Raw genomic sequence first — 57,671 nt, forward strand, 5'->3', positions numbered from 1 at the left:
AGTATATTTTGAGAACGTCTTTCGTTTCTCAGCCTTCTGAATTTTTGCTGGAAGCCTACATTGAGCAGCATTATGGGAAAGAACGGCAAACGCTAAAGAAAATTTTTCCTGAAATTGAGCGACGTTTAGATATTCAGTTCGATTCATTAGACATTAATCTTTTCTCATTATTCTTTTCGACACTACGTTATACAAGAAAGAGCAAAGACATTGATGGATTGATCATTGCTCATGGTTTCGCAACCGCTAGCAGTATCGCCAATGTGTGTAATCGCATGCTAGGAGAGTCAATATTTACCAGCTTTGATATGCCAATCGAGGCCTCCATTCATGACATCTCTACAAAGGTAGAAGAGTATGTACGAGAAAACGGAACAGTCAAAGGACTGGTAATCATAATCGATATGGGGTCGTTGAATATGATCTATGATTTATTGAAAAAGACCGTAGCAGTTCCAATTTTGTGTATGGATCAGCTAGGGACTTTGATGGCACTAGAGATTGGCAATATGATGCTTCAAGGCACTCCTTTAACCGAGATTGCGGAACGGATGAAGGAATCGATCACACCGAACATTCAACTGTTCGAACCGGAAAAGGCTCAAAAAAAAGCGATAATCACCACTTGCTTTACTGGGATAGGTACAGCGATTCAGATCCAAAAAATGTTGTCGGAATGTTTGGAAGGATTGCTTGAGGTAGCGTTTTTCCCTATGGAATATAGTGAATTAGTTACCAACGGGATACCCGCTAGTATTTCTCAACACTATAATTTATTAGGCATTATTGGAACCGACGATCCTCTGATTCCAGAGGCCGAGTTTGTTTATTTAGAAACCATTATCTCTGGTGGAAACGCGCAAAAAATGTCAGAGATCTTTGGAGTTGACTTGGATGAAAATGGCATGAAGATTGTGAATGATCGGATGGTAAAAAATTTTTCCCTCATTCGAGTCCTCGATTCGTTAACTATTTTAGATACTCAAAAAATCATGTCGATCATTGAAGAATTGATTGTCACACTGGAAGAACGATTAGCACTGAAATTGACGAATCCACGAAAAATCGGTCTTTATGTTCATATCTCCTGCATGGTAGAGCGTTTGATACGGCAAGTAGAAATTACCGAATTTGCAGATCTTGAACAATTTGTATTTACTCATCAACGTGAAATCAGAGTGATCAAAGATGCAGTCAGTGTGCTGGAAACAATCTATAGTGTGCAGATTCCATTGCCAGAAATTTGCTATATCCATAATATCCTTTTTCTTGACTGATAGATGAGGACTTTTCGAAGCGTGTCACTAGTTGGCACGCTTTTTGCATTATAAAAAAGTGTAGTGAGGAGGAAAAGAGATGAAATATTTAGTAGCAACCCACGGCACATTTTCTAAAGGGATTATTGATAGTTTGAAATTGATTGCTGGTGAAGATATCGAGATCGATTGTTTTTCAATGACCAAAGAAAAATCGAGTGATGATGCGGAAGCAGAGATGACTGCTTACTTAGAGCAGAATCAAGATCAGACGTTGATCGTCCTAACAGATGTCTTTGGGGGAAGTGTGGCAAATCTATTTACCAATCATTTATTAAACGGATATGAATTCCAGTTAATCACCGGTGTCAATTTACCTATGTTACTTTCTCTCATACTCTCAGAGGAAACAGCTGAGCTATCTGTTGAGGATTGGGTACTTAGGGGAATAGAAGAAGGGAAGAAAGGAATTTTACACATTAATCAACTAATCAAACAGCAAGGAGGACAAAACAATGACGATATCTTTAGTGAGGATTGATGATCGGTTGATCCACGGCCAAGTAGCTTTTGGCTGGACGACGGCCTTAGGGATCAATACGATTTTAGTGGTAAATGACGATGCCAAAAATGATCAAATGAAATCTATGGCTTTAAATTTGGCGAAACCTTCCAATGTTGTTCTATACATTCGAGGAGTAGCGGAATCCGGAGAAATCGTTCAAAAATTTGCATCATCAAAAAAGAGTAATGTCTTAGTTTTAGTTAAGACGACCGAGGACGCTCGCCGATTGGTCGAAGCTTCAGGTGGGGTAATTACCACATTAAATGTTGGGGGCTTGCGTTATGGCGAGGGGAAAAAGAAATTAACGGATCTAGTGGCAGTGGACGAAAAGGATATCGCTAACTTAAAAACGATTAAGGATGCCGGTGTCCAAGTAGAATTTCGGATGCTGCCTAGAGATAAAAAGAAATTGTTGACGGACTTTGACATTTAGAAGAAGGAGGGTTACACGATGGTTGCTCAAGCAATAATGTTAGGGTTAATTGCTGGAATCGGTATCTTGGATGGCAGAATATTTGGTCAGATGATGTTTGATCGTCCGCTTGTTACCGGTTTATTGGTGGGATTGGTTTTAGGCGATGTAAAGAATGGAATTATCATTGGGGCGCAACTTGAATTGATCTGGATGGGGATCGCCGGTATTGGGGCTTCTACACCGCCAGATGTGGTGACAGGAGGGATTTTAGGAACAGCATTTGCGATTTTGTCTAATAGCGGTGTTGAAGTAGCTTTAGCATTAGCTGTGCCGATCGCAGTTTTAGCGCAATCTTTAGGCGTATTGGTTCGGATCATCAATGCTTATTTTACCCACAAAGCAGATAGCTATGCGAAAGAAGCAAATTACAAAGGATTAGCCTTTTGTATGTGGATTCCAGTTGGTTTGTTCTTTTTAAGTACATTTCTACCAACCTTCTTAGCTATTTTATTAGGTGCGGATAAGGTAACGGGAATGATCGAAGCTGTTCCAAATGTCATATTAGACGGGTTATCTGTAGCTGGAAATCTGCTTCCTGCCATCGGATTTGCTTTGTTGCTGGACATGCTTTTTTCAAAGAAAATGGCGCCCTTCTTTTTCTTGGGCTTTTTAGCAGCTGCCTACGGAGGACTAAATATTACTGCGATTGCTTTAATCGGTGCTTGTATCGCAGTGATCTTGCACTTCTATATTGAACAGAAGAAAGAGTCTATCCCCAGTGTCCCAGATAACTTGACGGAAGGAGAGATCGATTTTGAATAAGATTGAGAAGAAGCAGCTAAAAAGTGTATTCTGGCGGTCCTTTGCTCTTCAAGGTGCGTTTAACTACGAACGGATGCAAAATGTCGGTTACATGTATGCCATGCTGCCAGTCATCAAAAAGCTCTATAGGAATAAAGAAGATCAAGCAGCAGCAATCACACGCCACTTGGAAATTTTCAACACGACACCAGCGGTAGTACCAACGATTATGGGGATCAGTGCAGCGATGGAAGAAGAAAATGCGAACAATCCGGCTTTTGATGTCCAATCAATCAACGCTGTCAAAGCATCACTGATGGGGCCTTTAGCTGGGATCGGTGATTCGATCTTCTGGGGAACTGTTCGGATCATTGCTGCCGGTATTGGTGTATCGATCGCAAAAGATGGCAATCTTTTTGGTCCATTGCTGTTTTTAGTTTTGTATAATTTGCCAAATCTATTGGTTCGGATCTTTGGATTGAAACTGGGGTATCAAGTAGGAGTCAATTCGTTGGACCGTATCCAAAAAGAGGGCTTGATGGATAAAATTATGGCAGTAGCAACGATCGTTGGATTATGTGTTGTTGGAGGTATGGTGGCGACGATGCTGAATATCACGACTCCATTAAAGTGGAATATCAGCGGAGCAGAAATCGTGGTTCAAGATATACTGGATCAGATATTACCAAAGATGCTGCCGCTAGCCTTCACCTTTGGCATTTATAAGCTGCTAAAAAAAGCGAGCATTACTAAGATTACGATCGGCATTATTATTTTTGGGATCGCTGTTCATTTGATTGGCATTCTATAATATTGGAGGAGAAAAAATGGCATCAATTCAAGAGTATTTACAAGAGACACCAAGTAAATTGTTAGAAATTATCGAAAAAGGAGACCGTCTTTTTTCAAGTATCAAAAAAGAAAAAATCACTCGGATTTTTTTGACAGGGTCTGGAACGAGCTATCATTCCGCGTTGCAAATGGCTCCGCAAATGCAAAAACTATTACAACTTGAAGTAAGAGCGGTCTATCCTTTCACGATCACTGAAGAGACTTTTCTGAGTGATAATGAACAGACATTAGTTGTCGGAATCTCTCAAGGAGGTAGCTCTTTTTCCACCTACAACGCTATGAAACTAGCGAAAAGCAAAGGTTGTATCACTGCTTCCATGGCAGGAGAAGAACAAGCATTTATTGATGAAATGGCTGATTTTATTCTGACTGTCCATTGTGGACCTGAGAAAGCAGGGGCAAAAACAAAGGGCTTTTATTGTACAAAGCTGAATCTATTATTACTTGCTCTCTATCTGGGACTTGAGCAAGGAACGATTTCTGAAGAGACATTTGAACAACAGATCCAAGGGGTGAAAACTGCTGCTGGACAGTTCCAAGCTGTTTATGAGACTTCATTAAAATGGATTTCTGCAAATCAGGAACGATTAGTCACTGCAAAAGAAATCCGTGTGACTGGTCCGGCAGCTATTTATGGAGATGTTTTAGAAAGTGCCCTGAAGTTGTTAGAGACGATGCGTTGTCCGGTGAGTGGATATGAATTTGAAGAGTTTATTCATGGCATCTATAATGCGATCAATGAAGATTCGATGGTCTTTATTTTAGACAACGGCGATGAGCCAAGGTCTGAGAAAATGAAAGAAGTTTTGTCCGAATGGTCGGATACTATTTTTCTGATTACGACTTATGAGTCAGACGCAGCAGATCTGGTCTTACCTGTAACCACCGATCCAGAGTTTATGACGTTCAATTTCATTGTCTTATTGCAATTGATCTGTGGAGAAATTCCTCATTTGCGAGGTGTCGATCCTTCCACACCAAAAGATCCGCAATTTCATATGAAATTAGGCAGCAAAAAATTCAATCGTTGATCTGTAATAATGATTTATAATACGGGACTGTGACATAAGTCATCATCCAACAAGTTAAACCGAATAATAGTCTGTTGCTAGGATAGATTCCTCTGACTTTTGCGACGAGGAGTCCCTGCACCGCAGGAGCAATAATCATTAATGTTCGGCTAGTGTTACTTGTAGGAGACTTATGGCACAGTCCCTTTTTTTTGCTTCAAGTAGACTAGGAAATCTGACAATATTTTTCCCCTAGCTAACTCGTTGACAATGACAGGTGATCAACTGGGCGCACAACTTAGGATAACGCAAGATAACGCGTAGGAAAAGAAATATAAGTGATAGTTAGCAGCTAGGCTATCCTTCCTCTTTAAATCGCTCTTCCAGTTTTGCTTTATGATGACTCATAATGTCTTCGAGAGCAATATCGTATTTATCTGCGAGAATCAATACGTTGTCAAAGACATCGCCAAGTTCTTCCATCAAATTCTCTCGATAGTAGGCTTGATCTTTTGCAGACTCATCAGGTCGATCTCGCCCAATTTCGACGCCGCGAATGGCCCGGGATAGTTCTCCTACTTCTTCCGTAAGAAATCCAACACGAATAAAAGGATCATATTGATACCAGTTCCGTTTTTTATAAAAGTCGATCACCCATGAGTTGTATTCATTGATTTTCATATTGAGCCCTCCTTATTTCTCGACTATAATAACATGAAGTGCAATCAGATCGAAAGGGGATCATTTGAGAATGAATGTCGCAGTCTATTGTGGAGCAAGTATCGGAAGTTCAGAAGAATACAAGCAAATCACCAAAGAATTAGGTAGATGGCTAGGTGAAAATCAGTATAACCTTGTCTATGGAGGCGGTAATGCGGGATTGATGGGGATAATTGCCGAAACCGCTATTGAAGAAAATTGTGAAGTAACAGGCATCATACCAGAATTCTTGGTGGCACGAGAATTAGCAAAAGAGAATCTTACGTCACTGATCGTTGTCTCGAATATGCATGAAAGAAAACAAAAAATGATCGAGCTGGCTGACTTATATGTGGCATTGCCAGGAGGACCGGGAACCATTGAGGAAATTACAGAAGTCATCTCTTGGGGCAGGATCGGGCAACATGCCAACCCATGTGTGCTGATCAATTTCAACGGCTTTTTTGATCCATTGAAACAACAATACCAGGCAATGGTAACAGAAGGGTTCTTGACCCAAGAAGACTTCGACAAAATTCTTTTCGCCGAATCACTTGCCGAAATCAACGCATTTGTCACTGATTTTGTGCCTCCTGCGATTAGGGTGTATAAATAGAAGTATACTTGATCAAAAATAGAAGAATCGATTCGATCAATAATGGTTCTGTATTGAACAAGCCAACAGCTTTGTAACGAGGCTTTTGGCTTGTTTTTGTATATTAGTTATCTTTTTTAGAATGCGAATGGAGTAGTTGAATGAGGCTAACAGCTTAAATGATGCAGGATCAGCAGTGTTCAGAAAAATATCGATCGATCCCGGTTATGTAAACCGAATCGTTTGCTCGTAGAAGGAAGTGGTTATTCTTTTGAATCAGATTATTCTTGCATCATTTATCGGAAAAAGTTGCCATTTTAAGTAAAGGGCTTACATTGTATAGTTTATGTGAAGGCGGGAGGAAATTATGCGACAAGAAAAAATTGTTGAATACTTATATGCAAAGAAGCAAGCAATTGCTCCCAAGGCATTGGCCGCTGAATTTCAGATTTCTGAGCGGACCTTGGCTAATGATATCAAGTGGTTAAGAGATATCGGACGAACAGAAGGATTTTCAATAGAGCGGATTCGTTCGGCAGGCTATCAACTGGAAATTTCTGATAAAAAAAAGTTTCTAAGATTTTTATCTCATGCAAAACGTCAAGAAAAGATCGATAACGGGAACCCGAAAGAACGAATTAAGAATATCGAACTTCTCCTGCTGTTTCATGAAGAATACATTACGATGCAGCAGATTTCAGAATGGTTAGAGGTAAGTCTTTCAACAGTTAAAGCAGATATCAAACAAGTCGAATTGTTTTGCAAGGACTACGGATTAACTTTATTCAGCAAAGCACATTATGGTTTGAAGATTGTCGGGACTGAAGAGAAGAAAAGACAAGCAATTCTTTATTTGATTCGCAACATTATCCATACACCCGTCCTGACGGAACGATATAAAGCTTTTCACTTCGTCTTTGATGAAGAGGCGCTACGTTCCTGTTTATCAGAAAAGTTGCAACAGCATCAACTTAAAGCGAGCGATATTGTTTTTGAGAATATCATACAGCATATTCGATTGCTTGTTTTTCGAATCACACAAAATAATACTTTAACGAATGACGAACGAACCGTAAGGACAGCAACCGATAAGTATGACCTTTTAACAGAAGATTTGGTCTCCTATTTGGAAACGGCTTATCCCATTACTTTTTCTACTATGGAAAAAAATTATTTGCATGAGCAACTGAGAGGAAAATTTTCGGTCCTTGATGATCGAACCAGTAATCAGCAATTGAAACAAGCAATTGAAAAAACACTAGAGCTTGTCGATTTACGTTACCATACACAGTTTAGAACAGATCAAGAATTAGGTAATGCCCTGTTGATGCATGTCGCTCCATTACTTCAAAGACTGTATACCGGACATCAACTAGATAATCCGATCATTGATGACATTTATACGCAATATGCCAATGTATTCAACGTTGCGATGGTGTTCATCAGTGAATTAAACAAGGACTTGGACGCAGATATCAGCAAAGATGAGATAGGCTACGTTGCTATCTATTTCGCAGCTAGTCTTGAGAAGCAGGCGAATCAGTTAATCGATGATTATAAAAAAATAGCTGTCATTTGTTCTACGGGTGGCGGTGCTTCTTATTTATTGAAAGTTAATTTAGAGCGGCTTTTCAGCAATGCTGAAGTCACCACATTTGCTTTGAACGAAGTTGATCAGATTGATAAAAGTTTTGACTTACTGATTTCCACTGTTCCTCTGGATCAGGAACAGTTTGCTATCCCTATCATCTACACAAAAACGATTTTAAATCGGGCAGAAATCAATAAAATCGAAAAAGATTTAAGCCTATTGCGGGAATCGGAAAATAAAGTATTTGATGTACACCAGTTTATTCTCAGTTTATTTGATCCTCAGTGGTTTCAAATTGATACGGAATCAGAAGATTATTTGCAACTACTAGAAAGCGAAGCGGCTCGTTTAGAAGATGGGTGGGCCGAGCAGGGATTTAAGCACAGTGTTCTTGAGAGAGAAAAAATGATCGATACCATCTATCAAAATGGTATCGCAGGACCCCATCCTATGGAGCAGGCAGCGATCAGGGAAGTCATCGATGTCATTTTGTTAAGAAAATCAATTTGGTACAGTAAAAAAGAAATCAAGGTTATTTTCTTGATCAATATCAAGAAAGATCATTTAAATCTGCATAAAGAAATCAGTCGATTGATGATCAAAATGATGGAAGACCAAGCGTTAGACAATCAACTAGCCAAAATCACGAATTTTCAAGACTTTAAGTCTTATATACAAAGTTTAATGAAAGAAGGATGAAACAATGAACGAAAAAGAAGTTGATATTTTTAAAATCATCTCTGCAGCAGGAGATTCGCGAGGAGCAGCTTTTGAAGCGCTAAGATTCGCCCGTAAAGGGGATTTTGAACAGGCAGAAGCAAAAATGAAAGAAGCCAAAGAAAGGAGTATTGATGCCCATGATGTCCAGACAAAGTTGATTACCGGTGAACTGAATGGCGAGAAAACAGAAACTAGTCTATTAATGGTTCATGCGCAGGATCATTTAATGACAAGCTTATTGGCACGCGATTTGATTGAAGAAATGATTGGTATGTTAAAGGAAAAAAGCGAAGAAAATAAGTAATCAAAAAAAGTAGGAGGAAAGAAACATGAAAATATTGCTTGTTTGTGCAGGAGGCTTCTCAACGACAATGATGATGGAGTCAATGAAAAAAGTTGTCAAAGAATCAAAAAGCTTAGATGAAAAAGACTATCCAATGGAGGCAATCGGTGTCGACAAATTGGAACGCTATATCAATGACTATGATGTCATCTTAGTTGGGCCACAATTGAGTCACAAATATGATTTCATTAAAGGGGAAGCAGATAAAGTGAACAAACCAACTGTTTTATTAACGTCGGATATCTATGGGTCCATGGATGGGGCTACGGTAATGAAACAAGCGTTGGTTGCATATCGTAAGAATGAAGCATTGAAAACTCAATAATTAGGAGTGAAAAAAATGGAAAGTCCAAAAAAACAGGGTGCTTTTGAAAAAGTAGAAGCATTTATTCGTAAAACATTGGTGCCGGTTGCTAATAAAGTTGATAGTAATGCTTACTTGACTGCGATCAAAAAAGGAATGGTCGTAATGACACCAGTGCTATTATTAGGGTCTGTTGCAGCAATTTTTCCGTCTATTCCTGAGTTCATTACTACACAGGGAGTTGCAAATTGGTTTGAAAGCTACGGTTATATTTTTGGGATTATTTCAAAAGTTTCATTAGGGTTAGTTGGTTTGTATGCAGTTCTAGCAATTTCGTATTTCTTAAGTGAACACTATAAACTTTATACAGTGGGATCAATGATGTTGTCAGCAATTGCCTTTTTGATTGTAGCAATGGATGTGGATGACAACGGCAATATCGTCGCCAGCTATCTTGATTCTAAGGGCTTATTTACTGCAATTTTCATAGCGATTATTTCGGTCAAACTCTACCAATTCTTCACGAAGCACAAGTTGGTGATCAAAATGCCAGAGGGGGTTCCGGATTTTGTTTCCAGTTCTTTCGAATTGATCACGCCCACTGCGGCTATCGGGGTTCTGTTTATTGTGATCCGTGCGGTTACCGATAGTTTATCTGGGGGTGTTCTTTTACCGCAAGTCATCATGGATATTTTAGCACCGGCTATTGGCAGTCTAGATTCGCTATGGGTGATTTATCTAGTATTAGTTTTACGGTTGGTTTTCTGGTTTTTTGGTATCCATTCAGCGGTTCTTTCCCCGATTCTTTCACCAATCGCAGTGCAATATTTGTCCGAGAACATTGCAGCGCACGAAGCGGGAGAACCATTACGCCATGTCATTACGAATGGTACCTTATCGGCCTTTGCCAACTTTACCGGTTCTGGTGTGACGATTGGCTTAGTTTTAGCAATGATCATCAGTAAGTCACAACGATACAAAAAAGTAGGGGCAGTTGCTTTACTCCCTTCCATGTTTGGTATCAATGAACCTGTGTTGTTCGGTGTGCCGATCATCTTGAATCCAGTTTTGATGATTCCATTTATCTTTGGTGGGGCATTAGTAGGAATGTTCCCAATGATTTGTATGAAACTAGGTTTACTGAACTACCCGATTTTTGATCCGCCTTATGTGCCAATATTTATGGAAGGGTTTCTCACAGGATTCGATTGGCGAGCAGTCATCATTCAAGTGATTCAAGTCGCTTTATCTTTTGGCTTATATTTGCCATTCTTCAAAGTATTGGAGAAACAAGAATTCGAGCGGGAAGCATTATTAGAAGCAGAAAAAGGCAACTCAGTCATCTCAGATGAAGATGAACAATACTTAACAGATATTGATTTCTAGCCAAAGGGGCTGGGGCATAAGTTAGAACAAGTAGCGGATAAACAATAGTGTGGGGAATCTTGTCTGGTAAATTGGGGTACTAGTCCTCTTGCAAAAGAAACCATTCTATCGGTCATCACTTATCTTGTGAACTTGTGCCCCGTTTTTACTATTCTGAGTATATTGTTTACCCTTGAGACGAGAATCAACTATTAAAGATGATTCAGGTTAGAAAAGGAATGAGGGGAAAATAGATGAGGATCGATGCATTAAGAGCAAAACTAGCGGAAAAAAAATTATCCGGACTTGTAGTCACAGATAAAACGAATCGTCGCTATCTTTGCGGATTTACGGGGTCAAACGGCTTACTACTAGTTACTGAAAATAAATTAATTTTGTTTGTGGACGGTCGTTATACAGAACAAGCGTCTCAACAAACAACTGGTGTGGAAATTTGTGAGATCCCGATTGGAAGTCATTTGATCGAAGTAATGCGACCATTTATTGCAGGACTGAAGGTAGGTTTTGAGGCGGAAACCATTTCCTATCAGACTTTTACTGAACTTCACTTTTTAATGAAGGAGGCCAATGGTCAGCTAATCGCCACCAAAAACATGGTGGAAAGTTTAAGAATGATCAAATCATCTAAAGAAATTTGTGCCCTCAGACAGGCGGCGCAGATTGCCGATCAAACATTAGAACGGATCATGCCAATGATTCGAGTAGGGATGACAGAACTAGACTTAGCGAATGAACTCGATTATCGTAGCAAGAAATTAGGTAGCGAAGGCCCGGCTTTTGAAACAATCGTCGCTTCTGGAGAGCGTACCGCGTTGCCTCATGCCCATGCTAGTCAGAAAAAACTTGAAGCGAATGAGCTGATCATGATTGACTTTGGAACGATCTACGACGGGTATTATTCGGATATCACACGGACGATAGGCTTTGGCGAAGTAAAACCCGAGATTCGAGAAACTTATGAGATCCTATTGGCAGCTCAAAAATCAGCTGTTCAAAAGGTTTCTTTCAATAAAACGTTAGGAGAGATTGATCAAGTTGCAAGACAAGCACTGAGGAAAGAGGGCCTTGAGGATCATTTTAGTCATAATTTGGGACATGGCATTGGTCTTTCTTGTCATGAATATCCGGCCCTAGCACCCCAAAATGAGTTGCCAATTCAAGCCAATATGACGTTCACAATTGAGCCAGGAGTCTATTTCCCGAAAGAAAAATTCGGTATTCGCATCGAGGACGATGTATTAGTAAATGATCTGGGGAATGCTGAACTTTTGACGAAATTCAGTAAGGAGTGGATAACCATTGATTGCAACCGATAAATTATTAATGCGTCTTTCTAATTTAGATGCACTGCCTGGTCAAGAGTCTCAAGTGCAAGAGGTGCTGATGACGATCATTGATTCGAATGGTATCAAAGATTCATTTGGAAACCTCTATTTTGGAGATTTGACAACAAAAAAGAAAAAAATCGCACTCTATGCCCATATGGATGAAGTCGGTTTTTTTGTCCACCGTATCACAGAGGAAGGCTTTGTCTACTTCTATCCGATTGGTGGATGGTGGGGGCATGTCATTTTGGGGCAGCAAGTGCGAGCAACTTGTCGTAAAAACGGCTCTATCATAGAAGGTGTGGTGGGAACACTACCAAAATCAACGCATGCAATGTCGGAAGTAGTACCAATCAGTGAGATGTATATAGATTTTGGGGCCAAATCAAAACTTGAATTGGAAGCTGCTGGTTTGCAGATTGGTGATATGATTTTGCCAAATACTCAAGCCAAGAAAAGTTTTAATCAGCAGAAGATTATTGGTAAAGCATTGGACAATCGTGTTGCCTGTACGATCATGGCTCAGATCAAAAATCAGATTAAAACGCAACATGTCGAAATCATTGGTGTGGGGACTGTTCAAGAAGAGGCTGGGACACGAGGATCGAAAGTTGCCGCGCAGCAAGTAGATGCCGATATCAATATCGTTATTGATGTAGCCAATGGGAAAGATACGCCAAAAGCTGCGGACTATCCTAATCGTATTCAAGGCAAAGGTCCAGGTCTTGTTCTGGCCGATAAAACCGCATTAGGAAATATAAAGCTGTTGGATTACTGCAAGGAAGTTGCTGAAAGCAATCAAATTCCTTGGCAATATGATTTGTTAGCCGGAGGTGGAACGGATGCTGGTTCGGTTCAGTTAGAGGCCGGTAAACCAACCCTAGTCTTTTGCGTGCCGGTTCGCTATTGCCATTCGTGGCATTCCATCGTGGACATCAATGACGTTGAAGCGACGATCGAGTTGATTTCTGCGGTTATTCGTTCCTTGGATGAAGGAGGGATCGATCTTGAGTAACTTTAAAGAACAGCGCTCTCGCTACGGCACGTATTCGACCCAGTGGGATTATGTCCAAGATCGTTTCGGAGAAAAAGGGCTATTGCCCTTCTCAATCTCAGATATGGATTTTATGATCCCTGATGGAACCAAAGAAGTATTGGCTAAAGCTGTGACTAGAGGTTTTTTCGGTTATACACGCTGGAACCATCTTGATTATAAGCAGAGCATCAGCCATTGGTTTTTGCAGGAATTTGATTGTACGATTGATCCAAACTGGTGTGTCTACTCGCCAAGTGTCATTTATAGCTTATCTCTTTGCATCCAACTATTAAGTCGAAAAGGAGACAAAGTAGTAACATTTACCCCGTGTTATGATGCCTTTTATCATTGTATCGCCGGTAACGAACGGAAGTTGATCCCATTTTCCTTAACCAATGATGGGGAACGGTTTACGGTTGATTTTGATGCTTTAGCCAACGTATTTGCCATCGAAAAACCAGCAATTTTTCTGTTATGCAATCCGCACAATCCAACTGGCCGAGTGTTCACTGATCAAGAACTATCCAACTTGGTTTCGCTATGCCAAATGCATAACGTCGCTATCTTGAGTGATGAGATCCATATGGATGTCCGGCGCCCAGGAGAAAAACATCGACCTATCTTAGAATTTATTGATTCAATAGAGGTGCCTGCAGTTTTGCTATCCTCCGCATCAAAGACGTTCAACACGCCAGGACTGGGTGGCTCTTATGCTATCTTTTTGGATGAAAAATTACGAGAAAGATTTTTGACGATATTGAAAGCAAGAGATGGTCTATCGTCGATTCCATATCCTGCACTACTAGCGACAATGGACTGTTATCGGAATCAAAAGAAATGGGCCGTTGAACTCAATCAAACAATCGACGAGAACTTTTTCGAAGCAAAGAAGATACTGTCTGCTGATCCGCGAATTCATTTCACTATTCCAGAAGCAACCTACTTAGGCTGGATCAACATAAAAGATTTACCTTATAGTATGGATGAATTGCAAAGTGTTCTGGTAAAACAAGAAAGAATCGCGATCATGAATGGTGAGGTTTATGGACCAGAAGGTAAGACTTACCTGCGGTTTAATCTAGGTGCACCAAAAGAGAAAATCATTGCTGGGTTGGAAGGTCTCATGCATGCCATTGACTCTTTGGATCAGAAACATTTGAATTAGTCAGAGCGTCATAGGATACTTGTGAATGAAAATTTACTGATCAAAAAAACGGAAATCATTAAAGGCTCAAAAACTTTTTATCAAAGTTTTTGAGCCTTTTTTGTCGAAGCGTGCTCTTTTAACTTTCATTCCAACCCTTTAGAATTTCTAAAGATAAAAAACAACCCGCAAAAAAGATGATACCTCTCTAGTTATTTATTTTAGCAGAAAGGGATTACGAGTATCGTTGATAGAACAAGGTTGCTGAATGTTCAAGTACTAAACAAACGAGGTCAGAAAGGAACATTATGCCAAAGCGTGACAGTGAAGTGACAAAAATGAAACGCCAAGCAGCAGCATATTATGCTATATTTTACACAATTAGGTCATCTTTTATGAGAGGATAAATTATTCTTTAGACTATAAAAAATAAAAGTTCCGCAAAAACCAACCGGAAGTCCTATAGATTAACCAGCCATTCTTACGTAAGATGGAATGAGAGTATGACAAATGATAAGAAGAAAGGGTGAGACATCATCGAAAACAAACATGGATTAACCTCAGCAGAGGTAAAAGCACGGATTCAACGGGGAGAAGTCAACAAATCAAAGAAAGATAAGACGAATTCGTATCCGAAAATCATTTTTACAAATGTTTTTACTTTTTTTAATCTGATCAACAGCCTCCTCTTTTTCTTAGTGGCATTAACTGGTTCTTATCAGAATGGCTTATTCGTTTTTGTCGTTTTTAGTAATGTGATCATTAACATGTTTCAAGAAATCCGTTCGAAGCGAACCCTTGATAAACTGGCGCTGTTAAAAGTTGCCAAAGTCAATGTGTATCGTGATGGCAATTTAGAAACATTGCCGATCCATAAATTAGTCCTAGATGACATTCTGTTATTGAAGAATGGTGACCAAGTTCCGGCAGATGCCAAAGTCATCGAAGGTTCATTGGAAGTGAATGAATCGCTATTGACAGGAGAAATGGATAGCATCAGTAAGGAACCTGATGCTGAACTGTTTTCAGGCAGCTTTGTCACAGCCGGTGAGGCACTTTGCCAAGTCATCCACGTCGGCGAAGAAAATTATATTGAAAAAATCAATAAGGAAGCGAAAACGATCAAGCGACAAAAATACTTGATTCAAGGAAGTCTGAACAAAGTCATTCGCTGGATCAGTATGATTCTGATTCCATTGTGTACGTTGTTATTCCTTAAACAATATTTTATTACACATGCCTCTTTCAACAAAGCCATTTTGCGAACTGTCGCCGCAGCTGTAGGAATGTTTCCAGAAGGATTATTTTTACTGACGAGTGTGACCTTAACCATCAGTGCCGTCTATCTGGCACGAAAAAAAGTCTTGGTGCAAGAGCTTAACTGTATCGATGCGTTAGCACGAGTGGATGTTCTTTGCTTAGATAAAACGGGAACGATCACAGAAGGACAAATGACAGTAGAGAAAGTGATCCCTTTTACCTCAGAAGAAGAAATGACAGAGATCACGCAAAATCTACTGGCACATTTACCGGACAAGAACCCAACGGCCATGGCATTAAGAGACTTCTTTCCAGAGAAGGAAACGTATGCGATGCAGCATGTCGTGCCTTTTTCTTCGGAACGAAAATTCAGTTGTGTTTCTTTTGAAGGAAAAGGGACCTACTTTATTGGTGCGGCCTCTATTCTTTTATCCAACGAGCATGCCCCTGTTTTAAAACAAGAACGAGCGCTGGCTGAACAAGGGTATCGGGTCATTGTATTGGCACATAGCCCCCAGACTTGCGAAAATCATGAGTTGCCTGCAACGATTGAACCTTTAGGATTTTTCTTATTATCGGATACGGTCCGATCAGATGCCAAAGCTACTCTAGAGTATTTCAGATCCCAAGCTATTCAGTGCAAGATCATCTCTGGCGATGATCCGGTCACGGTTAGTCAAATCGCCAAAAAAGTCAATCTTCCCGGAGCGTCTGATTATATCGATGTTTCGACGCTTACCTCCGAAGAACTGAAAGAGGCAGTCGGCAACTATCAGATTTTTGGTAGAGTGACTCCACAGCAAAAAAAAGAAATGGTGATTTATTTAAAAGAAATGAATCATACGGTTGCTATGACAGGAGATGGGGTCAACGATGTCCTAGCTCTTAAAGAAGCCGATTGCTCGATCGCAATGGCATCAGGAGTCGATGCAGCAAGACAAGTGGCAAATTTAGTTCTGCTGGAAAACCAGTTTTCGGCGCTGCCTTCGGTACTGGATGAAGGGAGAAGAGTCATCAATAATATTACCCGCTCAGGGTCGCTCGTTTTGGTTCAAGTGCTTTTCTCCATCTTGATCACTATGGGAACACTGTTATCGGGGACCGCTTATCCTTTTGAACCGATCCAACTTACGATCATCAATGCTTGTTTTGTAGGCATTCCTACCTTTTTGTTGAATTTCGAACCGGATTTCAATCGGATCAAAGGCGCCTTTTTGTCTACTATTTTCAAAAATGCCTTCCCGGCTTCGCTGTCAATCGCAATTGGAACATTACTTATTATTAATATCGGGCACTTGTTCGGCAGCAGTGGTCAAGCTTTATCGATCATGTGTGTGATTTTTACTGCATGGAATTACATCTTGATCCAGCGGAAAATTTATCCGCCAAACAGCAAGTACCGAACATTTGTCTTCTTCGGCACACAGCTTCTCTACTTTATCGCATTGATTGTCGGAAGAGATCTATTTAATCTCGGCAATACGACCTATATCAATTTGATTTTGTTGGTCGCATTACTCAACTATTCCGTCTTTATCCAACGATTAGCGAGCAAACTGGTCCATCGTGTTTTTCGGCGCTATGCTAAAAAAGGTGTCCTTCAAAAATCCTAACTTGAAAACAGCGCTAGTGAAGGCGCTGAGATAGAGTAGATCAGAATCTAAGGATTTAGTAAGGCTTTTCTCAAATTGCTGGTTAATGAATGGATTTAAGCCATTTTAGTGCAGCATCTTCCGGGTGGTCAGTTATGACATCAGGAAGAATTGGCTTTTCTTCATACAGTATCCCATTGGAACCTTTGATTTTTGTACCTGCTAAGGACAAAGCGTATTTTCCATAAAGAGGAATCATTGAAACCCCTGTGGCATAACCAGCTGTTTCTTCTCCAAAAGAGGAAACATGGTCTTGTCCTAAAAGAGCAACCAGTAGAACTTCAGCTGAACTAGCAGTCTGATGATCTGTTAAGACAGCAATAGGCAAGTGATGAAAGTTTAAGTTAGTTGGTAGACTTAAATTATCTTCTTCAAAACATATTTTCCCGTCTTTCTTGAAGACGGGGATTTTTTTGTTAGGAGAAGTAAATTCGAATAGTTTACCTTCTTTAAAGAAAGGAGCGCATGCCCCTAACATAGGCATCATATTGCCACCGGTATTCCCTCGTAGATCAATAATGACACCTTTGGGATCAGAAATCTTGGAAAGTTGTTCGAGTGCTGTAGTAACGTAAGTGTGCACATTTTCTTCATCACTAGCAGGAAATGAAGGCAAAAGGAGGGTCACAATGTTGTCTTCTGCCAAGATTCTAGGGAAAGTAAGCAGAGCTGGATTGAAAAGTGGCGCTTTATCCTCTTGGACTTCAATAATAGCTGAATGATCACCACCAGCTTCCTTTATGGCTTCATTGAGCATGGGCACAACATCATCAAACGTATCGTCTTTTTTGACTTGAGCTAGATAGTTTGGTATTTCTTTCTCAAATCCGGTCTCTTTTGCATATACTCCATAATTCTCCATAATTGTTAATGCATCTTTTGTTAATCGATAGACGGAAGGTGGAATCATATAGATCGGTTTATTAAAAAGTGCGAGTCCGATCTGTAGTCCAAAGAAATGGATCGACAGTCCTAAAATTGCACCGACGGAAAAAAGAGCGATTAATACTTTCTTCATCTCATACACTCCAATCAATTTTTTATAGGTGGGATTCATTCATTTTAACAGATTATATTGTCAAAATAGAATGATAAGTTATTTTGTTACTAATGAGGGGCTATATCTAACATTTGAAGGAATAAGTTTGTATTTGGAGGATAGATTGGATTTTATCGAAAATCGGAAATGTAAAGGAACCTTTACACAAGCTGTGAAATATGGTAACTTCTATGTAAAGGAAACTTGACAGGAGTGAGAAGATGCCAGTCATCAATCGTTTAAGAAGCATACGTGAGGAACAAGGATTATCACAAGGCGAATTAGCAGCGATTATGGGCGTTTCTCGTCAAACGATCAACGCCATCGAAACCCACAAATACAATCCTTCATTAGAGTTGGCATTACGGATTGCTCATTATTTTAAATTATCAGTGGAGGAGCTGTTTAAATTGACTGGAGGCACAAACGAATGAAAAACAAGTGGGCAAGTATTTTTGAGAAAGTATTACACGTGCTGTGGGTAGCAGCAAATTTGATTTTCTTTACCTGGGTAGGCTATTGGTTTATTGGAGTCTTATTTATTCTTGGCTTTTATCTCTTGTATGGATTACTTCTTCGATCAGTGAGTAGAATGGAAAAAGAGTCTTATGATGAACGGCAGAATCAGTTGAAAAGCAATAGCTATAAGTGGGGATTGAAAGTTGGATTTATATTATTATTTACTATGCCTGGTTTTTTCAGTAATCCTAGTGATTTTGCGTTTTTCCTCATGGGGATCGTAGGTAGTGTGATAGTAGGCTATCAAATGTTGAGTGGCAGTTTTTTTGGACACAATGCAAGGAAGGGAGAAGTCTATACTATCTTGAGCGTCTTTCTTTTTATCGGTGCAGGAGGTACGTTTCTTTACTGCCGCGACATGGTCATTGGTTCACAGAAGCTAGTTGCAGAGGGGAGAATCACCATTGATTCCGGGTTTTGGCTTGTTTTAGCCAGTTTAGTGATTAGCCTAACGGGCTGGATGTATGTGTTTAAGGAAAGAGCAAATAAGGCTTAGAATTATACTATTATACTTAGGGTACCTATTTCCTTGGCTTATGTTCTTCTCCATCAATAATTAATTTTATAATATTAGAAATCTACTAACCCGAAAAGCCCAAAAAATTTTGGGCTTTTATTTTTATCTATAAATTTTTTTACTTATAAATGCCCAGGTCTAATTATCTGAAAGTCATGATTGAACAGCAAAGAAAAAAATTCCACAATGCTCTTTCCAATTTCTTTAAAAGCGCTTTCTTTTTTTCTGTTATTCTTAGTGTAATAAGAGATGGAAGGAGCGAAAGAATGGAAACAGTCAATGAAAATCAAACAATATTTGATCGGAATGTTATTGATCTAAATATGAAAGCCAGCACAAAAGACGAAGTGATTCGTGAATTAGCTACTCTATTGTACAAAGAAAATTATCTCAGCAAACTTGACGATTTTATTGCCTCTGTATACGAGCGTGAGGCAGAAGGGATCACAGGAATGGGGAATAACGTGGCAATTCCCCATGGAAAATCAGATTCGGTCATGCGAGCTGGAATCGCAATCGGTAAAACAAACAAAATGATCCACTGGGAATCTTACGATAATCAACCAGTTAATTTTTTCTTTTTGTTTGCGGTTCCGGACGATGTATCTGGTGCAAAATTACACCTGCAATTGTTGAGTAAGGTTGCAGCAAAATTAAGTGATGATGAACTATTAAACCGATTAAAAATAACCCACTCAGTTGATGAGGTTATCGATCGATTAAAGATTTAAGGAGGAAGAAAATGAAAATAGTTGGAATCACTGCTTGTACAGCAGGAATCGCGCATACGTATATTGCAAAGGAAAAAATTGAGAAAGCTGCCATAAAAGCTGGGGATGATGTGAAAATTGAGACGCAAGGTTCGATTGGGGTAGAAAATGAATTAACTGAAAAAGATATTCGTGAAGCAGATATCGTGTTGCTAGCTACGGATATTGGCGTATCTCGGGAACGATTCAAAGGGAAAAAAGTCATTGACATTCCCATAGCAATGATCATGAAATCACCAGAAGGTGTAATCAAGAAAATTCATGAAAAATTAGGCTTATGATCAAGGAAAGGAGTAGCATACATGAAGGGGAAATTTGAGGTAAAGAAACACGTAATGACAGGAATTTCGTATATGATTCCGATCATTGTAGCCGGTGGTATTTTGGGGGCACTAGCAAAAGGGTTTGGCGGATACAATATTGGAGATTTAGTTCAACCGGGAGTCACGCCGTTTTCTGAGATGGATCCTTATACGTGGACAGGTTTTTGGTGGGGAGTCAACAAGCTGAGTTCCTATGCCATGGCCTTTGCGGTTGCGGTTATGGCTGCTGGCACCGCCTATTCCATTGCTGGACGGCCAGCTATTGTACCAGCACTTATTTTAGGATATACCGCTAATGAAACAAAAGCCGGATTTTTAGGGGGCTTGCTGGTCGCTTTTGTGATTGGTTATGGTGTGAATTGGGTGAAAAAATGGAAAGTCCCAAGTTGGATGCAAGGCTTGATGCCGGTCTTGGTTATCCCAGTAATAGTTACTTTAGTTAGTGGGATGTTGTTTCTAATGATTTTCTCGCCACCGTTAGCTTTCATTATGGATAGATTCCAACAATGGATCATTGCGCTGAATGGCGGAGCAAAGTCTGTGATCGGTGGGGTAATCGGTGCCTGCATGGGATTTGATTTAGGCGGGCCTATCAATAAAACTGCTTCACTGGCAGCCAATGCATTAGGAGCAGATGGAATCAACGGTCCAATGGCGGCTAAACTAGTTGGAGGGATGACACCGCCAATCGGGGCATTCATTGCCACTTTGTTAGCCAAAAAAAAATTTGCACAAGCACAAATCGATACCGCTAAAGCTGCTTTTCCAATGGGATTATGTTTTATAACCGAAGGTGTACTGCCATTTGCGGCAGCAGATCCAGTTCGTTTCATCATCAGCTCCGTATTAGGATCTGCAACTGCTGGAGCAATAGCGGTAGGATCTGGCGTGGAATCAGTTGCGGCTCATGGCGGTATTTTTGTGATACCAATGATGACGAATCCATTAATGTTCGTTGTAGCTCTGGTGATCGGTTCAGTTGTTACCGGCGTTGTCTATGCGGTCATCAAACGTGAAACGGTAGCAGAAACTGAAACAGTAGAAAACAGTGAAACAGACGATTTCGATTTTGACATTACTTTAGAAGAATAAGAAACGCGATCATATGAAGAAGAGGGGGACAACAATGTTAGTAAGTATGAAATCAATTTTAGAAGATGCCAATAAAAATTATTATGGTGTGATGGCGATGAATAGTATCAATATTGAAATGGCGCGTGCAGGAATCGAAGCAGCCGCAGAACAGCGTTCACCGATCATCATTCAATTCGGTCCTGGTCAAATGAAAAATCATGCACATAAAGAAGAAATGATTCCATTGATCAAGGAACTGGCAGCCAGAGTTACTATTCCTGTTGCGTTGAATCTAGATCATGGCATGGACTTCCAAGTCATTGCTGAATGTATCAATCAAGGCTTTACAAATGTCATGTTTGACGGTTCAAGCCTGTCTTATGAAGAAAACTTGCAAAAGACGGCAATGGTCTGCAGTCTTGCACATAGTGTTGGCTGTTCTGTTGAAGCAGAATTAGGACATGTAGGACAAGCGTTGAACGAAGATGATGCAAATATGGATCTTTACACAAATCCTGAACAAGCATTACACTTTGTTCAAAAAACAGATGTTGATGCTCTAGCTGTTGCGATTGGTACCGCACATGGCAACTACCCCAAAGGGAAAATACCACAACTAGACTTTGAGCGTTTAGCAGAGTTAAAAGAAACGTTGCAGATGCCATTAGTGCTTCATGGAGGAAGTGGTTGCGGGAAAGCCAATTTAAGAAAAGCAGTTTCTTTAGGAATCAATAAAATCAATGTGGCTACAGATGCGTTCACTGTTGCAAAAGAAGCCATGATGAGAGAACTAAAAAAAGACGAGCAAACGGATTATATGCATTTATGTATGGCTGATGAAGCAGGAGTCAAGCAATTTGTGAAAGATTACATTGAGGTAATCGGCTCAAAGGATCGTTATATTTTCGGCGAGGTTACTTACACGGGTCATGAATAGTTGATGAAAGGCAGAATCTGATAGGAGGGCTTTGGATTTGATAAAAGACAAATTAGTAAAGAGAGAGATCTTACGTTTTCTTCAGAAAAATCCGGAGACCTCTATCAAAAAAATAGCTGAATATGTTGGCAAATCTGAAAAATCGATTCGGAGGAAAATCGCCCAAATCGATGATTTGTTGGTAGAAAATAAACTTGGACGAATTGATACGAAGCCTGGTAGAGGGATCTTATTTGTTCTCTATCCAAATAAACAAAACCAGTTATTAAAACATTTTAGTGATTTTTCTATACCTGAAGGAATTTCCCAAAATGATGAATGGACATTAATTTGTTTGCTGTTGGAAAGGGCGAGTAATCACTTTATCACTCAAGTAGAATTAGCTGAAAAATTATATGTCAGTATACCTACTTTCAGAAAACTAATGAGTCATGTGAAAGAATGGTTTGCTGATCATCATATTATGATTCAAACGATTCCCGGAAAAGGACTTACTTTGGTAGGTGATGAATATTCAAAACGGGTAGCGATTCGAGATGCGATCCTTCTGCAAGAAGATGAAAAACAAACTGTTGTTTTGCAACGATTTGCCAGAGGAATATCTGTTGAAGAAATCTCTGAGATTATTCGAAAAGCAGAAAGTGATTGGAAAATCAAATTTTCTAATACCTCATTTATCAAAATACGAATCATGCTGATTTTGAGCGTTGGAAGATTTTCTTATGCCTCTGATATGCCAACGATTGATGATTTTGAAAGAGAATACACCAATGAATATAGTTTTGTTGAAACCCTTTATCGTGGATTAGAAAAAAGAGGATTCGGAACATTCAATGAGGTAGATAAAAGAATACTTACTGCGGAAATTCTTGTATCAAATAAATTGCGCTGGAAGGATTCGGCAGCACTCACTAATTTAAAAAATCAGTATGATAACGATTTGCTTGAATTTGTTCATACAATCATTTCATCTATTTCAGAAATTTTGCAACAGCCATTGACGGAAGACAAAATTTTGGAAGAAGAACTGACAAACCATCTTCGTTCTGCTATTTTTCGAATGAAATACGGGCACAAAAATTCATCTGAATTGACCCGAGACTTGAAAAAACTCTATGGTCGCGTCTTTTTGAGTGTTTGGTCAACAAGTCAATTATTTGAGGACTACTATAATGTACAGTTAACCGAAGATGAGATTGCTTACATCGTTTTGTATATCGAAGCCGCTATATTGAGAAATCAAAGTCAAGTTGATGCTTATTTAGTAACGGATCGAGGCCGTTCCCAAAGTTTGTTTGCCACTGAATATATTAAAAAAAATATTCCAGAAATCAAAGAGATTTATATTATACGAGAAGAAGAAATTGACTCTACCAGAAAAGATGTCCTTTATTTAACGATGGTTCCAGTAGATTCGGTCACTGCAGTTCCGATTTCTTATCTTCCTTCAAACAAAGATCTTGTGAATATTCGAACGGCTCTTTCTCGTTGGGGAATTGTACCTGGATCAATCTCTATTTTTTCCGATGCATCCAAGCCGTTGCTGGATCCAAGATTGATCTTCGTAAATCAAACATATACAAACAAAGAAGAAGTCGTGACATTTTTATCCAATCAACTAGAAAGTTTAGGGTTTGTATCGCCAAATTTCTATCTGACGGTTTGGAAAAGGGAACAAAAGACAACTACCTGTATCGGTCATCATACAGCGATTCCACATGGAAGTATGACAGAAGTATTTGAACCTAAAGTAGCAATAATGGTTTTGAAAGAACCAATTCTTTGGTACGAGGATGAAATGGTGGACACGGTCTTTTTACTGGCCACTAGAATGCAGACCCCGATTGAAATTAGACAGAACAAACATTTTTATCGGGAATTAACCGATTTCACAGAAAACGACTCACTAATGGCCGCTTTTAAAACGAAAAAAAACGCTTTGGCAGCTTTCAATTATCTTTTTTTAAAAATAAATGAGGTGGAAAAGAATGAAAATCGCACTTTTGAACGAATTTAGTCAGGCAGCAAAGAATCCAATTATCCTAAATGAATTGACAACAATCGGCAACAAATATGGTCATGAGGTTTATAATGTTGGCATGAGTGAACCTTTATTATCAGAAGATCTGCCAGAAGCTTACAGCAAAGACAATCCACGTTTGACTTATATTCATTTAGGTATTCAAGCGGCACTGCTGCTTCATTCAGGAGCGATTGATTTTATTGTGACTGGCTGCGGCACTGGACAAGGCGCATTAATGTCTCTAAATGCCTATCCCGGTGTGATATGCGGGTATTGTATCGAACCAACCGACGCATATCTTTTTTTGCAAATCAATAATGGTAATGCCCTGTCTTTGCCTTATGCTAAAGGATTCGGCTGGGGCGCAGAGCTAAACCTGGAAACAATCTTCGACCGTGCTTTTGGTTCTAACAAAGGAAATGGGTATCCTAAAGAACGGAAAGCATCACAAAATCGCAATGCAGAAATATTGAATGAAGTAAAACAGGTGATGGCAAAACCACTACTGTCAGGTTTGAAAGCACTGGATCCAGCTTTGGTTCGCACCGCGTTAACCCCACGTTTTTTGGAATGTTTTGACGCTGGCTGCCAAAATCCTTCAATAAAAGCCTTTATAGAAAAAATGAGATAGGAATGAAGAAGAGTAATCAACAACCCGAAGTAGGGAGAACTACTTCGGGTTGTTTGTCTATCACTTATGGTAGAGAAATCTTCCTTTTCATCCCCACATTCTGTCTTTATATTCCTTTTATGGTAGACTACAACTAGACAGAGGAAGATAAAGCAGCAGTGAAAATACATAGCATAAGGAGCAACTGTTTATGGCAACGATTCGAGATATTGCAAGAATGACTGGTTATTCCATCACTACGGTTTCCCGGGTTATCAACGGCCATCCGTATGTGGAAGAACAAAAGCGTCAAACCATTTTAGCCATGATGAAAGAACTGAACTATAAGCCGAATAAGATCGCTCAGAAACTAAGCTCAGGAAAAACATTCAATGTGGGAGTCATCGTACCATTTGTCAACCATCCCTTCTTCGATAGAATACTAAATGGCATTATGGAAGAAGCATTTGCGCAACAATATAAGGTGACGCTTTTACCAACTAATTTCGATAAAGCCTTGGAGAAGGACTATTTAGAAGAGTTCGCTGCCAAAGGGTTCGATGGATTGATTGTCATCACTCGTGCCAACCATATTGAAACATTTCGCCCCTATCTTGAAAATGGCCCTATCGTTTTTTGCGAAGATGCCAGCGGAACGGATGTCCCATTTGTAACGATCGATCAAGTTGGCTCAGTGACAGCCAGCATCCTTTATCTTAAAGAACAAGGCGTTAAACGGTTAGGCTTGACTCTTGGCCGCAGCAAACGACTCAGCTGTAATTCGATCAATACGATCGCTAAAGCAAAGGAGCTCTTTCCCGGGTTTTCAGAAGAGGACATTTTTTGGGATTGTATCAAAGCAGAAGATGGCGAGGCTGCGGCTGTTTTTTTCAAAGACCGGGGCGTTGACGGGATCATTACCAATGGAGATGAAATCGCAGCGACAATATTGTCTCAATATGGGGAAAGAAAAGCACCTCTGATTATCGGTCAAGAAAACTTACTGATCAGTCGATTACTGAACTTTTCAACCGTTGAATTCCATTTGCACCTCTGTGGACAAGAAGCGTTCCGTCTATTCCAGGAACGGAGTAGGGAACAAATCGTTTTACCGTTTGAATTGCTTGTTCGCAGTTAAGCAATGCTCTAAAAATGTGTTATCAAAATTACCATTCTTTTTTAGGAGACTGCCGTTTTGCAAGAAAAGGATAAGAAAGCCCTCATGAGAATAGAGGGCTTCTTTTGTTGCTATTTTTTAGTGCATTCTTTTTTTACTTTAAAGAAAAATCTTTAATTTGTTATGAAATACCTATAATTTGTTCCTAGATATTTCATTAAGTAAGCGCTAACATAAAGTGTATCAAATTTTATTCTGAAAGGATGGATGTTGATGAAAAAAGTCGTTTTGGGATTGTTTGCCGCTAGTTCGTTGTTGCTTTGTGGGTTTTTGTTTGGGGTTGAGGGATCTGCCACGACTATTGAGAAATCGGAAAAAACATTTATGGTCTATTACCGCACATGGAGAGATCAAAGTATTCCATCTGAACAAAATAATCAGATCCGAATGACAGATATTCCTTATGGTATTGATGTGGTCAATGTGTTCCACGCAAATGTGAGTGATGCAGATAGTAAAGTCTTTTTTGATGAAGTCGCCAATGTTTATGCACCAGAATTACACAAGCGAGGAACAAAGCTTGTACGAGGATTAGATTATCGCGAACTATTGAAAGTTCCTACAACGCAGAGCCAACCAACAGCAAAAGAATTTAACGATTATGCAAAGCAGCTTTTAGATAAATATATGACACCAGGAATTGATGGCCTTGATTTTGATATGGAAAGTACTTATACTACCAGTCAACTGAAAATCGCCCATGGGGTGATCGAGGCCCTCTCACACTATATTGGACCGAAGTCAGACACAGATACACTGCTGATTTATGATACTGTAGATATCTTTTCCCTAGAGCCATTTACTCCTGTTTCATCAGCGTTCAGTTTTTTGGGTGCACAGCAATATGGATCGAATGCCACGCGGGCGGAGTCTTCATGGAACAACACGTTCTCAAAGACAGGTATCGAACGGTCTCAGTATTTAGTCGGTCTCTCGTTTCCTGAAGAACGTACCAATCAAACATGGGGAGATACCCGTGAACCTTATGAGTCCAGCAATCTCTATAGTGTCGCAAATTATGTCCGTACAACTGAAACTGGAGGCATGTTTCTTTATGCGATTGACCGCGATGGTATCCAAGGAAGAAACGATCAGTTGTTGAAGACGGACTTTCTCTGGACAAAAACGGCGATTTTGGAATCAAAAGGCTACTCTTTGGCGGAGTCGCAAGCTTTTGCTAAACATTATCTTGCTAGAAAGAACGACCAGTTTTCCGATCGCCAAGTTCAAGAATTAAGTCAACAAATCGAACGTGCCACTTCTCATTATGAAGTGAATCGAGTGTTTTTGGCTGCTAAGTATGAAGAAGCGGTCAGCCCTGAATATGACCCATTGAAAGAAGCTGCGCTTATGGCAGCAGAACAATAGACTCTATGCAAAAAAACTCTTCGTAAATGATGTGTAAATATCTGATTATTATAGGAGGCGTTGACAGTGAACAATAAGAATCAACTAGCAGTGAAACCATCTCGAAGATTCACAGTTGCTTTTGTGGTGATGGTTCTTTTAAGTCTCTTTTCTTTGGCCGCACCGGTTTTAGAAGCTCAGGCTGCCGATCAAGTCACACCGAAAACAGTGATGTATGTTGAAGTCAATGACAACGAATTTAGAAACATTGGGAAATATACGCTAGCCGGAACGGACAAACCTGCAATCGACATCGGGATCATTTTTGCTGCGAATATCAATTATGATCCAGCGACAAAGCAAGCCTATCTTCATTTAAATGAGCAAGTACAAAAAACACTAGCCGAAAAGGAAACCCAGATTAAACCGTTACAAGCACGAGGCACAAAAGTTCTCTTATCGATATTAGGAAATCACCAAGGAGCTGGTTTTGCAAATTTCACAGATTATGCCAGTGCTGATGCGTTTGCTGCGGAGCTAGAACAAGTGGTGAAAACGTATGGTTTAGACGGAATCGATTTTGATGATGAGTATGCAGAATACGGGAAAAATGGGACACCTCAACCAAATGATCAGTCATTCATTTGGCTTATTCAAGCATTGAGAAATCGTCTTGGGACAGATAAGCTGATCACACTATATAATATTGGTCCCGCTGCCGAGAATTCAATGTATAATGAAAATGTTTCAAAGACGATCGATTATAGCTGGAATCCATATTATGGCTCTTGGCAGGTTCCTTACTTTGTTGGAATGGGGGCCGACCGTTTAGGACCAGCGGCTGTAGAAGTAGGAAGAAACCAAGCGCAAAGCATTCAATATGCTAAACGGACGAAGGCTGAAAATTACGGGATTTTCCTAATGTATAATCTTCGCAGCACCAACTCTGCCGATTATCTTTCAGGAATCACACAGGAATTGTATGGAAAGAAGACTGTATATACAGAGACTATTCCAAACTAGAAGGATTCAAATCAAAATGAGAAATGTGTCATAGATAACGACTGTGGGGGACGCTTCAACAAGAAGTGCCTTCGCAGTTTTTTTATTCGAGGATAGGATTATCAGCAGATCTCCGTAGCTGGAAATTTATCAACAAAAGTAGAAGAAATGTTTTTTTATTGGGAGATTTGAGGGAAATAGAATAGTAAATCTTTGTTTTGCTCAGCAATAAGACCACTTGAAATTCGTAGAAGAATGGCTTACCATTGTTCTGTAGTTCCGAAAAACAAACAAGGAAGAAGTACCAGGCAAGAGCACTTGGGGAAGATTCTCTTGGGGGAAGCCTGATACATCTCCTGTTTTTTTATTTTAACATTATTTGCAAATAATGTAGAGAGATATTGAATAAATAAAATAAAAATACTTTATACATTTTGGTGTTTCAACGAAGCAACACTAATTGGGCTGCCTTTTTTCTGTCTTGGGGATCCTGTACCTAAAATTAGTTTCCTCAGTCTCTGAAAGTTTTATCCCACCAATGATGCAGTTTTGATTGAAAAGTTGCAAAGTTTCGCAACTCCTGTTTCAGAAGTACCTTGAATCAACACTGTAGCTGTATTTTCGTAAACATGAATAACGCTAACATCTTGTAAACCACTAAAGCCAATAACCTTTGCCTGATAGTCTTGACCAGGAAACACTTGATATTTTTCCATGTTTGCTCTCCTTTTTTATTTTAATTTATTCTTATTTCAAAAGAATAATAAGTAAAAAGCATAAAAAAGTAAAGGAAAACGATTTAAAGGAGACAACTAAGATTTTGCTGTTCATTTTGTTCTTTTAAAAATGTATTGAAGGGGATACTCAAAGCCAATGTAGTTTTCTTAGGAGAACTTAAGTTATTTAATTATCAAGTAAATTAAGTAGGCATTTGGCAAGGTTTTCAAGTTATCTGGTGCTAGATTATTTGCCATATCATCATAGATTTTTAATCCATCATTTCCTTCTGCTAAATAAAGCAGTGGGACTTTTTTATTTTTCTCGAGTTTCACTTTGCCATTTTTGATAGTAGTCACAGCACCAAATTGTCTGTCTTCCTGTGTAAGGGGAAAGTCATAGTCGGAAAGATCGGTGACTGTTTGTGACATGGCGCCATTGGAGAATAACTTCACCAATAAATGATTCTGCCCTTCCGCAATACCAAAGTTTAAATAGCCACTGATGGAAACATCTTGTTCATAAGTCAAAGAAGCAACTGATTCATGAGCACTTAATTCACCTTTGCGATAGTGATCAAAATAGACTGTTAATGAGGTTGCCGTGGTGTTGAATTTTAGTTGCGAACCATATGCCAGTAACAAACTCGTCAAATCTGGTTCATTTTCTAGTTGAACAAGCTGACCATCAGGGACACCAGCTATTTTGCTACCCTGAAAAGGCCAGTAATTGAAGTGATTCAAGAACAGACCCAACACTACAACAATAAGGGTAGGGAGGAGGATGAAAACAAGACGTTTTGGCTTGCACGATTTATGGGTTGTTGGCTTTTCAGATAGCTGCATGTTGATTCGCTCCTTTTAAGTTGATCTTTCTTCTTTGATTTTCTCACAGTATAGTGTTTAAAACAATATTCAAAGTGTAAAATTACTATATAATATGACAGTACTTGTAAAAGTTGCACTAAGTGAGTTTGCTGCTGTCTGTTTCTCTCATTCATGACCAGAGTTGTAGCACCTCCGAGGAAAGATAGTTGAAATGACTTTAGCAATAGAAGAATTAAACATAACTTTTTGACTTGGAAATAATTTATGTGTATTGTAGGGGTGGGGGGTACCCCTATACTAAAGGAGGGATCGCTATGTCACATGCCAAAGAACATCAAACAGATGAATTACTTAAACGCCTGAATAAAATCGAAGGGCAAGTCTCTGGGATTAAAAAGATGGTCGTCGCTAATAAAGATTATGGGGATATCATGATCCAGTTGAACTCAGCTCGTTCGGCCATTCAAAAAATCAGCCAAATCCTCTTGGAGGCCCAAGCGGATCATGCGTTAATGCATGTTAGTACAGGGTCAGATTTGGACGAAGAAATGAAGGCCTTGAAACGGGTGATCACCCAATACAACAAGTTGAATTGAGTGACGGGATATGACTAAATTAAATGCTGATTTGCCAAAAGACATGCAAATCCAGAAGCGAATCATTCATTTGGCATTGCCAGCAACTGTGGAGAATGTCTTGGAAACGACAGTTGGCTTTATTGATTCATTGATGGTTTCTAAAATCGGATTATTTGCCGTTGCAGGTGTTGGTTTGGCTAATGCAATATTGAATGTATATATAGCTATTTTCATTGCTTTAGGAATTGGGACATCTTCATTGATTTCACGAAGTATCGGCGCAAATAACCTAGAAAAAGCAAAGCAGATCGCTAAGCAATCGTTGTTGTTGGCAATCATCTCTGGTCTTTTTCTTGGAATTGTAAGTTTAGTAGCTGGACCTCAGCTTTTAACGATCATGGGAGCGACAAAAGAAACCCTTGATTCTTCCCTGCAATTTTTTAGTATTGTAGGGGGCGGAGCTATTGTTATTGCAACGATGTCTACTTTAGGAAGTATGCTACGAGCAATCGGAGATACCAAAACACCAATGAAAATCGGTATTATTACGAACGTATTGAATGTCGTAGTGGATTATGTCTTGATTTTTGGTGTAGGGCCAATTCCAGCTTTAGGTGTGATGGGAACAGCGTTAGGAACATTAATTGCCAGATCGTTAGGTACGATATTACTTTATCGAAAAGTACAGCATTCTGTTATTGCTTTTCCATTGTTTACTCGATTGAATAAAAGTAGTTTCAATGAACTGTTGCGAATTTCTTTTCCAGCAGCGTTGGAGCGGTTAGTGATGCGTTTGGGACAGGTATTGTACTTTGGTCTGATCGTGGCGATTGGTGCCAAAACCTATTCAGCACACACCATTGCTGGCAGTATTGAAAGCTTTGTGTATATGCCTGCCTATGGGTTGGCGACGGCTGCTGCTACACTGACGGGAATGAGTATAGGAAAGAAAGATTATGATGAGACAAAACGAATTGCTTTTTTATCTGTAAAATATGGTGTGATTATTCTTAGTCTCTTAGGGATTGGACTATTTATTGGGTCTCCGATTGTAGCTGCTTTGTTCACGAAAGATCCCGAAGCACTTCGTCAAATCGTGGTGGCTTTGAGGATCGATGCGTTCAATCAACCAGGATTAGCGATCAGTCTCATTCTAGCTGGCGTGCTGCAAGGAATGGGAGACACCAAGACACCGTTGTATAGTACAGCGTTTGGGATGTGGGTAATACGAATAGTAGGTGTGATAGTGTTAGGCAATAGCTTGAATTTAGGGATCGCTGGTGTTTGGCTGGCAATTGGGATCGACTTGTACACTCGCTCGACTTTTTTATCCTATCGTTTTAAAAGAAATATCCGCAGACTTACGAAAAAAGGAAGCCCCGACTGAGGACTTCCTTTTTCATTACGAACCGGTAGAAACATACTTGCTCAGACCAAAGCGCCAAAACAAGAGGGCGGGAATACCAAATGGCAAGCATAGTAATGGAGCGAACGCCCATAGTGGCTGCTCCAGCCGACCAATGATAAATAAAAAGGGATAGTATTGAAACCAAGCCATTGGAATGACATAGGTCAAGATCCGCAAGACTTGTTTGCCGTAGATGCTAAATGGATAACGGCCAAATTCGCGGGCGCCGTCCGTGAAAATGTTCATGAATTCCAATCCCTGAAGGGTGAAAAAAGAAATGGCGGCATAAATCAAAAAGAGAAAAAAGAATAAGACGGCACCACAGAGAATCATCAAAGCCAGAGTCAGCACTTTGATTGGCTGCCAATCAATGCCGCTTGTTGGCAGTACATAGCAAAACAAGAGCAATGCTTGCAGGAGCCGACCAATGCGAGTGAATTCCATTTTAGCAGCCAGTACTTGAAAGACTAGCGGTCGGGGCCGGACCAATGCGCGATCAAATTCACCATTGGCGATCATTTGCGGAAATAGGTCGAACCCGCGAGCAAAACATTCCGCTAATGAAAAAGAAAAAAGGATTGTCGCAAAGCACAGCAGCACTTCCTCAAATGAGAAGCCATCCACTTGATGGAACCGGGAAAACATAAACAAAATTCCTAGAAAAGCGGTAAAGGAACCAAGGAATTGGCCTAATGCCGTCAAGAAGAACGAAACCTTATATTGCATTTGACTTTTCAAATGGATACTAAAATATTTCCAGTAAAGAGACATCTTCAACCCCCCTGTACGATCACTCGTTTTAACGCACGAGCCATCCAAAACTTGCCACCAGCTACCAATACCACCAACCAAAAAAGCTGCATTCCCAGCCTCAGCCATAACGCATTTCCAACCAAATCCCCGCTATAAATCCGCAAAGGCACATTTTGCATCGCGGCAAAAGGCAACAATTCAGCGATTTGTCGAAAAGGCTGTGGGAAAAATGGCAACGGAATAATGGCGCCAGCGAGAAATTCACCGATTGCCCCCATCACAACTCGCACCCCGAGAGAAGAAAGGGTATAGAATGTCGAAATATAAATCAACATGGACACAGCCACTACGACGCCTAGACTTAAAACCAGCGACAGCATAAATAGCAGTATGCTCATCAGATTTTCTGGTAAGACCAAACGATAGGGCACTGGCAACAAAAAGGCGATAGCAAAAATCGGCAGGCTGCGCAGCAACGCTTTTGCACAGCGATTCGCTGCCGATTGGCAAAACCAGCGGTCATAGAGATCCATTGGACGAGCCAACTCGTAAGCGATCGTTCCTGATGTTATGGCATCAAAAATCTCATTTTCAAAAAACCATAACATGAACAATGCTAAGAAAGCTTGCTGCATCCAGACATAAGAGACGGTTTGCTGAAAGGTCATTGGAAAAGCAGCTGGATCGGTCTGATAAAAGGCGCGAAAAGCGAAAATCTCCAACATGCCCCAAACGAATTGTGTCACCATTCCAGCGAATGCTGCCGATCGATATTGCAGACTATTTGTAAAACGAATGCGAAAAAGTGCCTGATACTTGTTCATATATGGTACTCCTTATACAACTTAGCAACCATTTCTTCTGCTGTGATACTGGAAACAGACAGATCAGTGATCTCCACTTGCTGGCTAAGCTGTGTGATAGCTTGCGGCACGGTCAGCTGATTTGGATCAATTGTTAGTTCCAATCGCCCGATTTCTGCTTGGGTCACAGTGGCGCCTGCTGGAAGTGTCGGTGCGATTCCTAGATAATCGATCTGCAATGTTTTGGCGTCAGAGAAGCGTTGCTTCAACTCTGGCAATTGACCATCTAATAAAATTTGCCCTTTACCAATCAGTAAAATGCGTTCTGTCAATGCTTCAATGTCCTGCATGTCATGGGTCGTTAGGATGACAGTCGTTCCCTTTTCCTGATTACGCTTTTTGATGAATTGGCGCACTGCGATCTTAGACACCGCATCAAGGCCAATCGTCGGTTCATCTAGAAACAAAATCTTGGGATCATGGAGCAACGAAGCGGCAATCTCGCAGCGCATACGTTGCCCTAGACTCAAGGAACGGGCGGGTGTTTTCAACGTTTCGCTTAGATCGAGCAAAGCGACTAGCTCTTCCAGGTTTTGCCGATAGACTTGCGGATCGACCCGATAAATATCACGAATCAGCTCGAAACTGTCGATGACTGGGACATCCCACCAGAGCTGGCTGCGTTGACCAAAGACAACGCCAATGTCTTGGACATGATCGATCCGTTCTTTCCATGGAACGCGCCCGTTGATCAAGCATGTTCCGTCATCAGGTGTCAAAACACCGCACATGATTTTGATGGTGGTACTTTTCCCGGCACCATTCGGGCCAATGTATCCGACCATTTCTCCTTCTTGAATCGTAAAGCTGATATCTTGTAAAGCGGGGATCGTTGAAACCTCTCGATGAAAGAGCGCCTTGGTAGCATTACGAAAACCACTTTGGCGTTTCGCGACTTTGAAGCTTTTGTTGAGGTGTTGCACTTGGATCATTTGGATTCACTCACTTTCTTTTTTGGCAAAAAACGCGACAAAAAGAGCATCCGAAAACACGAATACTCGCAACGAGTTGGTCCAAACGAACATGGTTGGGGCAGCGGTTCGTCAGCCAAACAAAAGTAACGCTAGTGTAGCATAGCGAATGACTGAATTCAATGGAAGAAAAGATGTAAGTGATAAAAACGACATTCTAAACGAGCGATAAAGGAATAACGCCTTCGACTCTTAGCTTCTTTTTTTTATGGAAAGCCGTGCGGTCTTTATATAGAAAAGGTATAATAAATGAGAAACGATCACTTGTACATGTCAATAGATCGTACCACAGATGAGTGATTGGTAGAGAGAAATAAGGAGGTTCCTGATGGTTCAACGAATCAAGAAATGGCTCGTGACGTTTGCACAAACGACCCCATTTCTTTTAAGTAATACGGTAATCGTGATTCCGTATTTGTTATTCCTAGGATTGAATGATGGCAAGAGTTGGTTAACGATTCTGCCGTTTACTTTATTTTATACATTACGGATGACAGGAATTTTTCTCATCCGCAGTATACGTTTGGGATTAGACAGTTATACACTGCTGATTGGTGCTTTGCTGATGGGTGGTGTTGGAGCCTTTGCTGGAGTTCTAGGTGTTTATTATTTTCCATTTTTCTATTTATCCGGTAGTCTGCTAGGGCTGAGTGCCTCTTGGCTAGTTCCAACGAATCGCACGGTCAATCTTCATGAAAAGAACTTGGGATTTATCAATATGACTCGTAAAAAAGTGCCTTTTGCATTGTTCTTACTGATTTTGTTGTTAGTGGTGATGGAATGGTCAGGCACAACGAAGCTGATAGCCGCATTTGGCTTGTATACGATGTTTTACGTCATGGCTTACCATACAGTTACCCACTATCCTAGATATAGCATCGACTTTAAGCAAATGAATTCAAAAGTGATCGCCTTTAAAGAATTGCTTCTTTTTCTAATCTTTTTCTTGTTACTCTTTTTGCTGCGGAATGCACGTTTATTGGCAAATATCCAATTGCTTGATTGGGCGATTTATGGTTTCTTTTTCCTCTTCTTAGGTGCCGTATTTTATCTGGGACGAGCGAAGAAGCATTGGAAGCTGCCCTCATGGCTCAACGTGCTAACTTTTTTAAATGGCATGTTAGGGAATTTTGTTTTCTTATTTGGAGCGCTTTATCTAGGAAGTCTACATGGGACAGAGGCGTTGACTCGCTATTTGTATTTGCCTTATCTTGGAGGAATGATTTTGTCCATGATCTTAGGCAAACGTATTCTGCAAGGTATTTCTCCAAATACAGTTCCAGTTCTGCTTGGTGGTTTGGCTCTTTCATTGTTTGTGCTTCTTTTTCCACAAAGTTTTGTTCTTGGTTTGTTTTTATTAAGCTTTTGGCAATCTTTGACCAGCAGCTGGTTGAATCAACGGTATGCGCAGGAACCTTCTTTGCCTGTTGATCAGCGAATGATCGCCAAATTTACCACTCAAAATAAGGGGAGTGTCACGCATCAATTCGTCATGATGGCTTTTCTACTGATTATGACAACTCTCTTTGATCGCCCGCTGAATATCTTGTTACAGCTATCGGGAAACGATCCATTGTCATCTCCAGATTTACACGTATTAAATGATGCCAAATGGTTGAATTGCGGTATCTTAATGGTTGCTGTCATCGTTGTGTACATCTTGTGGAAAAAAAACCACTCAACTGGAGAAAGTGACGAAACAATAAAAACGAACGATGATTTTCCATTGGAGTAAGGAAAGTCCCACTAGACTAGCAACTAGTCCAGTGGGATTTTTACGTTTTGATAACCATTGGATTTTCCCAATCCGCTTAATTGATGATCCAGCTTAAGCAATGTCAGGGTTAGACAGACAAATTTTTTTCCTAATCGAAAGAAAGAGTGGAAATATTTGGATGTTTATTTCGTTAAGAAGGATTCTGCAATTAAGAGGTAGGCTTGTAAGCAACCCCAATTCACTTTATAATGAAAGTGAATACATGCACAAATTCAATCAAAAATAAGTAAAAGAAGCGGGGGTTATGAAGAAATATTGCGATATCAATGTGTTGGCAGCTGCTGAGGAACGTCTGACGTATATATTCAATACCTTTTCTCATGTTTATTTCTCTTTTAGCGGTGGGAAAGACAGCGGAGCAATGGTCCAATTAGCTGACCAAATTGCCCAAAAAAGTGGAAAAAAATTTGACTTGTTGATTTTAGACATCGAAGCCAATTATCGCTCAACTCGGAACTTTATGGAATTGATCAAACAGCTGAAAAGCGTTCAACAGGTCTATCATTTCTGCTTGCCATTTTATGAAGATAACACGACTAGTATTTTTCAACCTCAGTGGAAAATGTGGGATGAAGCCGAACGAGATAAGTGGGTCCAAGAAATGCCCAGGGATGCGATTTCGCTGGCAGATCTCGATGAATCAATGATGGAACTGTACCAAAGTGCAAATTTAAATCCAGATAAATTCCTGAGAAATTTTGCCTTTTGGTATGCGAACTATCACAAAGGGGAGCCGGTTGCTTGTGGCATCGGCATTCGAACACAAGAAAGCTTGCATCGCTACCGGGCCATTTTAAATCGAAACTTCAATTATCAAGGTCATTGCTGGATCAAACATCAAACCAATCAAGGAACGATCGTCAACTTTTATCCATTATATGACTGGAAGACAGAGGATGTCTGGGGAGCGTATGCCCATTTTGATTGGGAGATGAATGCTTTTTATGACAAGCTTTATACGCAGGGGGTCTCTATCACGCAAATGCGGATTTGTCAGCCATATGGCCTGCAACAACGAAAAGGACTTTCTCAATATGCGTTAGTCGAACCGGATACTTGGGAGAAAGTCGTCAACCGCGTCTCGGGCGCAAATTTTGGCCGCTTGTATGCACGGACTTCCTTGTTGGCTCATTACAATACTCAAAAACCTGCCCACATGACTTGGCAGGAGTACGCTGTCTTTTTGCTGGAATCGATTGGGCTATATTCCAAAAATCTGCAAGACCATTACTACCGTAAAATATCGATTCTGATCGCTCACTATCGGGACAAGTACGGTGTTCATGTAGAGGCGATTCCCGATGAAACCAAACGCAAAGAATGGTTGAAGAATGAAGTACTTTGGCATGACTGGAAGGGGATCGCGAAAGCATTGGAAAAAAATGATTTTTCTTTGAGTACCAGACAATACGCATTGACCAAGAAAGACGAGTCTGAACTCTATGCGTTAGCTGTGGAATTTGGTGCGGCATTAGGCATCGAGCACCTGCCAAAATACCAATTGAAGAAGTTAGGAAAGACCTATGAACAATTGACCAAGAATCAGCCGTAATCAGTTATTTGCTGAAAGGATGTGGAGTAGTTGAAAGAACAACTGATCGTCTTTTTTCCACCATATAAGAAAGGACATTTCTATCAATTGATGGGGCTTTTCTTTGCTGAGCGAATCTACCAAAAGCAATTTCCCTATCTCGTTAATTCTGGGGATTGCCATTGGTATGTGATCGTGGATTCGCTGAATCAGGTGATGGGCTTCTCTTACTATGAAAAAAAAACAGCTCGCATCGAGATTGGCGAATTCTATGAAAAAGAGCCTGCTTCAGGCAGAAAAACTCTTTTGTTAAGAAAAATGCTGCATGACATCCGAAAAAAACATCCGGATCAAGAAATCACAGTCACAACGAATCACCCTAACGAAGTGGCGTTGTTCCAGACAAAAGGGTTCACCGTTTTTCGCCAAACGAAGAACTATTATTTTCTCAAAAGGGAGTGTTCTGTTTAATGGAAAAAATTGCTTTTCCTGTGCTAGCTGTAAAAATGGTTCCATTGATTCAAATTCACGCCAATCACTACAATCCCAATAAAGTAGCGGAACCCGAGTTGGAACTTTTGGAGTTGTCGATTCGGGAAGACGGCTTCACACAACCATTAGTCTGTTATTTTGACAACGAAAAAGAAGGGTACTTACTGATTGACGGCTTTCACCGCTATCAAGTGGCCAAAGAACGGTTGAACCTAAAAGAAGTGCCAGTGACTGTTATTGATAAGCCATTGGAACACCGTATGGCTTCCACAGTTAGACATAATCGAGCTCGAGGCACTCATGGTATCGAGAAGATGAGCAAAATCGTTCAACAATTAGTAGCAAGCGGATGGACAGATGATCGGATTGCCAAAGAATTGGGAATGGAGGCAGAAGAAGTCTTTCGTTTCAAACAAAGCTCTGGCTTAAAAAGTGCCTTTTCGAATCATCAATTTAGCCGATCATGGACTGATTTCGAAAAAAAATATTATCAGAAACAAGAAGAACCAGAGAATATTTGATTAAACACTAGAAAATTTGCTGTGTTAAAATTAGAAAAACGACCATTGGATTACTCGTGATGAGCTTGCTTTCATCGTAAAACAATGGTCGTTTTTTGATGTGGTTTGCTGGGTTAGCGAAGGAAAGCCAAGTGATCAGCTTTGCAATGCTGATTGTTTTAAATAACGATAAAACGTTGCTTTCTTGACACCGGTCTTTTGACAAACTTCTGCTACTGAATAGCCCTGCTCTTGATACAAAAGGAGAGCTTTTTGGATTAACTGAGGATCTACCTTGGGTCTACCACCAATGTTTCCTCTTGCCCGTGCAGAAATCAGCCCTTCTTTGGTACGTTCGACAATAATATCACGTTCAAACTGACTAAATGCTTGGAAAACGGTCATCATCAATTTCCCCTGCGGTGTCTGAGTATCAAAATTTTCTTTGATACTGATTACTTTCACACCTTTTTGTTCAAAAAAATATACCAAATCAATTAAGTCTTTGGTACTGCGGCCAAGACGGGAAAAGCTTTCGATGATGATTTGATCCTGTTGCTTCACGCGCTTTTTTAATTTGATCAACTCTGGCCGATTGGCCTGCGTACCACTAATCTTTTCTGTATAAATTTTATGGCAGTTATATTTCTCAAGTAAATCCAATTGACGTGAAAGATCTTGCTGTCTTGTAGAGACTCGCGCATAACCATAAACCATTCCTGACATCTATATTCCTCCAGTTGAAAATTTTTCTTAGTGAAAGAATACCTTTTTTTGTACATGAAGTATATAACGTAAAATAACGAATTATTTTGTCTGACTAAATGAAAATTCGTTTTCAAACATCCTATTTTTCCCCACTCAGTTTTTTTCTTTGAAGATAGCAGATAAACCAAAACAATAATTGCTGAATTTGTTTGTCTAGAAGAGAGCAGGGCGTTGAGTAAGGACAAGAAAAAAATGGCGGTCGTTAAGTTTTTTTGCTATTTACGGAAATAAAACATTCTAAAAAAACAATCCCTGTCACATTGCTGTTTTTAAATATATCGGTTCGTTTGTTATGTAATCCCCTGAGGAAGAAAATGTTTTCTGCTGAAGAAGGGGAACATCACGTCAATTTTTTCACTAGGTAAAGAAAATATTGGTGGGTTTTATTTTTTTTGAGGTGTTATGATTAATCTCGAGAAATTTGAATTTCTCAATCTTTTGTCTCAAAAGCCTTCGTTTTTAATAAGCAAATAAAAAAACGAACAAATGACTTTGTATAAAGACAAAAATCCTTTGTCTCTAGACAGCGCAGATGAAGTGTGTCCCCCATAAGTAAGCGTCTCAAAAACGAAGATTTTTGATTTTAAAAGGTGGAAGGAGGAATGTGTCTAAAAAATAGACAATAACAAACGGTCGAATGTTAAACGAGTTTAAAAACGCAGTTATTGCTTATGTAGAGTAGGAAACGCATGGTTAAATTCGCTAGTTTATACAAAAGGAGGGAATGATGGAAAAAGTAAAAAAAATGGATCAACTGATTAAATTTCTAGTTGTCTTCTCCATTCTTTTATCGCATATTCCCATAGATATGGTTTATGCAGAGGAGATCTCTCAATCCAATAATACCGTCGAATCAAATATGCAAGAATCAGAACAAGTAATGAATCATCCCCTAGAGCGAAATAATCCCTTAGTCCAGTTAATTGCTAATCCGCCAGAAGGAGGAAATCCTCAACAATTTGTGAGTCCAACACCTACGGGATCGATCCCAGGTATAATGGCAAGACCCAATGTTAATTGGCGGTTTGTCAAGTGGGAGATTAGTAGCAGCATTGGGGTTTCTGTCAATGATGTTTATGCAGAATCTTCCTTGATCACGGTACAAGGAGCTGGTGAAGCAGTCATTCAAGCAATATATGAACGGATTCCTGGAGGAATAGTGACAGTTAGGCATGTCGATGAATCTGGAAATGAGATTGCGAATACCGTGCTTCTGAATGGCTATCAAGGAGAATCTTATATCGCAGAAGCCAAGAATATATCGGGCTGGGAACTAATGACAACTCCTCAAAATGCGGCTGGTACGTTTACTGGAGTTGACCAGACCGTCGTTTTTACTTATAAGCGAATTCCAGCCGGAGAAGTTCTTGTGAAATATGTTGATGAATCTGGAAATGACGTTGCGGAGAGTGCGACATTGACTGGTTATTACGGAGACACTTATACCGCAGAAGCTAAAACAATCGAAGGCTGGGAATTAATTACGGTACCCGATAATGTATCAGGAACGTTCTCGGATACGGGACAGACAGTTGTGTTCGTTTATCAGCGTCAGCTTTCTCTCTGGGGAACTGTTCCATGGGACTACGATGAAGTTTCAAAAACAATTACGCTTTATGGAGGGGTTGCTGGGCTTGTGGATGCAGCACCTTGGAAACTTCCATCAATGGCTACTGAATTTATTGTTGTTAAAGAAACGGTTGTCCTACCAGCAAATTCAGGACAATTATTTATGGGGGCATCAAATTTAAGGGCAATCGAAGGTGCGAATAAATTTGATACGTCTTCAGTTACTCATATGAACTGGATGTTTGGGAATGCAAGCTCCTTGGAAAGTCTTGACTTGAATCAATGGGATACATCCTCGGTAATTGAAATGACAGCCATGTTTAATGGCACGAGTTCACTTAAAGAATTGGCCATAGAAAATTTTGATACGTCCAAGGTAACCAATATGTCAAGGATGTTTGCGGGGACAACTTCTTTAGAAGAGCTTTCAATAGGCAATTGGAATACTCAACTGGCTACGACAATGAGTATGATGTTTGCAAGAAGCGAGATCATCCATTTGGATCTGAATAATTGGAATACTAGAAGCTTGGAAGATATAAGTTGGATGTTTCAAAATGCTAGTATAAGGACAGTAAGTGTAAAAGATTGGAATACTACTAAAGTTCAGAATATGACTGGTACTTTTCAAAACGCGGTTGCTATTACTGAATTGGATTTAAGCGATTGGACAACAGATGCGATTCCTGTAACTATGACAAACTTGTTCGGAGGTATGTCAGGATTAAAGTCTCTTACCTTAGGAGAAAGATCCGTCTTTAGTCAATCAACTAGTTTACCAAATATCCCAGTCAATAATGAATATACCGGTCGTTGGATTCTGTATGATTCCATTGATAGTTCTCAGCCCATTGCATTTTCTTCATCTGCTGAATTTATGAACAATTATAATGGCAGCCATCCCGGAACTTACATCTGGGAACCGAATACCCTGAAAGAACTTTCTGCAGGGCTACATCCTGTCAGTGATCAATCTGACTCAATTACCGGCTATATGACCGAATCAGTGGATGTACTTTCGATTACTTATCAGAATACAGATGGAAGCACAGTGGTTATCGAGAAAGACTCGCCTCGAATCGAATGGGGGGACTATCAAGACCCTCAGCAACAGATCCGTTCTTTTAAAATCATTCTAGCTGAAAACGAACGTTTGGAAACAACTACAAAAGTAATACTTTTTCTCTCGAAACCTTCGGTTAACACATTGGAAGATATAACAATTGATCGAGAGGTTATCAAAGGTATCGAGTATCGAGCCAACAATATCACATTGGATCGTTTGGCTATTAATGATTTAGCATCAAATGCTGAATTACATCAGATGATTTTACGAGAAAGCCGGGCGTCAGCTAAGAACCTCTTGACTGAAGCGGATCTCTCTTCGGAAATTCGAGTGATCGATCTCACCCTCGATACCACTATAGATGGGACCTACTATGCACGATTGGAAGTAGGAAACAAGGCGTATCAATTTTGGATTGGCATTGATGTGTCTTCTAAACTGGGACACTTAAAGGTTACGATTCCTACCAAAATGATTTTTGAATCACTCTATGATGATGCCGAAAGTAATCGCAGTTTTGAAAGCGCGGACTATGAGATTCAGAATCAATCAAGGATCCCGGTCGATACGTATGTCACACAACTTGCTATCACTGATGATGCAGGAATTACATTATTGGCTGAGGGCGAGAGTCCACTTGATTATGTAACACCAATACATCAGGATCAAGCCTCAGAATCGGGGATTCCGATTCCGCTCTTACGACTGAGCATCAAGACGGAAGAAGCCGAGGTCCAGCTTTCTGAAAGAATGGCAGAACAACATTTTGTCCGTCTATCTCAAAGAAGCCATGTTCCTGTTAAATTGTCAGGTCATTACTATGGTCCTTACCCGCGTTGGATCACAGATGACCAGATGCAGCAAGGCGGGTATTATGAAGAGTCGCTTGCTCCGAAATATCAGATTATTCTGCGTTTCGTTCCATGAGAATCTTTCGAACATTTAACGACAGCTGCTGAAGACAAGACATAGATAAGGAGGTGGGACCTATGGAGCAAACCCATGAAAGGGCACACAAAAAGCGAGGATTATTGTGGCTATTATTGTTCGCTTTAATCATCTGTGGACTGGGAGCATATTTCTATTTTCAGAAAGATCCAGTACCAATTATCAGTGCCGATCTGCTGCCAGAAGCCGGCGATGCCACGGATCAACGTCTCTCAGAACGTGCGCAGGAAATTGCGGATGCCAATTACTTTACGTTGCAGATCAACCCAGAAGCCGTCTTTGAAGATGGAAACAGTTCTGGCTCAATCGAGATTGTAAATCCTGGGACCAACGTTTATCCAATTGCGGTCGACATAACCTTATCAAATGGAGAACTTGTCTATTCATCAGGAGCAATTTATCCCAATCAGTTTGTGGAAAACGTCAATTTGATCACACCATTAGCTAAGGGAGAATACCAAGCAAAAGCAACAATCAATATCTACGACCCTGAAACGAAAGAAAAACAAGGAGTCACTGAAGCTGAATTAACGATTATCGTTAAGAACTAAAATCAAACAAAAAGTGAGGAATATAAAATGAAAAAAGCAACAGCTTTACTAAGTACAGCAACAATCGTTGGGATTTTAGCAAGTAGTATACCGGCATTTGCGGAGCAAGTAGTCGATGGACGTACAGGAGCCAATTCTGGAGACATCACTGTGAACGGAATCATCGGAGAATTTGACAATACGGTACCCGGTCCGGATCCTCACGATCCCAATCGTTGGATCAATGTTACTATTCCTACAACTGCATTATTTTGGACAACCGAAGATTCAAATCATACGGAAATCATTTCCCCAACTTATACAGTCACCAATAATTCTGCAGTTGGTGTAAAGACGTATGTGTCGACCGTAAATGACGTGTATGATATGGACGTAGTCGATCGATTAGAAATCAATGGGATTGAACTATTTGAAAATGGTGTGTCATCTGTTTCAGAGACAGAGCTATTCACTTTAGACGGGAAAGACGGAGTAGTCACTTTTGATACATTCTCATTTGCTGGTACCGCCAGCCCAACCGATGCTTCATCTGAATTAAATCCAAGCTTTACTTTAGTTTTGCGTTTCGCTGCAGACGTATAATGGCTGTTCGAATCGTTCTCTTGTTACAGAAGGGAGCAATCCAATGAAACGATTATGGAAGAGTTTCTATCTGCTGCCTATGATTATCTTGCTGGGAAGTTTTGTTTCGAAGACGGTTTTAGCGGCGGAAGCACAGAATTCCTGGACCAATGTCCAGAAACAACCCTCTTATCAATTAACTGTTCGTGGACGCATCGGAGAAGAGAACTACCCGATTGATGATCCGGAAGATGAACCCGATCCAGATAATGGGCGGAAAATCATTGTGGGAGATGGTTCGAAACTAGGAAAGCTTCCTAAAACAGGAAGTGTTGGAGAGCCATTCATCTTTCTCGGATTAGCGTTACTCGTGTTGTGGGGAATACTAGTGAGGAAGAATGCACTGGAACAATGATCATTCATTTGTTCGATACGTCTGTCTCATTAATAATACATCTGAAAAACTATCTGAAGACTCAAAAAAGAGCCTTCGGATAGTTTTTTGCTGTTTTAATTTGCTTATATAGTAATTAACTATCATTTTAAAGCGATTTCATTTATACTGTTTTTAATAGATCATTCAGTGATAGGGGGAAGAAAAGATGTCAAAGTTCCTAGTAGGGATACTGTCTTTGTTAAGTGTCACCATCGTTGGGAGTTGTCATACAACTCGCGAAACAAGTTCAAATGCTGAGATTGATGAATCAAGAACACTTGCAGAGTTTGAGGCAGTTCCAGAAGTTGAAAGAAAGACTGTCAACAAGTATACCATTCACCAAAAAGCCGGTGAGCGTGTCTTTGTTTTCTCCACCAATTTAAAGACCAAAGATTCGACTCAATCTTTAAGTACCCCATTTTTTAGTACGAGCGATAGCCAAAAATTAGAGCTATCTTTTGCTGAGAAAGACCGCCAATTTGAAGCCGCTCTATCTGTCACAGGAAGTGAGGACATCCAATCTACCAACTCTTTTTCGATTGAACAAAACTATAGTGAGTTCATTCCTTACGAATCAATTCGCGACGGAAAGCTGGGAGTGATTGTACTTACTGACGACCCTATGATCATTTCAGAGCTCAAAAAAGACCCTGCTGTTGTTGCGAAATTTTTAGCTAGTGAGGCTGAATTTTATGAACAGTCGCTCGTATCTGAATAAGTTCGTTGAGTAGATGATTTTTTAACGACTGAATGATTTTAGGAGGACTGGAACGAAGCTATTTCTTTTGACTTAAGATTATGGGATAATCAGACTGCCCAAAGCTTCTGGGGAAGTTAGGTGTTTGTTTTGAATCCTATCAGATGCATCTTATAAGGGTTTAAAACTTATTCTAAATCGTTTAGGTGGAAGGTACCAAGATGAAAATAAAAGAAATCAGTGAAAATTATGATATCACGCCCCATACACTTAGGTATTATGAAAAAATCGGCTTACTGTCACCAAAGTATTCTGAGAATGGCTATCGTGATTATTCCTATGAAGAAATTCAACGGTTGAACACGATAAGAGATTTGCGTTTTTTTGATGTATCTTTAGAGGAAATAAAGACGTATTTAGATACCAAGAACAAAGCTTTAACCAAAGAAATCTTAAATTTTGAGCGTGAACAATTGGATGAGCGGATCAAGGAATTGAAGCAAAAACAAGCGTTGTTGCAAGAGAGAATCGATTTACTCGAGTATTCGGAAACCAAGCAAAACCATGAAATCGAAAGGCTCTACCACAAAGATCGCTATATTGTTTTGAGCCAGGAAAAAAATACATTAGGAAGAGATTTGTATTTTGAGCTCAAGCGATTGCATAAACAGTTTGAAAAAGAATTACATGCCAACAATCAAAATGTTTTCGGCACCGTCTTAACCCCCCATGGTGAGACGTTTAAACATCAAGTTTTTTATTGTTTAACCAGTGATCTTTCTGATCAGAAAGCATTTGTTCTGCCAGCTGGTAATTATGCCTCTATTTACTATACAGGGACCTATAAGAATCGTGGAGCAGCGCTTCGTCAATTAAACGATTATTTAAAGCAACACCAACTTGCAACGATTGGTGACTACTATGAATTTTATTTGATCGACTTTCATGAGACAAATCAACCAACAGAATATGTCAGTAAAATCGAGATTCTCCTTGATCAACCGTAGATAGGTTGATCAAGGAGAATCTCGTATGCTGTTTCTTGTTAAAGAAGAAGGTAAGGCTATGACGATTTTGTCGATGGTTTTCCCAGAAACTGATGATTAACAAGACATCGAAGCCGTGTCAGACTTCGATTTTATCGGGAGAGCAACGAAGGTTAACAGCAAAAGAGTTTTCTTTTTTCAGTTCAGGTGTTCAGAATGACGATAACGGGAAACTTCCCTAATAAAGCAGCAAAGACATAAAAAGTGATTTAGATGCATAATTTTGAGTAGTAGATGGTTCGTTGATTCTAGATTGATTCATTCATTAAGCTGAAAAGTGATAGTCAGAAGTTATCAGATATGCTTATAACAATAATAATTGATTGCGAATAGATTATTATCTATAGGTAGAAAGCCTTCTTTTTCTAAATAAGTTGGCAGCAAAGCCATTGCTTGGCCTTTTGAAACGAGGTCTAAAATAGTTTCTAATGAATCTATTTCAATCAATCGCTCCGTTTCTTTTACTATTTCTAATGTTAGTTGTCTTAAAGGACAATCCAAGTCACTATTGATCAATAGTGGTACATTTGTCTTATTTCGGTCACCGCATAAAAAATTCACAAGTAATTGCTTGGTTTCTGTTAAAGTATACTCTGTCCTATTTATTTCTTGAAATGTTATGACGAAATCATAAGGCTCGCGGCAAATTTCTGAAAGAATCATTTCGGTCCGTTTGCACCTTATTTTTATCGATTCAATTGAGATTTCTTGGCATTCATTGACTAAATATTTTAGTAGCAATTCTGATGTGAGTAATTTTGGCTGCTGTTCAAAAAAATTTTTTTAACGTTCTCAAATTTTGACAAAGTAGTAAGCGAGAAAAGATAAAATTCTTCCCCATTGGCAGTCGGAGTTACGCCATTATGGTTCCGTATGAATAAATGCGTATTACATTCATCTTCTATTGTTTGAAGACGTGCAGTGATATTCGATTGAGCATAGCCCAATCTTTTAGCAGCTTTGTTAAGCGTTCCTTCTTCATAAATCGCTTTAAAAATCATCAAATCATTAAAATTCATCAGACTAACCTCTTACTTATCATTTTTTGTGATAAGCATATCATGATTCTATATTATGCGCGATGGGGGATGTCAAGTATACTTTTTTTGATAACGAAAGGAGAGAGCGAATATGCAAGCGATGCAATATAAAATAGTTTTTCCTGCTGATTACGACATGGAAAAGATAAGAAAAAGAGTAAAGGATAATGGGCACAAGACAGATGGCTTTAAAGATTTGCTGTTTAAGGCTTACCTGATTACTGAGAAAAGTAGCGGTGATTTAGAAAATAGTTATTGCCCTTTGTATGTTTGGAAAGCAACAGACGGTATGACACAATTTATTTTTGGCGGATTTTTTGACAATATTATTGCTTCTTTCGGCTGGAAAAACATTGAGATAGGTGTTACCTCAGAAATCCGCTTAGACCGTTCCTTCTCAGAAAGTAAGTATGTAATCGAAGAATGTCATGATATTCACGAGCAGCCTTCATTAAAAGAAGTTGGACTAAAATCGAATGATTATGACAATTCATTGGGTAAACTTACCATTTATAATCCGGATAAATGGAAGTATGTCACTTTCTCATTTTTTGAGGAGAAGCCAGTGCTCAAACCAAACTTAAAGCGTTATTCTATTTTACATTTATCATTAGAAGAGTAAAGAGGAGTGTCCAGTAGATCGTCATTCTGGACACTCTTTTTCATAGTGAAAACTTTCGTTCGTATAAGCAAGGTTTCATTAAATGAACTTACTCGCTTATCTGAAGCTATTTGTCATATAGTTGGGTTAAACTGGCGATTTTCCTTTTTAATTCTGTGCGAACATGTAAAGGTTCTAGACATTCGCATTTGTCCCCTAAGCTTAAAATAATCCCGTAATAATAGTCATTTTCTACAAAGGGGAATGTGACGATATAATGGGTCTCATCCTCTCTTACAAATTGGTTATAGTCGCAATAATCGAGTAATCGTTCCATGATAGACGCATGAATTCTTAGTTTGATCGATATCTGTCGTTTATTTAAGATTTCTGGAGTAAGCAAAGGTAGCGCTGGAGGAGATTTTGGAACAAAACTGCTCTCATCCATTTTTAAATTCGAAAGGCGAGCTACTTTGAATAATCGAAAATCCTTTCTTTCATAGCAGTATCCTTGAAAGTACCATTGACTATTTTTTAAAACCAGCTGATAAGGTTCGACTTGTCTTTTGGTCCTGTTGCCCTTGTGGTTAATGTAATCAAATGTGAGTAAATGATTTTTTTGTAAAGCCCCCTTGATAATAGTAAGATATGTTTCTAAATTTCGATCGCCCAACCATTGACTAAAGTCGATATGCATTTGCTTTGCTTGTACGTGAGCTGATTCTATTCTCTCTGGCGGGATCAGACTTCTGATTTTGGTCTGTGTATTTACAAAATCATTACTTTTCATAACACTTGGAATACTGGAGATGCCTACTAAAATCGTAATCAAGTCTTCTTCTGTAAAAGTATTTTTATCCATTTTATACTTTTCCATAATCTCAAATCCTCCGCCCACGCCAGAAGTAGAATGGACTGGAATCCCAGCTATACTGATTGCCTCTATATCGCGGTAAATCGTACGGGGTGACACTTCAAACATTTCGGCTAGTTCCTTCGCGCTCACTCTTTTTTTATCCATTAGAAGGATTATAATACTGACCAATCTACTCACTTTCATTTAGAAACTCCTAGTAAATTATTTTGGTATTGTTGCCATAAAGTTGTCAACAATTGATAGGTATAATGATAGCAGAAAGAACGATTAATGGAGGGAAATTATGAAAACAATTTATCTTTACGTACTAGATACTCTAGCAGATTGGGAAATAGGATATGTGACAGCAGAGCTACATTCAAAACGCTTTTTTAAAGCGGATGCGCCTTTATTAAGGATAAAAACAGTTGGTCATTCGAAACAACCTATTCACACTATGGGAGGAATGAAAATAACTCCTGATTGTTTAGTGGAGGAAATGGATTTAAACCAAGAATCTATCCTATTGTTACCTGGTGCGGATAATTGGAGTGATTCAAGACATCACGCTGTCCTTGATGCAGCGAGAGAGTTGCTTTTGCTGGGTGGAACTGTTGGAGCGATTTGCGGCGCCACGGTAGCCTTGGGAAAGGTTGGCTTATTGAATGATCGCTCACATACGAGTAACAGTCTTGAATTTCTTGAAATGTTTTGCCTGGGATACAATGGCCAAGAACTATACGTAGATCAGCGATCTGTATCGGATAATCGTCTAATCACTGCAGGATCAACGGGAGCGTTACTTTGGACGAAGCAAATCATAGAGAGCTTACATGTGTTCAAGAAAGAGACGTTAGAAGCATGGTATAACTATTTTAGTACAGGAAATGCCAGTCACTTTTTTGAACTGATGCAGACATTGCCTTCTGCTGACAATAAATGATTTTACCTGTGCCCAGAAAATATTTTCTGGGCACTCTTTTTTATGATTATAGACAGCTTTTAATGCTATTTCTCTAAAATGCACTGGACTCTGTCAGTTTAGTTTTTCTTCCATTTGGTTCTCTAGTTTAAGTAATTTTTGTTGATAAATTATTTTAGCAATCAATTAAATCGTGCTGAATTTCATCTGTTCTGACGATATTGCCCGATTAATTGAATGGAAACGCATACAAATAACTTTAGAAATCGGTTACAATCATCTTGTCAGTGAGGTGAGAGCATGAGATTAGATACCGAAAACGTTGATAAGGTATTAATTGAAAATGATCTAGTGGTAATGCACAAAATAGATAGGATTCATTTTATGGATAAACCGCATTTTCATGATGGGTTTGAAATTCATTTTACATTAACGAATAGCACGACTTATCAGATTGATGAGCGAAAATTTGATGCAGATGCTGGTACGGTTGCTCTGTTTAGTTCAGAAGAGCTCCATCGAGTTTCCATTGATCGCAGCAAATTGTATGAACGCTATTTTATTTTGTTCAAGCCCAGTTTTATTGAAGAATTTACAACAAATTTTCCTTTTCTTTTGGAAATATTTTCCAAGCAACAGAAGGTTGACTGTATTGAGTTGACTTCAGATCAAAGTCTTAAAGTCACTGATCTTTATGAAGAAATGATTCGATGTGACCAAGAGCGAAAAGAGCCGTTTGAACTTTTGCATCTAAAATTGAAGTTGACGGAGTTACTTATTCTATTGAATAAAATCGTTTACTCTGATGAGAAATTACATAAACCAATATCTTATGAGCATTATCAAACAATTTCTGAGATTGTTTCTTTTCTTAAAGAGGAATATATGAATGAAATGACTCTGGATGAATTAAGTGAACGTTTTTTTATCAGTAAATCAACGATTATTCGCGCATTTAAAAATGCACTTGGTATGACACCAAATCAATATTTAATCTATATCCGAATCATGAAATCACGAGAATTGTTAGAACAAGGATATTCTGTGAAACAAGTTTCGGAAAAAATCGGGTACCGTGATGAATCTAGCTATATTAAAAAATTTAAAGAGATACAAGCCGAGTCACCAAAACAATACCAATTAAAAAACTTAAGAGCCAAGAGGAGTTAAGAATGGTAGTAGCAAATAATAAAATCTCACTTGTAAGAGAACGGCTTAAGCATTTTGATAGCTTACCGTTAAATCAGGAAGATTTTAGAGACAGTAATAATCAATTATCAGAAAGTAAAGGATTCTTTGCTAGAGACTTTGGTATGGAGCAATGGGACTGGCCTCAAGGCGTCGGAATTTATGGGCTGCATTTGGAGGGACCTATAAATGATGAATATATCAAACAATGGGCCACTGAAGAGATCAATAAAGGTCTTCCAACTAAAAATGTGAATACGATTTGTCCTTTACTAACACTTGTTGACTATCCGGAGTATGAAACCCTTGCTCTAGAATGGATGAAGTGGATCGAAAAAGAATTTCCTAGAACAGATGAAAATGGACTGCAGCATATTACATCTGGAATAGATAAATTCACAGTAAAAGAAAATCGGAACCAAATCTGGGCAGATACTCTTTTTATGACAGTTCTTTTTATGGGGAAAATGGGCGTGAAATACGATAATCAAATCTGGCGTGAGGATGCAATCGAACAAATGCTTCTTCACTGTAAGTACCTCTTAAATCGTAAGAGTGGTTTATTTTATCATGGGTGGAATTTTGAAGAACAATCAAATTACGGAGGCAATTTTTGGTGTCGAGGAAATAGCTGGATCACGGTTGGTATCCCGCTGTTTTTGGAAATAATGAACGGTTATTTAGCTAAGTCGTCAGAAAGGTACCTATTGAATCTCTACAACAATCAAGTGAAATCTTTGTTGGAAATCCGAAGTAAGGATGGCTTATGGCATACAATTTTAACGGATCCGACTTCCTATACGGAAACTTCCGGATCAGCCGGAATCATTGCTGGCATTCTCTTAGGGGTAAAGAGTGATTTCCTTACTATTCAGCTTTCTCAAGAGGTAATCAACGATTTAATCTCATCTTTAACAGCTAAAATAGCAGAAGATGGTACGGTACTTGGAGTGTCTGCAGGTACTCCGATTTCCTGCAATGCTGAGGACTATAAAGGAATTGTCCAAATGCCAATGGTGTATGGACAAGCAATGACGTTGCTTGCCTTAACCATCGCAGAATCTTTGAAAGAAAAGGCAATCACATGAGCTTACTTATCTATAGTTTGCCAGCTTTGGGATGGGGATTGATGCCGATTGTTTCCAAAAAAGCTGGAGGAACACCCGTGGAACAATTATTGGGCACAACCTTTACGGCATTTGGCATTTCTATCATTCTCAGTTTTCTAATGGGTGTTGAATACACATTGACGGGGACTATTGCAGCATTGATTTCGGGATCATTTTGGGCGGGTGGTCAATATCTCCAATTTCAAGCCCTTGCGACTGGGGCAGTGTCAAAAGTGATGCCATTATCAAACGGGACACAATTGCTGTTTACGTCACTCGCTTCTGGCATCCTTCTCCGTGAATGGCAGAATCTGAAACAGGTTCTTATTACCCTGCTGTTGCTGCTGGTTATTTTAGTTGCAATCTACCTTGTTACAATGAATCAAAATCAGAATAAGCAGCAAGAATCAATATCACTACAAACCATTCTCATGATTTGTACGTCATCACTTTGTCTGATGGGCTATGTGGTCACGACGTCACTTTTTCACGTGAAAGGGCTACAAATCTTTCTACCTCAAGCTTTTGCGATGTTTCTTTCCTCTTGCGTGATTGCGAAATTCGACCAAGAAAAGCAAGAGTTGTCAAGAATTTCTCGTAATGTACTGACAGGTATATTTTGGACAATTGCAAATATCTCCTTATTTTATATCGCAACACAGTTAGGCGTAGGTTTAAGCTATACCATTTCTCAGTTGTGCATCTTTGTATCTATTATGGGCGGGATTCTATTATTAAAGGAAAATAAGACCAAGATAGAGATGATACACACGATAATTGGAGTATTACTGTTTTTTTCAGCAATTTTGGGTTTAAGTCATTTTAAATAGATCATTAGGAGGAAATATTGATGAAAAACAAGATTTTAAAGGCTGGTTTATGTGTGGGTTTATTAATGGGCTTGTCGGCATGCGGCAATTCTGACTCAGCTTCTTCCGACACTGTAAGATTGTTTGTTTCGGGAGATGCATCAGAAGGCGGTGCCTATAGTAAGATGGCAAAACGTTATGAAGAAGAGACTGGTATCAAAGTAGAAGTAACAGACGTACCTTATGCAGATATGGAGACGAAAATTTCTAAAGCTGTACAGTCAGATGATGCCCCCGATGTTGCACGGGTTGCAGGGGTCTTACCAGATTGGGGAGACTATTTAGTTGATTTGACAGATATTGCTAAAAAAGGCAAAACGCTAGATTCAATGACGATTAAAGACGAAGACGACAAGGTTCGCGCCTTACCAACAGATATTACTGCGGTAGGAATGTTCATCAATACAGATCTTTTTGATCAAGCAGGGGTTTCTTATCCGCAGAATGAAGGAGAAGTTTGGACATGGGATGAATTTTTAGAAGCTGTGGACACGATCCAAGAAAAAACAGATGCCAAATATGGGTTTGTAATGGACCCTTCTGATCATCGATTGAGAGCGTTCACGTACCAATTTGGTGGGCAGGATTTTGTTCTGAATGATAAAACCGGTACTTATGAAACTGATGATGCGACAAAAGCTGCGTTACAAAAGTTCATTGACCTAAATAATGATGGAACAATTCCAAAAACGGTCTGGACTTCTGGAGAAGATGCTTCTTCAATGTTTAAGAGTGGAATGATTCCAGCATATATGTCAGGAAGTTGGCAAATCAAAGATTTCACCACGAACATTAAAGATTTCAATTGGCAAGCCATTTACATGCCGTATGAAGCAACTCGTGCTACCAATATGGGCGGTAATTTTATGGTTGGTTTTGAAAACAGCAAGAATAGTGAGGGCGGACAGAAATTTATGGAGTGGTTGTACACACCAGAAAATTATACTGAGTTATGTGAATTAGCTGGTTATCTTCCAGCAGAAGAAGGAATAAAAGTGAATTACGCAGATGCACAAGCGGCTTACGATATTTACAATCAAGAAATTGAAGCGGCGGCCCAACCAATTTCTTCTAAACAAACTGCAGATCAAGTGGCGATGACAATGGCTGGATACACTGGACTAACTGGGGCATACAAGGACTCAATGATCCAAGTATTGAATGATGAAATCAGCTTTGATCAAATGATTGAGAATATCGAAAAAGACTACGACGAGGGGTACACGAAGAAGTAAAGTAGGAAATGATGTGGACTGGTACTCATCCGGTCCACATCCATTCTATTTTGAAAGTGGGAGAAGAATGAGCGATTATATCTATTCAGTAAAACAAGGCAGTTCGATCAATTGTTGGCAACGCAGCATGCTCCAAAAGGAAAAAGTTGAAAGCAAAGCTAGTTGTATTGATGCTCCTGTAAATATGACGGAAGGGTATCAAGAAGTCGAATATCCCATTCGAGCAAATTTCTTACAAACGCTTTCTGAGGTGCCGTATCCTGGAAAGCAAGATTTTTCAGAGGTATATGATGGTTTTGAAAATCCGAGGGTAGATTTTTCTACTTTTCAAGCAACTCCGCATAAAGTAAGTACATACTTGCGGGCACAGCTTCGTTGTCAAGAGAAACAAGCGGTGGAATGTTCGTTGGTTACCTGCGGAAGAGCTATTCTTTGGATGAATGGGAAATTGCTTACTGATTTTCGGCCCTATACGCGAAACCATGGCACGAAAACCACTGTAGTTCTCCCGCTAGAACAAGGCGATAATGAACTCATTGTTTACATGGATGATCTAGCCGAGCGAGATGTAAATTTTTTTGTTGAATTAAACGTCTTGTCGAATCATCACTTTCAAGTAGTCTTGCCTTTATCGTATGACGAAACTATTCTTCAACGGGCAGAGGAGTTCTTGAATGGACTTTATTTTGAGAAAGATTTTTATTCTAAAGGAGAAGTACGTATTTGTTCGGACTACGATTATTTCGAGAAAGTCTTTGTTACTTATGAAGAGGTCACCTTTACAGAAGAAATTGGGGGAAATATTACAGATTTCCGACGAGAAAGTCAGTTTCTACCTTTAAATAATCAACGCATTTCTTTAGGGAATGTGGAAGATATCCCTACCTCAGGGCTAACGCATCTGTTTGTGGGCGTGTTACTTCCAGACCAAACCTATCTGTTTAAAAAACTTGTTTTTACAGTTTATAACGAAGAAAAGTTAAAGCGCAACTTAGGTGGAACTTTAGAAGTGAGAAAAGCGACAGCTTTGACAATCTTTTCAAACCTTGCCATTCCGGATATGAATAGTGCGTTAGCAGAAATTCACTTAACCGGGAAATTATCAGAAGAGTGCTGGAAAAAACTTCAGCCGGCTTTTCGTATGATAAAGGAACGGGGAGATTGCGCAGATTTTATGTTCGCACCGTTACTAGGTTTTTGGCTAGGAAAAAAAGGGCAGTTGCCAGAGAAACTAAGGGTAAAACTCCGAGAGTTGGCGATACATTTTCGCTATTGGATTGATGAGCCTGGAAACGATGTCATGTGGTACTTTAGTGAAAATCACTCCTTATTGTTTCATGCTTGCCAATATTTTGCTGGATGCTTGCTTCCAGAGGAAACGTTTGTCACGAGTGGAAGACAAGGAAGTCAACAATATGAATTAGGAAAACAGCGCTTGTTACAGTGGTTTGATCAATTTGAACACTATGGGTTTTCTGAATGGAATTCTACTACGTATCTGCCTATCGATTTAATAGGTTTTTTCAGCCTTTATACGAATGCGCCAGATGAAGAGATAAAAGATGCAGCGAAAAAAGCACTGGATTTCACATTCACGATCATGGCTGTAAATTCTCATGGAGGAACTCTTTCCTCCACATTTGGCAGAACATATGAGCACGATTTGAAAGCCATGCGTTTGGGAGAAATAAGCAATATTTTGGCAATTGCTTGGGATCAAGGGAACTTTAATTACGCCTTACGAGCATCGACACTTTTTTGCCTATCTGATTATGTTCCACCAAAAGAATGCATGTCTTTGATTGATTTACAGCCAAATGAGGAATTGACAGCAACTTATCTTCAGGGGATCAATCGAGTGCAGACGTATCTCTATAAATGTCGAGAATATTCAATTGCTAGTGGAATCGAGTATCACTGTTTTCAAAAGGGCCATCAACAACATATGATGAATCTTTCGTTAGGCAGTGATGGGACACAGCTTTGGATAAACAACCCAGGTGAGTTTATGCATAGTGGTGAAAATCGGCCTAGCTATTGGGCTGGAAATGGCCGGATGCCTTGTATTAAACAATTTAAAAATATTCTGCATATGAAATACGATTTATCCAAAGCATATGTACCGTTTATCCACATGTATGTGCCCTATTGGAATTTAGAGCGGGTGGATATCAATGATTCTAATTGGCTGTTTATCAAAAAAGATCAAAGCTACCTTGGCGTTTACTTCTCGCAAGGTTATGAAATGCAGCAGATCGGGGATACTCGTGGTAGAGACATCGTTTCTAAAGGAATCAATCATACCGTACTTGTGAAGTGCGGGAGCAGGAATGAGTTTTCGACTTTTGAGACTTTTATGAAATCGGTTAAAAAATCTAAAATGACCAATGAATCCTTTTATGATCCTCAATTTGGCGCATTAGTTTGGCAGGAGATTGAACATCTTGCATCGTATCAAGTCATACCAGTTTTAAAAACGAAAGAGGGGGGCAGAGCATGAAGAAACTTAAAAAAAATAAATGGCCTTTGATTTTTACGGGAGTCAATATTGTCCTGTTCATTACTTTTTTTCTCGTACCAGCAATTTTGGGCTTTTATTACTCTTTAACGGACTACAAAGGATTTGGGACTGCTAACTTTCTTGGTTTCGAAAATTATATTGCTTTATTTCAAGATGCGAGTTTTTACCGATCTTTATTCCGAACCTTTACTTATGCAATTTGCTTGGTGCCGCTGATTTACGCTGTTTCTTTAGGAATTGCCATTTTGCTGAACAGCAAGCACACAAAGGGAAAGCTCTTAGGGAAAATTGTTTTCTTCTTGCCTTGGACAATTTCGGGTATTGTTGCTGGGGTTATTTGGAAATGGTTGTTTGGAGAAAATTTTGGCTTTGTGAACTATATCATTGGGAATTTAGGCGGCGAAGCCGTTCCCTGGTTTTCCAATGCAAGCGCAGCATTTTCGGTAATTCTGTTGGCAGCGCTTTGGGGTGGGACAGCATTTAACATGCTGCAATTTATGTCTGCTCTCAAAAACATACCTAGGTCATATTATGAGGCAGCCGATATTGATGGTGCCTCATCCTTCCAGAAGTTTTTGTACATTACGCTACCTTCATTGAAGCCGACTAGCTTTATGGTGATCCTATTAGCTAGTATCGGTGCTATGAAAGAATTTGCTTTGGTTCAATCCTTGACAAATGGCGGACCAGGTACAGCAAATATGTTCATTGTGCAATACATTTATACAACTGGCTTTGACAAGATGAAAGTTGGGTATGCCAGTGCAGCCTCCATGGTATTATTTGCAATCTTATTAGTTCTCGGACTCGTTCAAATGAAAATTGGAGGTGGTAAAAATGAATGACGTATCAAAGCTTCACGATAAAACGAGCACAACCATTCTCACAGCTGCCTTGGTTCTTGTGGCAATGCTGTATTTGTTCCCACTAGTTTGGTTTATACTCAGCTCTTTTAAACCTGGGTCAGAATTATTTTCCT

Annotated in this window: 58 protein-coding genes (2 of these 58 running past the window's edge); 47 read left to right on the forward strand and 11 right to left on the reverse strand. The window is 39.5% G+C overall.

The genetic code is table 11. The features are described from left to right. The 6 genes from IGJ28_RS13345 to IGJ28_RS13370 form a co-directional block, all read left to right on the forward strand. On the forward strand, window positions 1-1,277 hold the 3' end of the coding sequence (locus IGJ28_RS13345) for a sigma 54-interacting transcriptional regulator (protein WP_438845449.1). The gene continues 1,450 nt to the left of window position 1, outside the view; 1,277 of the gene's 2,727 nt are visible here — the last part of the coding sequence; its start codon lies off the left edge, out of view; the stop codon is at window positions 1,275-1,277. 79 nt (window positions 1,278-1,356) lie between these two features. Continuing rightward, the gene (locus IGJ28_RS13350; RefSeq protein WP_003125495.1) at window positions 1,357-1,797 is read left to right on the forward strand and encodes a PTS sugar transporter subunit IIA; all 441 of its coding nucleotides are present in this window, start codon (window positions 1,357-1,359) and stop codon (window positions 1,795-1,797) included. Then, window positions 1,772-2,254 (forward strand): PTS sugar transporter subunit IIB, encoded by a 483-nt coding sequence (locus IGJ28_RS13355; RefSeq protein ID WP_060813842.1) that lies wholly within the window; start codon window positions 1,772-1,774, stop codon window positions 2,252-2,254. Before IGJ28_RS13350 ends, IGJ28_RS13355 begins: the two co-directional genes overlap by 26 nt. A gap of 18 nt (window positions 2,255-2,272) precedes the next feature. Further along, on the forward strand, window positions 2,273-3,058 hold the full coding sequence (locus IGJ28_RS13360) for a PTS mannose/fructose/sorbose/N-acetylgalactosamine transporter subunit IIC (protein WP_003125499.1): 786 nt from the start codon (window positions 2,273-2,275) through the stop codon (window positions 3,056-3,058). Continuing rightward, on the forward strand, window positions 3,051-3,848 hold the full coding sequence (locus IGJ28_RS13365; RefSeq protein WP_103300160.1) for a PTS system mannose/fructose/sorbose family transporter subunit IID: 798 nt from the start codon (window positions 3,051-3,053) through the stop codon (window positions 3,846-3,848). The genes IGJ28_RS13360 and IGJ28_RS13365 overlap by 8 nt, the downstream gene beginning before the upstream one ends. Before the next feature lie 16 nt (window positions 3,849-3,864). Beyond that, the gene (locus IGJ28_RS13370; protein ID WP_252711584.1) at window positions 3,865-4,920 is read left to right on the forward strand and encodes an SIS domain-containing protein; all 1,056 of its coding nucleotides are present in this window, start codon (window positions 3,865-3,867) and stop codon (window positions 4,918-4,920) included. A gap of 336 nt (window positions 4,921-5,256) precedes the next feature. Here the strand turns inward: IGJ28_RS13370 and IGJ28_RS13375 are convergent, their stop codons facing one another. Then, a complete protein-coding gene (locus IGJ28_RS13375) occupies window positions 5,257-5,580 on the reverse strand; it encodes a MazG nucleotide pyrophosphohydrolase domain-containing protein (protein ID WP_138371201.1) in 324 nt (107 codons plus the stop codon). 70 nt (window positions 5,581-5,650) lie between these two features. On the opposite strand from IGJ28_RS13375, the gene IGJ28_RS13380 reads away from it, so the two are divergent. The 9 genes from IGJ28_RS13380 (at window position 5,651) to IGJ28_RS13420 (ending at window position 16,915) form a co-directional block, all read left to right on the forward strand. Then, entirely contained in the window at window positions 5,651-6,214 is a 564-nt protein-coding gene (locus IGJ28_RS13380; RefSeq protein WP_003125504.1) for a TIGR00730 family Rossman fold protein, read from the forward strand. A gap of 346 nt (window positions 6,215-6,560) precedes the next feature. Beyond that, on the forward strand, window positions 6,561-8,483 hold the full coding sequence (locus IGJ28_RS13385; RefSeq protein ID WP_138371199.1) for a BglG family transcription antiterminator: 1,923 nt from the start codon (window positions 6,561-6,563) through the stop codon (window positions 8,481-8,483). 4 nt (window positions 8,484-8,487) lie between these two features. Next, complete coding sequence (locus IGJ28_RS13390; protein WP_003125506.1) at window positions 8,488-8,808, forward strand: PTS lactose/cellobiose transporter subunit IIA; 321 nt, start codon at window positions 8,488-8,490, stop codon at window positions 8,806-8,808. A 25-nt stretch (window positions 8,809-8,833) separates the two neighbouring features. Next, window positions 8,834-9,172 (forward strand): PTS sugar transporter subunit IIB, encoded by a 339-nt coding sequence (locus IGJ28_RS13395; protein WP_003125507.1) that lies wholly within the window; start codon window positions 8,834-8,836, stop codon window positions 9,170-9,172. Window positions 9,173-9,187: 15 nt separating this feature from the next. Then, window positions 9,188-10,537 carry a PTS sugar transporter subunit IIC gene (locus IGJ28_RS13400; RefSeq protein ID WP_003125508.1) on the forward strand — a complete coding sequence of 450 codons (1,350 nt, stop codon included), beginning with the start codon at window positions 9,188-9,190 and terminating at the stop codon, window positions 10,535-10,537. A 233-nt stretch (window positions 10,538-10,770) separates the two neighbouring features. Beyond that, a complete protein-coding gene (locus IGJ28_RS13405) occupies window positions 10,771-11,853 on the forward strand; it encodes a M24 family metallopeptidase (RefSeq protein ID WP_252711583.1) in 1,083 nt (360 codons plus the stop codon). Further along, window positions 11,837-12,877, forward strand: a complete 1,041-nt coding sequence (locus IGJ28_RS13410) for a M42 family metallopeptidase (protein ID WP_252711582.1) — start codon at window positions 11,837-11,839, stop codon at window positions 12,875-12,877. Before IGJ28_RS13405 ends, IGJ28_RS13410 begins: the two co-directional genes overlap by 17 nt. Then, window positions 12,870-14,063: a MalY/PatB family protein gene (locus IGJ28_RS13415; RefSeq protein WP_113849281.1), complete on the forward strand. Its 1,194-nt coding sequence runs from the start codon at window positions 12,870-12,872 to the stop codon at window positions 14,061-14,063. Before IGJ28_RS13410 ends, IGJ28_RS13415 begins: the two co-directional genes overlap by 8 nt. 512 nt (window positions 14,064-14,575) lie before the next feature. Further along, complete coding sequence (locus IGJ28_RS13420; protein ID WP_176333031.1) at window positions 14,576-16,915, forward strand: HAD-IC family P-type ATPase; 2,340 nt, start codon at window positions 14,576-14,578, stop codon at window positions 16,913-16,915. 82 nt (window positions 16,916-16,997) lie between these two features. Here IGJ28_RS13420 and IGJ28_RS13425 read toward each other — a convergent pair whose 3' ends face one another. After that, window positions 16,998-17,972: a S41 family peptidase gene (locus IGJ28_RS13425; protein ID WP_252711581.1), complete on the reverse strand. Its 975-nt coding sequence runs from the start codon at window positions 17,970-17,972 to the stop codon at window positions 16,998-17,000. A 242-nt stretch (window positions 17,973-18,214) separates the two neighbouring features. On the opposite strand from IGJ28_RS13425, the gene IGJ28_RS13430 reads away from it, so the two are divergent. The 11 genes from IGJ28_RS13430 to IGJ28_RS13480 all read left to right on the forward strand — a co-directional run bounded on the left by IGJ28_RS13430 (window position 18,215) and on the right by IGJ28_RS13480 (window position 28,313). Continuing rightward, window positions 18,215-18,427 (forward strand): helix-turn-helix transcriptional regulator, encoded by a 213-nt coding sequence (locus tag IGJ28_RS13430; RefSeq protein WP_003125516.1) that lies wholly within the window; start codon window positions 18,215-18,217, stop codon window positions 18,425-18,427. Next, the gene (locus IGJ28_RS13435; RefSeq protein WP_219645114.1) at window positions 18,424-19,008 is read left to right on the forward strand and encodes a hypothetical protein; all 585 of its coding nucleotides are present in this window, start codon (window positions 18,424-18,426) and stop codon (window positions 19,006-19,008) included. Before IGJ28_RS13430 ends, IGJ28_RS13435 begins: the two co-directional genes overlap by 4 nt. A 287-nt stretch (window positions 19,009-19,295) precedes the next feature. After that, on the forward strand, window positions 19,296-19,760 hold the full coding sequence (locus IGJ28_RS13440) for a PTS sugar transporter subunit IIA (RefSeq protein ID WP_005470450.1): 465 nt from the start codon (window positions 19,296-19,298) through the stop codon (window positions 19,758-19,760). 11 nt (window positions 19,761-19,771) lie between these two features. After that, window positions 19,772-20,080 (forward strand): PTS fructose transporter subunit IIB, encoded by a 309-nt coding sequence (locus tag IGJ28_RS13445; protein WP_103300170.1) that lies wholly within the window; start codon window positions 19,772-19,774, stop codon window positions 20,078-20,080. A 21-nt stretch (window positions 20,081-20,101) separates the two neighbouring features. Further along, window positions 20,102-21,214: a PTS fructose transporter subunit IIC gene (locus IGJ28_RS13450; protein WP_103300171.1), complete on the forward strand. Its 1,113-nt coding sequence runs from the start codon at window positions 20,102-20,104 to the stop codon at window positions 21,212-21,214. Between the two features lie 34 nt (window positions 21,215-21,248). After that, window positions 21,249-22,133 (forward strand): class II fructose-bisphosphate aldolase, encoded by an 885-nt coding sequence (locus IGJ28_RS13455; RefSeq protein ID WP_252711580.1) that lies wholly within the window; start codon window positions 21,249-21,251, stop codon window positions 22,131-22,133. A gap of 37 nt (window positions 22,134-22,170) precedes the next feature. Further along, the gene (locus tag IGJ28_RS13460) at window positions 22,171-24,150 is read left to right on the forward strand and encodes a BglG family transcription antiterminator (RefSeq protein WP_253937979.1); all 1,980 of its coding nucleotides are present in this window, start codon (window positions 22,171-22,173) and stop codon (window positions 24,148-24,150) included. Then, the gene (locus tag IGJ28_RS13465) at window positions 24,122-24,787 is read left to right on the forward strand and encodes an RpiB/LacA/LacB family sugar-phosphate isomerase (protein WP_252711578.1); all 666 of its coding nucleotides are present in this window, start codon (window positions 24,122-24,124) and stop codon (window positions 24,785-24,787) included. Before IGJ28_RS13460 ends, IGJ28_RS13465 begins: the two co-directional genes overlap by 29 nt. A 190-nt stretch (window positions 24,788-24,977) precedes the next feature. Beyond that, on the forward strand, window positions 24,978-25,904 hold the full coding sequence (locus tag IGJ28_RS13470) for a LacI family DNA-binding transcriptional regulator (protein WP_103300173.1): 927 nt from the start codon (window positions 24,978-24,980) through the stop codon (window positions 25,902-25,904). A gap of 252 nt (window positions 25,905-26,156) precedes the next feature. Then, window positions 26,157-27,311 (forward strand): EndoS/ChiA family endoglycosidase, encoded by a 1,155-nt coding sequence (locus IGJ28_RS13475; RefSeq protein WP_252711577.1) that lies wholly within the window; start codon window positions 26,157-26,159, stop codon window positions 27,309-27,311. Between the two features lie 129 nt (window positions 27,312-27,440). Next, window positions 27,441-28,313 carry an endo-beta-N-acetylglucosaminidase H gene (locus IGJ28_RS13480; RefSeq protein WP_050762652.1) on the forward strand — a complete coding sequence of 291 codons (873 nt, stop codon included), beginning with the start codon at window positions 27,441-27,443 and terminating at the stop codon, window positions 28,311-28,313. A 506-nt stretch (window positions 28,314-28,819) separates the two neighbouring features. Here IGJ28_RS13480 and IGJ28_RS13485 read toward each other — a convergent pair. Next, entirely contained in the window at window positions 28,820-29,008 is a 189-nt protein-coding gene (locus IGJ28_RS13485) for a hypothetical protein (protein WP_003125527.1), read from the reverse strand. 183 nt (window positions 29,009-29,191) lie between these two features. Beyond that, window positions 29,192-29,854 (reverse strand): hypothetical protein, encoded by a 663-nt coding sequence (locus IGJ28_RS13490; RefSeq protein WP_195957377.1) that lies wholly within the window; start codon window positions 29,852-29,854, stop codon window positions 29,192-29,194. Between the two features lie 296 nt (window positions 29,855-30,150). Here IGJ28_RS13490 and IGJ28_RS13495 point away from each other — a divergent pair, with 296 nt between their 5' ends. Then, window positions 30,151-30,432, forward strand: coding sequence for a metal-sensitive transcriptional regulator (locus tag IGJ28_RS13495; protein ID WP_252711576.1), 282 nt, complete (start codon window positions 30,151-30,153; stop codon window positions 30,430-30,432). Window positions 30,433-30,442: 10 nt separating this feature from the next. Then, entirely contained in the window at window positions 30,443-31,801 is a 1,359-nt protein-coding gene (locus tag IGJ28_RS13500) for an MATE family efflux transporter (protein ID WP_252711575.1), read from the forward strand. 15 nt (window positions 31,802-31,816) lie between these two features. On the opposite strand, the gene IGJ28_RS13505 is transcribed toward IGJ28_RS13500, so the two are convergent. From IGJ28_RS13505 to IGJ28_RS13515, 3 genes are read right to left on the reverse strand one after another with little or no spacing between them, the layout of a single operon-like run. Beyond that, window positions 31,817-32,593 carry an ABC transporter permease gene (locus IGJ28_RS13505; protein WP_252711574.1) on the reverse strand — a complete coding sequence of 259 codons (777 nt, stop codon included), beginning with the start codon at window positions 32,591-32,593 and terminating at the stop codon, window positions 31,817-31,819. Window positions 32,594-32,595: 2 nt separating this feature from the next. Next, entirely contained in the window at window positions 32,596-33,399 is an 804-nt protein-coding gene (locus IGJ28_RS13510) for an ABC transporter permease (RefSeq protein ID WP_252711573.1), read from the reverse strand. Then, on the reverse strand, window positions 33,396-34,370 hold the full coding sequence (locus IGJ28_RS13515; protein ID WP_438845450.1) for an ABC transporter ATP-binding protein: 975 nt from the start codon (window positions 34,368-34,370) through the stop codon (window positions 33,396-33,398). The genes IGJ28_RS13510 and IGJ28_RS13515 overlap by 4 nt, the downstream gene beginning before the upstream one ends. A 367-nt stretch (window positions 34,371-34,737) precedes the next feature. Between IGJ28_RS13515 and IGJ28_RS13520 the strand changes: the two genes are divergently transcribed. From IGJ28_RS13520 to IGJ28_RS13535, 4 genes are all read left to right on the forward strand, one after another. Next, window positions 34,738-36,144 carry a hypothetical protein gene (locus IGJ28_RS13520; RefSeq protein ID WP_138371183.1) on the forward strand — a complete coding sequence of 469 codons (1,407 nt, stop codon included), beginning with the start codon at window positions 34,738-34,740 and terminating at the stop codon, window positions 36,142-36,144. 286 nt (window positions 36,145-36,430) lie between these two features. Continuing rightward, complete coding sequence (locus IGJ28_RS13525) at window positions 36,431-37,738, forward strand: DUF3440 domain-containing protein (protein ID WP_138371182.1); 1,308 nt, start codon at window positions 36,431-36,433, stop codon at window positions 37,736-37,738. Window positions 37,739-37,768: 30 nt separating this feature from the next. Continuing rightward, the gene (locus IGJ28_RS13530) at window positions 37,769-38,188 is read left to right on the forward strand and encodes a hypothetical protein (protein WP_438845451.1); all 420 of its coding nucleotides are present in this window, start codon (window positions 37,769-37,771) and stop codon (window positions 38,186-38,188) included. Then, on the forward strand, window positions 38,188-38,730 hold the full coding sequence (locus tag IGJ28_RS13535) for an IbrB-like domain-containing protein (protein WP_005470480.1): 543 nt from the start codon (window positions 38,188-38,190) through the stop codon (window positions 38,728-38,730). The genes IGJ28_RS13530 and IGJ28_RS13535 overlap by 1 nt, the downstream gene beginning before the upstream one ends. A 135-nt stretch (window positions 38,731-38,865) precedes the next feature. Here the strand turns inward: IGJ28_RS13535 and IGJ28_RS13540 are convergent, their stop codons facing one another. Then, window positions 38,866-39,435 (reverse strand): recombinase family protein, encoded by a 570-nt coding sequence (locus IGJ28_RS13540; protein WP_155853128.1) that lies wholly within the window; start codon window positions 39,433-39,435, stop codon window positions 38,866-38,868. A gap of 769 nt (window positions 39,436-40,204) precedes the next feature. Between IGJ28_RS13540 and IGJ28_RS13545 the strand changes: the two genes are divergently transcribed. The 6 genes from IGJ28_RS13545 (at window position 40,205) to IGJ28_RS13570 (ending at window position 46,312) form a co-directional block, all read left to right on the forward strand. Beyond that, window positions 40,205-43,039 carry a BspA family leucine-rich repeat surface protein gene (locus IGJ28_RS13545; RefSeq protein ID WP_252711571.1) on the forward strand — a complete coding sequence of 945 codons (2,835 nt, stop codon included), beginning with the start codon at window positions 40,205-40,207 and terminating at the stop codon, window positions 43,037-43,039. Window positions 43,040-43,101: 62 nt separating this feature from the next. Then, complete coding sequence (locus tag IGJ28_RS13550) at window positions 43,102-43,611, forward strand: hypothetical protein (RefSeq protein ID WP_103300190.1); 510 nt, start codon at window positions 43,102-43,104, stop codon at window positions 43,609-43,611. Window positions 43,612-43,638: 27 nt separating this feature from the next. Next, on the forward strand, window positions 43,639-44,193 hold the full coding sequence (locus IGJ28_RS13555) for a hypothetical protein (protein WP_103300191.1): 555 nt from the start codon (window positions 43,639-43,641) through the stop codon (window positions 44,191-44,193). Between the two features lie 43 nt (window positions 44,194-44,236). Further along, a complete protein-coding gene (locus IGJ28_RS13560) occupies window positions 44,237-44,587 on the forward strand; it encodes an LPXTG cell wall anchor domain-containing protein (RefSeq protein WP_081131982.1) in 351 nt (116 codons plus the stop codon). 187 nt (window positions 44,588-44,774) lie between these two features. Next, the gene (locus tag IGJ28_RS13565) at window positions 44,775-45,326 is read left to right on the forward strand and encodes a hypothetical protein (protein WP_081131981.1); all 552 of its coding nucleotides are present in this window, start codon (window positions 44,775-44,777) and stop codon (window positions 45,324-45,326) included. Between the two features lie 200 nt (window positions 45,327-45,526). Continuing rightward, on the forward strand, window positions 45,527-46,312 hold the full coding sequence (locus IGJ28_RS13570) for a MerR family transcriptional regulator (protein WP_081131980.1): 786 nt from the start codon (window positions 45,527-45,529) through the stop codon (window positions 46,310-46,312). Between the two features lie 333 nt (window positions 46,313-46,645). Here IGJ28_RS13570 and IGJ28_RS13575 read toward each other — a convergent pair whose 3' ends face one another. After that, on the reverse strand, window positions 46,646-46,912 hold the full coding sequence (locus IGJ28_RS13575; RefSeq protein ID WP_252711570.1) for a substrate-binding domain-containing protein: 267 nt from the start codon (window positions 46,910-46,912) through the stop codon (window positions 46,646-46,648). A gap of 170 nt (window positions 46,913-47,082) precedes the next feature. Further along, window positions 47,083-47,370 (reverse strand): helix-turn-helix domain-containing protein, encoded by a 288-nt coding sequence (locus tag IGJ28_RS13580; protein WP_252711569.1) that lies wholly within the window; start codon window positions 47,368-47,370, stop codon window positions 47,083-47,085. A gap of 112 nt (window positions 47,371-47,482) precedes the next feature. Here IGJ28_RS13580 and IGJ28_RS13585 point away from each other — a divergent pair, with 112 nt between their 5' ends. Next, window positions 47,483-48,013 (forward strand): DUF4865 family protein, encoded by a 531-nt coding sequence (locus IGJ28_RS13585; RefSeq protein WP_081131978.1) that lies wholly within the window; start codon window positions 47,483-47,485, stop codon window positions 48,011-48,013. A 106-nt stretch (window positions 48,014-48,119) separates the two neighbouring features. Here IGJ28_RS13585 and IGJ28_RS13590 read toward each other — a convergent pair whose 3' ends face one another. Then, window positions 48,120-49,052: a helix-turn-helix transcriptional regulator gene (locus tag IGJ28_RS13590; protein WP_103300195.1), complete on the reverse strand. Its 933-nt coding sequence runs from the start codon at window positions 49,050-49,052 to the stop codon at window positions 48,120-48,122. A gap of 100 nt (window positions 49,053-49,152) precedes the next feature. Here IGJ28_RS13590 and IGJ28_RS13595 point away from each other — a divergent pair, with 100 nt between their 5' ends. The 8 genes from IGJ28_RS13595 to IGJ28_RS13630 all read left to right on the forward strand — a co-directional run. Continuing rightward, window positions 49,153-49,791, forward strand: a complete 639-nt coding sequence (locus tag IGJ28_RS13595) for a type 1 glutamine amidotransferase family protein (protein WP_081131976.1) — start codon at window positions 49,153-49,155, stop codon at window positions 49,789-49,791. 279 nt (window positions 49,792-50,070) lie between these two features. Next, on the forward strand, window positions 50,071-50,940 hold the full coding sequence (locus IGJ28_RS13600; protein WP_081131975.1) for an AraC family transcriptional regulator: 870 nt from the start codon (window positions 50,071-50,073) through the stop codon (window positions 50,938-50,940). 2 nt (window positions 50,941-50,942) lie between these two features. Next, window positions 50,943-52,046, forward strand: a complete 1,104-nt coding sequence (locus IGJ28_RS13605) for a glycoside hydrolase family 88/105 protein (RefSeq protein WP_081131974.1) — start codon at window positions 50,943-50,945, stop codon at window positions 52,044-52,046. After that, window positions 52,043-52,897, forward strand: a complete 855-nt coding sequence (locus tag IGJ28_RS13610) for a GRP family sugar transporter (RefSeq protein ID WP_252711568.1) — start codon at window positions 52,043-52,045, stop codon at window positions 52,895-52,897. The genes IGJ28_RS13605 and IGJ28_RS13610 overlap by 4 nt, the downstream gene beginning before the upstream one ends. A gap of 20 nt (window positions 52,898-52,917) precedes the next feature. Then, entirely contained in the window at window positions 52,918-54,171 is a 1,254-nt protein-coding gene (locus IGJ28_RS13615; protein WP_081131972.1) for an ABC transporter substrate-binding protein, read from the forward strand. A gap of 67 nt (window positions 54,172-54,238) precedes the next feature. Beyond that, window positions 54,239-56,671 (forward strand): hypothetical protein, encoded by a 2,433-nt coding sequence (locus tag IGJ28_RS13620; protein ID WP_252711567.1) that lies wholly within the window; start codon window positions 54,239-54,241, stop codon window positions 56,669-56,671. After that, window positions 56,668-57,537, forward strand: a complete 870-nt coding sequence (locus tag IGJ28_RS13625) for a carbohydrate ABC transporter permease (RefSeq protein WP_176332930.1) — start codon at window positions 56,668-56,670, stop codon at window positions 57,535-57,537. Before IGJ28_RS13620 ends, IGJ28_RS13625 begins: the two co-directional genes overlap by 4 nt. Continuing rightward, on the forward strand, window positions 57,530-57,671 hold the beginning of the coding sequence (locus IGJ28_RS13630; RefSeq protein WP_103300199.1) for a carbohydrate ABC transporter permease. The gene runs 698 nt beyond the window's last position; only the first 142 of its 840 coding nucleotides appear in the window; it begins with the start codon at window positions 57,530-57,532; its stop codon lies beyond the right edge, outside the window. The genes IGJ28_RS13625 and IGJ28_RS13630 overlap by 8 nt, the downstream gene beginning before the upstream one ends.

The sequence above is a fragment of the Enterococcus sp. AZ091 genome (genome assembly GCF_051714805.1).
Taxonomy (GTDB): Bacteria; Bacillota; Bacilli; order Lactobacillales; family Enterococcaceae; genus Enterococcus_D; species Enterococcus_D gallinarum.

Coding starts and splice junctions, on each gene's coding strand:
- IGJ28_RS13490 (WP_195957377.1), bottom strand. CDS start 29,854: ATGCAGCTATCTGAAAAGCCAACAACCCATAAATCGTGCAAGCCAAAA.
- IGJ28_RS13535 (WP_005470480.1), top strand. CDS start 38,188: ATGGAAAAAATTGCTTTTCCTGTGCTAGCTGTAAAAATGGTTCCATTG.
- IGJ28_RS13405 (WP_252711583.1), top strand. CDS start 10,771: ATGAGGATCGATGCATTAAGAGCAAAACTAGCGGAAAAAAAATTATCC.
- IGJ28_RS13425 (WP_252711581.1), bottom strand. CDS start 17,972: ATGAAGAAAGTATTAATCGCTCTTTTTTCCGTCGGTGCAATTTTAGGA.
- IGJ28_RS13445 (WP_103300170.1), top strand. CDS start 19,772: ATGAAAATAGTTGGAATCACTGCTTGTACAGCAGGAATCGCGCATACG.
- IGJ28_RS13580 (WP_252711569.1), bottom strand. CDS start 47,370: ATGAATTTTAATGATTTGATGATTTTTAAAGCGATTTATGAAGAAGGA.
- IGJ28_RS13455 (WP_252711580.1), top strand. CDS start 21,249: ATGTTAGTAAGTATGAAATCAATTTTAGAAGATGCCAATAAAAATTAT.
- IGJ28_RS13605 (WP_081131974.1), top strand. CDS start 50,943: ATGGTAGTAGCAAATAATAAAATCTCACTTGTAAGAGAACGGCTTAAG.
- IGJ28_RS13470 (WP_103300173.1), top strand. CDS start 24,978: ATGGCAACGATTCGAGATATTGCAAGAATGACTGGTTATTCCATCACT.
- IGJ28_RS13590 (WP_103300195.1), bottom strand. CDS start 49,052: ATGAAAGTGAGTAGATTGGTCAGTATTATAATCCTTCTAATGGATAAA.
- IGJ28_RS13555 (WP_103300191.1), top strand. CDS start 43,639: ATGAAAAAAGCAACAGCTTTACTAAGTACAGCAACAATCGTTGGGATT.
- IGJ28_RS13495 (WP_252711576.1), top strand. CDS start 30,151: ATGTCACATGCCAAAGAACATCAAACAGATGAATTACTTAAACGCCTG.
- IGJ28_RS13485 (WP_003125527.1), bottom strand. CDS start 29,008: ATGGAAAAATATCAAGTGTTTCCTGGTCAAGACTATCAGGCAAAGGTT.
- IGJ28_RS13480 (WP_050762652.1), top strand. CDS start 27,441: ATGGTTCTTTTAAGTCTCTTTTCTTTGGCCGCACCGGTTTTAGAAGCT.
- IGJ28_RS13355 (WP_060813842.1), top strand. CDS start 1,772: ATGACGATATCTTTAGTGAGGATTGATGATCGGTTGATCCACGGCCAA.
- IGJ28_RS13625 (WP_176332930.1), top strand. CDS start 56,668: ATGAAGAAACTTAAAAAAAATAAATGGCCTTTGATTTTTACGGGAGTC.
- IGJ28_RS13510 (WP_252711573.1), bottom strand. CDS start 33,399: ATGAACAAGTATCAGGCACTTTTTCGCATTCGTTTTACAAATAGTCTG.
- IGJ28_RS13585 (WP_081131978.1), top strand. CDS start 47,483: ATGCAAGCGATGCAATATAAAATAGTTTTTCCTGCTGATTACGACATG.
- IGJ28_RS13390 (WP_003125506.1), top strand. CDS start 8,488: ATGAACGAAAAAGAAGTTGATATTTTTAAAATCATCTCTGCAGCAGGA.
- IGJ28_RS13520 (WP_138371183.1), top strand. CDS start 34,738: ATGGTTCAACGAATCAAGAAATGGCTCGTGACGTTTGCACAAACGACC.
- IGJ28_RS13430 (WP_003125516.1), top strand. CDS start 18,215: ATGCCAGTCATCAATCGTTTAAGAAGCATACGTGAGGAACAAGGATTA.
- IGJ28_RS13620 (WP_252711567.1), top strand. CDS start 54,239: ATGAGCGATTATATCTATTCAGTAAAACAAGGCAGTTCGATCAATTGT.
- IGJ28_RS13385 (WP_138371199.1), top strand. CDS start 6,561: ATGCGACAAGAAAAAATTGTTGAATACTTATATGCAAAGAAGCAAGCA.
- IGJ28_RS13615 (WP_081131972.1), top strand. CDS start 52,918: ATGAAAAACAAGATTTTAAAGGCTGGTTTATGTGTGGGTTTATTAATG.
- IGJ28_RS13450 (WP_103300171.1), top strand. CDS start 20,102: ATGAAGGGGAAATTTGAGGTAAAGAAACACGTAATGACAGGAATTTCG.
- IGJ28_RS13540 (WP_155853128.1), bottom strand. CDS start 39,435: ATGTCAGGAATGGTTTATGGTTATGCGCGAGTCTCTACAAGACAGCAA.
- IGJ28_RS13595 (WP_081131976.1), top strand. CDS start 49,153: ATGAAAACAATTTATCTTTACGTACTAGATACTCTAGCAGATTGGGAA.
- IGJ28_RS13610 (WP_252711568.1), top strand. CDS start 52,043: ATGAGCTTACTTATCTATAGTTTGCCAGCTTTGGGATGGGGATTGATG.
- IGJ28_RS13350 (WP_003125495.1), top strand. CDS start 1,357: ATGAAATATTTAGTAGCAACCCACGGCACATTTTCTAAAGGGATTATT.
- IGJ28_RS13440 (WP_005470450.1), top strand. CDS start 19,296: ATGGAAACAGTCAATGAAAATCAAACAATATTTGATCGGAATGTTATT.
- IGJ28_RS13560 (WP_081131982.1), top strand. CDS start 44,237: ATGAAACGATTATGGAAGAGTTTCTATCTGCTGCCTATGATTATCTTG.
- IGJ28_RS13550 (WP_103300190.1), top strand. CDS start 43,102: ATGGAGCAAACCCATGAAAGGGCACACAAAAAGCGAGGATTATTGTGG.
- IGJ28_RS13395 (WP_003125507.1), top strand. CDS start 8,834: ATGAAAATATTGCTTGTTTGTGCAGGAGGCTTCTCAACGACAATGATG.
- IGJ28_RS13465 (WP_252711578.1), top strand. CDS start 24,122: ATGAAAATCGCACTTTTGAACGAATTTAGTCAGGCAGCAAAGAATCCA.
- IGJ28_RS13400 (WP_003125508.1), top strand. CDS start 9,188: ATGGAAAGTCCAAAAAAACAGGGTGCTTTTGAAAAAGTAGAAGCATTT.
- IGJ28_RS13515 (WP_438845450.1), bottom strand. CDS start 34,370: ATGATCCAAGTGCAACACCTCAACAAAAGCTTCAAAGTCGCGAAACGC.
- IGJ28_RS13380 (WP_003125504.1), top strand. CDS start 5,651: ATGAATGTCGCAGTCTATTGTGGAGCAAGTATCGGAAGTTCAGAAGAA.
- IGJ28_RS13570 (WP_081131980.1), top strand. CDS start 45,527: ATGAAAATAAAAGAAATCAGTGAAAATTATGATATCACGCCCCATACA.
- IGJ28_RS13600 (WP_081131975.1), top strand. CDS start 50,071: ATGAGATTAGATACCGAAAACGTTGATAAGGTATTAATTGAAAATGAT.
- IGJ28_RS13565 (WP_081131981.1), top strand. CDS start 44,775: ATGTCAAAGTTCCTAGTAGGGATACTGTCTTTGTTAAGTGTCACCATC.
- IGJ28_RS13370 (WP_252711584.1), top strand. CDS start 3,865: ATGGCATCAATTCAAGAGTATTTACAAGAGACACCAAGTAAATTGTTA.
- IGJ28_RS13360 (WP_003125499.1), top strand. CDS start 2,273: ATGGTTGCTCAAGCAATAATGTTAGGGTTAATTGCTGGAATCGGTATC.
- IGJ28_RS13505 (WP_252711574.1), bottom strand. CDS start 32,593: ATGTCTCTTTACTGGAAATATTTTAGTATCCATTTGAAAAGTCAAATG.
- IGJ28_RS13475 (WP_252711577.1), top strand. CDS start 26,157: ATGAAAAAAGTCGTTTTGGGATTGTTTGCCGCTAGTTCGTTGTTGCTT.
- IGJ28_RS13435 (WP_219645114.1), top strand. CDS start 18,424: ATGAAAAACAAGTGGGCAAGTATTTTTGAGAAAGTATTACACGTGCTG.
- IGJ28_RS13375 (WP_138371201.1), bottom strand. CDS start 5,580: ATGAAAATCAATGAATACAACTCATGGGTGATCGACTTTTATAAAAAA.
- IGJ28_RS13525 (WP_138371182.1), top strand. CDS start 36,431: ATGAAGAAATATTGCGATATCAATGTGTTGGCAGCTGCTGAGGAACGT.
- IGJ28_RS13545 (WP_252711571.1), top strand. CDS start 40,205: ATGGAAAAAGTAAAAAAAATGGATCAACTGATTAAATTTCTAGTTGTC.
- IGJ28_RS13500 (WP_252711575.1), top strand. CDS start 30,443: ATGACTAAATTAAATGCTGATTTGCCAAAAGACATGCAAATCCAGAAG.